Source organism: Rathayibacter sp. AY1B4 (assembly GCF_002932815.1).
In the GTDB taxonomy this organism is placed as follows: domain Bacteria; phylum Actinomycetota; class Actinomycetes; order Actinomycetales; family Microbacteriaceae; genus Rathayibacter.
Map to the genome: position 1 here is coordinate 1 of NZ_PSWN01000019.1, position 57,133 is coordinate 57,133.

Sequence of the window (57,133 nt, forward strand, 5' to 3'; positions counted from 1 at the left end):
GATCTGGAGTCCGCAGATGCGGCGGACTCCTGATCCCCCCGCTCACGGGGCAGGCGCCCGCCGCCGCCCCGAGCTGACGCGGATCTCCGCGCGACGACCCCCGGTCGAGGGACGCCTCGACCTCCGGAGCATGGGTGAAGATGGGCGGATGACATCCGCGGGGGTCGTTCCGGAGCTCAGGCTGGCCGTCGTCGACGACCAGCCCCTCTACCGGCACATGCTGTCGTCGCTGCTGCGCGCGGCGCCGGGCGTGTGGAGCGTCGTGGAGGCCGGATCCGCCACGGAGGCGCGGTCGGTGCTGCGGCCCGCGGAGCTCGACGTGGCGATCCTCGACATCGAGCTCGGCGACGGGGACGGCATCGAGCTCGGGCGCCGGCTGCGGTCCACCGCGCCCGGGCTGGGCATCGTCCTGCTCTCGGCCGTCGACGCGATGCACCGCTTCCTCCGCCTCGACCGCGCCGAGGCCCGCGGCTGGAGCTACCTCTCGAAGACCTCCTCCCTCTCCGCCCCCGCGCTGCTCGCCTCCGTCCGCGCGACGGCGGACGGCCGCACCGTGCTCGACCCGGCGCTGGTCGCCGCCCGCGCGGCCCGCCGCGACGCCCCGGTCGCCGCACTGAGCCCGCGCCAGTACGAGGTGCTCTCCGGCCTCGCATCGGGGCTGACCAACGCCGCGATCGGCGAGCGCCTCGGCATCGCGGTCCGCTCGGTCGACAACCACGTCAACGCCGTCTACGCGGCCCTCGGCGTCCGCTCGGACGGCGAGCGCAACCCGAGGGTCGACGCGACGCTCCTCTTCCTCGAGCACACCGGATGAGCGCCGGCCCGCGCGACGCGCGCGAGGACAACCGCATCGTCCTCGGAGCGATGGCCCTCCTGGGCGGCGTGCTCTCGCTGCTGGCCGCGCTCCAGGCCGTCTTCGCGCTCGGGATGCTGTCGCGGACGCTGCGGGGCGTCGATCCGGGGCCGCTGCTCGACGTGACGACGCGCGTCCTGGTCAACGTGGCGACGATCGGGCTCGCGATCGCCCTGGTCGCGGTGCTGCGTCCCGAGCGCTCGACCGGCGGCGCCCGCGTGGCCCGGACGGCGGTCATCTCCCTGGGGATGGGACTCGTCCGCTGCTGCCTCCAGGTGCTGACCGGCGTCTACCCGCTCTCGGCCCTCCCCGCTCTCGCGGTCGAGCTGGTCGTCGGATCCACGGTGATCGCGCTGATCACCGCCTACGGCTACCTGCTCGTGCGCGCGGCACGGCGCGTGCGCGAGAAGGAGCGGGAGCACGCCCGGGCCTCCGTGCAGGCGCTCGAGGCGGTGCAGGCCCTGCAGCGGGAGGAGCTGCGGGTGCGGCGCGACGTCGCGCAGAGCCTGCACGGCGGCCTCCAGAACGGACTCGTGGTGCTGACCGCCGAGCTGCACGCGGTCGCGAGGACATCCGACGAGGCGGCCTCGGAGCGGCTGCTCGCCATCGCCGCCCGGCTCGACCGGCTCCGCGAGGACGAGGTGCGCGCGGTCGGCCACGCCCTCTACCCGGTCGAGATCGACCACGGCCTGGTGCCCGCCGTCCGCGACCTCGTCGCGCGCCTCCCTCCCGAGATCGCCGTCGACCTCGACCTCGGCCGCATCCCGGCGCTCGCCGCCGAGGGTGCCGAGCCGCCGCTCGACCAGCGGATGCTCCTGGTCCGGTTCCTGGAGGAGGCGGTCACCAACGCGCTGAAGCACGGCGGCGCCTCCTCGCTGCGGGTGCGCGGCGACGAGGAGGCGGGCGTCGTGGTGCTCACCCTCGACGACGACGGCCGCGGACTCGTCGAGGGGTCGACGCGCTCGGGGCTGGCGCGGCTGGAGCGGCAGCTCGCGGTCTACGGGGGCTCGTTGGAGCTCTCGGACTCGCCCGTGCTGGCGGGGGCGCGGCTGAGGGCGCGGCTCCCGCTGTCAGGCGCGGCGCCCGGCGGGGACGGCGGCGGGGCGGAGTAGCGGGACGGGCGCTCGCGCCGTCCCTCGCGTCGAGCACCGGCGGTCCGAGGGGCGGATTCACGCCGGATGGCGAGCCGTCTCCTCGTGCCCGCCCCTCACGCCGGGTAGACCAGCAGATCCTCCGGAGCGACGGTGAAGCCTGCCTCGCGGCCGGGCGCGAGGTCGAGGCGCGCCGCGTCGGCCGCCGGGACGTCGGCGGTCAGGAGCGCGCTGCGCACCCGCACCGCGTCTCCCCGCTGCTCCACATCGGTGATCGCGGCGCGGAGGCCTCCCTCTCCGACGGAGACGGCGGAGGGGCGGACCGCGGCGAGCACCGCGGCGCCGACCGCGACCGGCTCGGCCGCGACTCCGGACAGCTCGTGCCCGTCGGCGGTGCGCAGACCCGTCGCGGTGCGGACGCCCTCGAGCAGCTCGAGCCCGGCGAGCTCGGCGGTGAATGCGGTGCGCGGGCGCGTGAGGACGCGGGCGGTCGGCCCCTCCTCGACCACCCGGCCGCCGTGCAGCACCAGAACCCGGTCGGCGAGGGTCCAGGCGTCGAGCACGTCGTGGGTGACCACGATCGCCGAGCGGTCGGCGAGCACCTCGCGGAGCATCCGGCGGAGGACCGGGGCGGTCCGGGCGTCGACCGCGGCCAGCGGCTCGTCGAGCAGCAGAAGGCGCGGGTCGGTCGCGAGGGCCCGGGCGAGGGCGACCCGCTGAGCCTGGCCGCCGGAGAGGCTCCCCGGGCGCCGGTCGGCCAGGTCGGCCACGCCCGCGGCGGCCAGCTCGCGCTCGGCCCGCTCGCGGGACCGCGCCCGTCCGGTGCCGGCGCTGCGCGGACCGAACGCCGCGTTCTCGCGCACGCTGAGGTGCGGGAACAGCAGCGGGTCCTGCGCCAGCAGGGCGACGGGGCGGCGGTGCGGAGGAGTCCACCGGCGGTCGTCGAAGAGCAGCGCGCCGCCGGCGGTCGCCCGCCCGGAGTCGGCGCGGACCAGGCCGGCGATCAGCTCGAGCACGGTCGACTTGCCCGCGCCGTTGGGCCCGAGCAGCGCGATCGTCTCGCCCTCGGCCACGTCGATCCGCACGTCGATCCCGCGAGCCGCGAGCCGCGCCTCCAGCAGCAGGCTCACCGCGGCACCCCCCGGGCGGAGCGCCCGTGCGCGAGACCGATCACGAGCACTGCGACCACCACGAGCACCAGCGCGAGGGCGACCGCCGCGTCCGGATCGCTCTCGCGCTGCAGGTAGATCTCGAGCGGGAGGGTGCGCGTCGTGCCCTCGAGGCTGCCGGCGAAGGTCAGCGTCGCTCCGAACTCGCCGAGCGCCCGCGCGAACGAGAGGATCGCGCCCGAGGCGAGGCCCGGCAGGATCAGCGGCAGCGTGATCCGCCGGAGCACCGTACCGGGGGAGGCGCCGAGCGTCGCGGCGACCGACTCGTACCGCGCGCCGGCGCTGCGCAGGGCGCCCTCGAGCGTCAGCACCAGGAACGGCAGGGCCACGAAGGTCTGCGCGATCACGACGGCGGTGGTCGAGAACGCGATGCGGACGCCGAGGGCCTCCAGTGCGCCGCCGAGCAGGCCCATCCGCCCGAAGGTGAAGAGCAGCGCCAGCCCGCCGACCACCGGCGGGAGCACCAGCGGCAGCAGCACCAGCGAGCGGAGCAGGCGCTGGCCGGGGAAGGCCGTGCGGGCGAGCACGAGGGCCATCGGGGTGCCGAGCAGCAGGCACAGCAGAGTCGCGACGGCGGAGGTGCGCAGGCTCAGCAGGAGCGCGGCGACGGAGGAGTCGGAGGTGATCAGCGGCAGGAACTGCGGCCAGTCGACGCGGGCGAGGATCGCGGCGAGCGGGAGCAGCACCAGCAGGGCGCCGAGCGCGGCGACGGCCACGACCCAGCGCGGCAGGCCGGACCCGGTGCGCATCAGCCGCGGGCGAGCGGCGTCTCGACGATGACCGTGGTCGCCTTGACCACCGCCACCGCGGGAGACCCGGGCTCGAGCCCGAGCTCGCGGACCGCTTCGCTGCTCATCAGCGAGACCACGCGGTGCGGACCGCACTGCAGCTCGACCTGCGCCATCACGGTGTCCATCACGATGCCGGTGACGATTCCGACGAAGCGGTTGCGGGCCGAGCGCGCGACCGGGGACGGATCCTCCGGCAGCACGGCGTTCGCGCGGGCGAGCCGGGCGACCTCGAGGCCGTCGACGACGCGTCTCCCGGACGCGTCCTTCGCGCTCTCGAGCGTCCCGTTCTCGATCCAGCGCCGCAGCGTGTCGTCGCTCACGCCGAGCGCGGCGGCGGCGTCCCTGATCCGTATCTGCGGCATGGAGTCGATCCTACGTCCGCGGCTGAGCCTGTGCCGTGTCCCTCTCCTCTCCACGAGGCGCCGCCGCGGTGCGCCTCCTCCGGCGCGCCGCGTACCCGCACGGCATCTCGTGGAGAGGGAGGAGAGGAACGCGGAGGAACGGGCGCTGGGGATCCCGGGCCGCGCGCGCAACCCCCTGGAGGATCGGCGGGAGCACGACGCACGCTGAAGGGACGACGACACAGGAGGCGGCATGCGCGCGATGGTCTACCGGGGCCCCTACAAGGTCCGCGTGGAGGAGAAGGACCGGCCGAGGATCGAGCACCCGAACGACGCGATCGTCCGGGTGACCATGGCGGCGATCTGCGGATCCGACCTGCACCTCTACCACGGGCTGCTCCCGGACACCCGGATCGGCCACACCTTCGGCCACGAGTTCATCGGCGTGGTCGACGAGGTCGGCTCGTCGGTGGAGAACCTCAGCGTCGGCGACACGGTGATGGTCCCCTTCACCATCTACTGCGGCTCCTGCTGGTTCTGCTCCCGCGGCCTCTACTCCAACTGCCACAACGTGAATCCGAACGCCACCGCGATCGGCGGCATCTACGGCTACTCGCACTCGGCGGGCGGCTACGACGGCGGGCAGGCGGAGTACGTGCGCGTCCCGTTCGCCGACGTGGGCCCGACGAAGATCCCCGAGTGGCTGCCGCACGAGGACGCCCTGATGCTCACCGACGCCTTCTCGACCGGCTACTTCGGCGCGCAGCTCGGCGACATCGTCGAGGGCGACACAGTCGTGGTGCTCGGAGCCGGACCGGTCGGCCTGGCCGCCGCGCGGTCCGCCTGGCTGATGGGCGCCGGCCGCGTCATCGTCGTCGACCAGATCGACTACCGCCTCGCCAAGGCCCGCGAGTTCGCCTTCGCGGAGACCATCGACTACACCGAGGAGGACGACCTCATCGTCACCCTCAAGAAGACCACCGGCGGGCTCGGCGCCGACGTCGTGATCGACGCGGTCGGCGCGGAGGCCGACGGGAACCTCCTCCAGCACGTCACCGGCGCCAAGCTCAAGCTGCAGGGCGGCTCGCCGATCGCGCTCAACTGGGCGATCGACGGCGTCCGCAAGGGCGGCACCGTCTCGGTGATGGGCGCCTACGGTCCGCTCGCGAGCGCCGTCAAGTTCGGCGACGCCGTCAACAAGGGCCTCACGCTGCGGATGAACCAGGCCCCCGTCACCCGGCAGTGGCCGCGCCTGTTCGAGCACATCCGTGCCGGGCACATCACGCCCAGCGACCTGATCACGCACCGCATCCCGCTCGAGCACATCGCCGAGGGGTACCACCTGTTCTCGTCCAAGCTCGACGGCTGCATCAAGACCGTCGTCGTCCCGTAGGAGGATCCCGTGCCGTACACCGCCGACCGCCCCGTCCGCGTGCCGACCGCCGAGGAGCTGCGTGCCCGCATCCCGGGCTGGGGCGCCGACCTCGATCCCGCCGACCGGCCCGCCTTCCCCCGCGAGCGCAGCGACCTCGTCTCGGGCGCGCACTGGGAGCGTCCGGAGAGGATGCGGACGCACGGCCGTCGCGAGAAGAGCATCGAGCACCTCGAGCTGCCCGCCGTCTTCGGCACGGCGCAGCCCCTCCACGGGGTCTCCGGCGCGATCCGCCGCTACGCCTACGACCGGTTCAGCGAGGGGCGCCACGCGCACTGGCTGCTGCTCGTGCTGGGCGACCGGGTGGAGTCGACCGGGGCGCACCTCCGCTCGCTGCTCACGACACGGCCGGACGATCCGATCACCGAGACCGGCGTGCTCGCCGAGGTGCACGCGCACCCGATCGCCTCGCGCCGCGGCCGGACCGACGTGCGCCACCAGATCCTCGACCCGCTGCTCGTCGGCGGTCCCTGGGCCCTCGCGGCCCTCGGCGCCGTGGCCGTCGCCCGCCGCCTCCTGCGCTGACGCCCGTTCCCCTCTCGCGAGAGGCCGCTCCGGTACGCCGCCGTCGGCGTGTCGCGGACCGGAGCGGCGTCTCGCGGAGGAGGACGGGGTTCAGCGGCTGCGGGGTGCGGCGCCCGCGGTCGGCGCGGTGCGGGTGTCGACGCTCGCCGTGAGTGCCGCGGAGTAGCCGGACGCCGGGCTGCCGGACATCGCCGCGAGCTGCAGGGCTCCGCCGTCGTCGCCGAAGACGGAGTCCGAGTCCAGGCCGACCCGGGCGAGGTTCGCGGCCGAGCCCGCGTACGCCTCGAGGGCGTAGACCGCGGTGCACGCCTCCTCCTGCAGGGCGACCTGCGAGGTCGCGATCGCGTTCGACGCGTCGGTGATCGAGTCCGCTCCCGGGTACACCTCGAAGTGGATGTGCGGCCAGCGGCCGGAGTAGCAGGCCGGGACGATCGAGGCGAAGGAGACGACGCCCGACGCGTCGGCGACCTGCACGCCGCGGAGGTACGTCTCGTCCTCGACGCCGCGGGAGTACATCGAGTAGTCCCCGTTCGCGTCGCAGTGCCAGACGTACACGGCGGCTCCGGCGAACGGCACGCCCCCGTTCGCCGCGTCGAGGATCGTCAGAGTGAGCGCCAGGGGGACCCCGTCGGCCGTCGCGCCGCCGCCGATGCTGGTGCGCAGGTCGCTGCGGACGATCCCGGAGCGCTCGAGGACGTCGACCCCGTTCGAGCCGTCGCCCGGGTAGGGGCCGGCCGTCTCGTCGGGGATCTCGCCGGCGACCGCGGTGCCGGTCCCGGCCGTGGCGGTCGCGGTGGGAGTCGCGGTGGCGGTCGCGGCGGCGGAGGAGGCGGATCCCGATCCTCCGGTGGCGCACGCCGCGAGCCCGAGGGTCGCCGCCCCCGCGCCGACCAGCGTCAGCACGCCGCGCCGCGAGAAGAGGGTCCCCACGTCGAACGGGAGGCCCTGGTCGACCACCTCCTCCTCGGGGCGGTCGAGGCGGCGGCCCTCGTAGGCCGGTCCGTCGGGCGTGCTGCGGGGCTCCGGGATGCGGGTCATGGTCGTGCTCCTCGTCGATCGTGGTGTCCGTCGCGAGCAACCCTGGCCGCCGGGGCTCTGCGCCTCCGATGACCGTCCTACGACCCTCCTATGACCGACCCGCTGACCGTCCTGCACCCCTCGTCCGACGCCGCGACGCTCCTCACGGCGCTCCGAACCCGGCCGCCGCGAGCACCGCGCGCCCGGCGTCGGAGGCGACGTACGCGACGAAGGCCGCCGCCGTGGCCGGGTCGCCCGCTCCGGTCAGCGCCGCGATCGGGTACGTGTTCACCGCCTCCGAGGCCTCGGCGAAGGGGATGCCGCTGACCGAGCCCGCGGCCCCGCGGACGTCGGTCGCGTAGACGAGCCCGGCGTCCGCTTCGCCCGAGGACACCTTGCCGAGCACGTCGGTGACCGACGACTCCTCGCTCACGGGGGCGATGTCGACCCCGGCGGCCTGCTCGACGGCGGCGGCCGCTGCTCCGCACGGCACCTGCGGCGCGCAGACGACGGTGGCGGTTCCGGGCCGGGCGAGGTCGGCGAGCGAGGCGACCTGCGCCGGGTTGCCGGGGGGCACGGCGATCTCGAGCGTGTTCGTGGCGATGTCGACCGGGTCCCCGTCGACGAGCCCGGCCTCGGCGACGGTGGACATCGTGCGCTCGTCGGCGGAGGCGAAGACGTCGGCCGGGGCGCCGTTGACGATCTGCGTCGCGAGGTCGGAGGAGCCGGCGAAGGAGAGCTCGACCTCGGCTCCGGGCTCGGCGGCCTCGAACCCCGTGGCGAGCTCGGTGAACGCGCCCTTCAGCGAGGCGGCGGCGAAGACCGTGAGGGAGCCGCCGACCGAGGACGTCGCGCCGTCGCTGGCCGCGTCGCCGGCGGGGGTCGACGGAGTGGAGCAGCCCGCGAGCAGGAGGAGCGCGGCAGCGGCCGGGACGAGGGGGAGCAGGCGACGATGCACGGGGACCTCCGGATCTGGAGTCCGCAGATGCGGCGGACAGCTGATCCTAGGACCTCAGGTGCGGAGGCGAGCTGGGAGGAGGGCCTCACGTGCGGCGGAGAGACGATCCGAGGATCGGACCGGCCGGGTGACGCACCTGCGCGAGGACCGACGGGCCGCGCGACGCACAGCGGCGGGCGGACCGCAGCCCTCCGGCTCCGGCCCGCCCGCCGCTCGTCGCGGCCGCCTCGACGGCGGTCCTCCGCTCAGCCCTGCGGCGGCGAGTAGAACTGGAGGTCGTTGCCCTCCGAGTCCTTGAAGGGGAGGATGCGGCCCCACTCGTGGTCGCTGATCTCGCCCTCGATCGACGCGCCCCGCGCCGTGAGGCGCTCCAGCTCGTCCTCGATCGAGCCCTCGGGCTGGAACGAGATGACCGCCCCGCCCTGCTCCGCGACCGTCGCCGACTCGCGGGCGTTCAGGCCGATCATCAGCCCGCCGGCGTCCAGCTCCGACCAGTCGTCCGAGGTGTCCTTGACCTCGAGGCCGAGCGTGTCGCGGTAGAACGCGACCGCCCGCTCCATGTCCGTGACGGGGACCCAGACCGTTGCGACTCCTGATGCCATGTCGTGCTCCTTCGCTCGATGATGCCGTTCCTCCGACGCTAGGTCGGGGACGCCCGGAGCGGGGGCCCTTGCGCCGACGCGCGGAGGCTGCTCTCGCGCGGGCGCCTCTCCGCCGAGACACCGCCCCCCGCCGGCGTCCCGGCGCGCAGCGGGACGTCTCGGCCCGGCCTCCGCGCGCGTGCGCCCCCCGCCTCAGCGCTCGGCGACGAAGCGGTGCACCACCGCGAGGTCCTCGTTGCCGAGGCCGGCGTCGACCAGGTCGCGGAACACGGTGCGGAGCGTGCCGAGCAGCGGAGCGGAGGTGCCCGTCGCCTCCGCCTCGTCGGCCGCGGCCCGCAGGTCCTTGTCCATGAAGGAGGCGACGCCGGTCGGCGTGTAGTCGCGGGCGACCAGGGCGGCGCGCTTGGTCTCGAGGACGCGGCTGCCCGCGTAGCCGCCCTCCAGCAGGGCGAGCAGCGTGTCGAGGTCGAGGCCGGAGCGCTCGGCGATGACGGCGGCCTCCGCGATCGCGGTCATGGTCGCGGCGACGACGAGCTGGTTGCAGGCCTTCGCCACCTCGCCGGCACCGAGCGGCCCGAGGCGGACGGCGGTCCCGCAGGCGGACAGCACGGGCAGCACCCGGGCGACGTCCTCCTCCGCCCCGCCGACCATGATCGAGAGGGTCCCCGCCTCGGCGCCCTCGGTGCCGCCGCTGACGGGGGCGTCGACGAGGCGGAGCCGCGGGTGGCGCCCCGCCAGCTCGCGCAGGCCGGAGGCGGACACGCTGGAGCAGACGACGAGCACGAGGTCCGACCCCGCGGCGAGCACTCCCTCTTCTCCCTCGAGCACCTCCTCGAGCTGCGGCAGGTCCGGCACCATCACGATCAGCACGTCCGAGGCGGCGGCGAGCGAGCGGGCGGAGTCGTGCCACTGCGCCTCGGGGACGGCGCGGCGGGCGCGGTCGGCGGAGCCGATGCGCGCGGTGATCCCGAGCGGGATGCCGGCGGCGACGAGGCGCCGGGCCATCGGGGCGCCCATGCTCCCGAGCCCGACGAAGCCGGTGCGCGCGGGCGGGAGGGCGGCGGTCGTGGTGTCCGGCATGCGCCCAGCATATCGAACACGGTTCACAGGAGTGAAGTAGGGTGGGCGCGGGCCGATCCGGGGGAGAGCCTCCCGCACCGTCCCGCGAAGGGACACCCGTGACCGATCGCCTCCGCGTCGTCATCGCCTCGCCGCTCAGCCCCGAGCTGATCGCCCGCGTCGTCGAGCTCGAGCCGCGCCTCGACGTCATCGCCGACCAGAGCCTCCTCCCTCCGATGCGCCACCCCGGCGACCACGGCGGAGACCCCTCCTTCCGGCGCACCCCGGAGCAGCAGCGCGCCTTCGACGAGCTGGTCGACTCCGCCGACGTGCTCTACGGCGTGCCGGACGAGACCCCCGCCGCCCTCGCGCGCACGGCGGCCGCGAATCCGCGCCTCCGCTGGGTGCAGACGATGCCCGCCGGCGGAGGCGCGCAGGTGCGGGCCGCGGGGCTCGACGACGCGCAGCTCGAGCGCATCGCGTTCTCGACCTCGGCGGGAGTCCACTCCGAGCCGCTCGCCGAGTTCGGGGTCTTCGGACTCCTGGCCGGCGCCAAGTCCCTCCCGCGCCTCCAGTCCCTCCAGCGCGAGCGCGTCTGGGGCGGCCGGTGGACGATGGGGCTGATCTCGGAGCAGACGGTCCTGATCGTGGGGCTCGGCACGATCGGGCGCGCGACGGCCCGCAAGCTCCAGCAGCTCGGCGCCCGCGTGATCGGCACGAGCCGCCACGAGACCGAGGTCGAGCACGTCGACGAGATCGTCGCCCCCGACGCGATCGCGGAGGTGGCGGGCCGGATCGACGGGGTCGTCGTCACGCTCCCCGGCACCGCCGCCACCGAGAAGCTGGTCGGCTCAGAGTTCTTCGCCGCACTGCGCCCCGGCGCCTCGTTCGTCAGCGTCGGCCGAGGGACGGTCGTCGACGAGGAGGCGCTGCTCGCCGCCCTCGACGACGGCCGCGTCGGCTTCGCCGCGCTCGACGTGGTGGCGGAGGAGCCGCTCGAGCAGAGCAGCCCGCTCTGGAGCCACCCGAGCGTCCTGATCAGCCCCCACACCGCGGCGCTGAACGTCGCGGAGGACCGCCTGATCGCCGAGCTCTTCGCGCGCAACGCCACCCGCTTCCTCGACGGGGAGCCCCTGATCAACCGAGTCGATACGGTGGAGTTCTACTGATCCCGCCCCCGGAAGAGGACGCCATGGCCCGCCCCGATGCGCCCCCGACGACGGTCGACTCCGACAGGGGCTCGGGCGCCCCGGCCGTGTCGCGCGCCATGCGGATCCTCGATCTCCTCGCCGACGCGGGCGGCCCGCGCACGCTGACGGACATCGCCCGCGAGCTCGGGATCGCCAAGTCGTCGACCTCGAACCTCTGCGCCGCGCTCGAGGAGGGCCGGCTGATCCGCCGTGTCGGCTCCGGCTTCCTCCTCGGCCGGCGCACCGTCGAGCTCGGCAGCCACTACCTCGCCGGCTTCGACCCGGTGCGCGAGTTCTACCGGCTCTGCGAGGAGTCGCCGGTGCTCTCGCGTCAGCTGGTGCAGATCGCGCTGCTCGACGGCACGCGGGTCCTCTACCTGGCGGTGCACGAGGGGCGGGAGCGGTTCGCGCTCTCCGCGAGCGTCGGCGACCGGTACCCCGCCTCCGCCACGGCCGTCGGAACGGCGCTCCTGGCCGAGCTCGACGACAGCGAGATCGCCGAGCGCTTCGCCGACGACCGCGACATCGTCGTCTTCACCGACCGGTCCACGTCCTCGACCCGCGAGCTGCTCCGCAAGGTCGCCGCCGCGCGCGTGCGCGGCTACGCGATCGACGACGGCGAGCTGCACCCCAGCGTCCTGGGCGTCGCCGTCGCGGTCCCGGCCGCCACCCGCTCCGATCTCTCGGTCGCGGTCGGCGTCTCGCTGGTCCGGCCGGTCGCCGACGATCAGGAGGAGGTCGTCGCGGCCCTCCGCGAGGCCGCCGCGGCGCTCGGCCGCCCGCCCCTCGTCGCCGGAGCACCCGCCTGACGCCCCGCCGTCCATTCTGTTGAATGCCGTTCACTGGGCTGTTACGCTCGGCCCATCCCGCCTCCGCGGGCCGGAGTGAGCGAGGCACCGTGGCGACCAGCAGAACGAGCAGCAGCACCGGCGTCGAGCCGAGGGGCGTCCGCTGATGCGCCTCGCGCGGATCCGGGCCGAGGACGGACCGGCCGTCGTCCTCCAGGTCGCGGGGGAGTGGCGCGAGATCGAGGACGCCTTCGCCGCGGAGCCGGTCGAGACGGGCCGCCGCTGGCCCGTCGAGGGCGCGCAGCTGCTGGCCCCGGTGGAGCCCCGCGTCATCCTCGGCATGGCGCACAACGGCTCCGCGGCCGACCGGCTGCTGCCGCCGCAGGCCTTCCACAAGACCGCGCACACGCTGGCCGGGCCCGGCGATCCGATCGTCCTCGACGAGGGCATCGGCCCGGTGGTCGTCGAGGGCGAGCTCGCCCTGGTCATCGGCCGCACCGCTCGGCACCTCACCGCCGAGAACGCGCTCGCGCACGTGCTCGGAGCGACGGTCGCGAACGACGTCACCGCTCCCGGGATGATCGCCGCCGACGGCCTCTTCCTCCAGGGCAAGAACGGCGACGGCTGGACGCCGCTCGGACCGTGGATCGAGACCGGAGTCGACGTCGACGCGGTCGGCATCACGGTGAGCGTCGACGGGGAGGTGCGGGCCGTCTCCTCGACCGAGCGCCTCGGCTGGCGCGCCGCCGAGATCCTGGTGCACCTCACCTCCCACCTCACTCTCCACCCGGGTGACGTCGTCCTCACCGGCTCGCCCGGCACGGCCGTCGAGGTCGGGCCCGGCCAGGAGGTCCTGATCGCCCTCGACGGGATCGGCGCGCTCGCGAGCCGCACTGTCGCGGGCCCTCCGCGCGCGGCGCCTCCGCAGCCCTGACATCCGCTCCGACCCTCTGGAGGAACCGTGCTCTTCGACCTGACCGACCGCGTGGCGCTCGTCACCGGATCCAGCCGCGGCATCGGCCGCGCCGTCGCCACCGGCCTCGCCGAGGCGGGCGCCACCGTCGTCCTGAACGGCCTCGACCCCGAGCGCCTCGAGGCCGCCCGCGCCGAGCTCGCGGAGCGGTTCCCCGGCACCGACGACCGCCCGCGGATCCACGCCCGCGCCTTCGACGTCACCGACGACGCGGCCGCCGAGGCGGGCGTCGCCTGGATCGAGGAGGCGGTGGGTCCGTTGCGCATCCTGGTCAACAACGCCGGCGTCCAGCACCGCGTGCCCCTGCTCGAGCTCGAGGTCGCCGACTGGGAGCGGGTGCTGCGCACGAACCTCACCAGCGCCTTCGTGGTCGGCCGGGCGGCGGCGAAGCGGATGATCCCGCGCGGCGCCGGGAAGATCGTCAACGTCGCCTCGGTGCAGGCCGATCTCGCGCGGCCGACGATCGCGCCCTACACCGCCTCGAAGGGCGGGATCCGCAACCTCACCCGCGCGATGACGGCGGAGTGGGCGCAGCACGGCATCCAGGTCAACGCGATCGCTCCGGGCTACATCCACACCGAGATGACGCAGGGCCTCGTCGACGACGAGGAGTTCAACGCCTGGATCCTCGGGCGCACGCCCGCCGCGCGCTGGGGCCGCGTCGAGGACCTGGTCGGCCCCGCCGTCTGGCTCGCCTCCGACGGCTCGGACTACGTCAACGGGCAGGTCGTCTTCATCGACGGCGGCATGACCGTCGTCGTCTGAGCCACCCCTCGACCCACCGAACGGAACCCGCATGACCGCGCTCGTCCCCGTCTCCACCACCCGCGTCGTCGTCCACGCCGCCGGCGACCTCCGCGTCGAGGAGGCGCCGCTCGCGCCGCGCGGCTCCGGCGAGGCCCTCGTCGCCGTCGCGTACGGCGGGATCTGCGGCTCCGATCTGCACTACTGGACGCACGGCGCCGCGGGCGAGTCGATCCTCCGCGAGCCGCTGACGCTCGGCCACGAGGTGGTCGGCACGGTCGTCGAGGCAGCGGCGGACGGCTCCGGACCCCCGGACGGCGCGGCCGTCGCCGTGCACCCCGCGACCGCGCGCGGCGAGTGGCCCGACGGGCGGCCGAACCTCGCGACCGAGGGCACCTACCTGGGCAGCGCCGCGCGGATGCCGCACACCCAGGGCGCGTTCGCCCGCCACGCGGTGCTGCCGGCGCGCATGCTCCGCGAGCTGCCCGCCGGCCTCGGGCTCCGGGAGGCGGCGCTCGCGGAGCCGGCGAGCGTCGCCTGGCACGCGGTGTCGCGCGCGGGTGAAGTGTCGGGACGGCGCGCGCTGGTGATCGGCAGCGGCCCGATCGGGGCGCTGATCGTCGCCGTGCTGAAGCGGGCGGGGGCGGCCGAGATCGTCGCCGTCGACCTGGCCGAGGAGCCCCTCGCGATCGCCCGGGCGGTCGGCGCGACCCGGACGATCCGCGCGACCGACGCCGACGCGATCGCCGAGGTCGCGGCCGACGTCGTCTTCGAGTCCTCGGGCAGCCCGCGCGGCCTCGGTTCGGCCGTCCGGGGCGCCGCCCGCGGCGGCACCGTCGTGATGGTGGGACTCCTCCCCTCGGGCGAGCAGCCGGCCCTGATCTCGCTCGCGATCACCCGGGAGCTGCGCCTGATCGGCTCCTTCCGCTTCGTCGACGAGATCGACGAGGTGCTGGCGGCGCTCGCCGACGGGAGCCTCGCGGTGGCGCCGGTGGTCACGCAGGTGCTGCCGCTGGAGCGCGCCCTCGAGGCCTTCGAGCTCGCCCGCGACGCCTCGCGCTCGAGCAAGGTGCTGCTCGACTTCACCCCGTGACGGGCGCTCGAGGCGCCTCCGGAGGGTCGGGATCGCCCGAGCGTTCGGGGTTCCCTCGGACGGCGGCGCCGCCGGAGCACTACCGTTGCACCATGGCGTCCACCGATACCCCCGATTCCGCCCCCGAAGCCGACACCGCTTCCGAGAGCGCCCCCACGCTCACCTTCTCCGACCTCGGTCTCTCCGACCCGGTCCTCAAGGCCCTCAAGGAGGTCGGCTACGAGACGCCCTCGGCCATCCAGGCCGCGACGATCCCGTCCCTCCTCTCCGGCCGCGACGTCCTCGGCGTCGCCCAGACCGGCACCGGCAAGACCGCGGCGTTCGCGCTGCCGATCCTCTCGCGCCTCGACGTCTCGCAGAAGACGCCGCAGGCCCTCGTGCTGGCCCCGACCCGCGAGCTCGCGCTGCAGGTGTGCGAGGCGTTCGAGCGCTACGCGTCCGGCCTCCGCGGCGTCCACGTCCTCCCCGTCTACGGCGGCCAGGGCTACGGCACCCAGCTCTCCGCGCTCCGCCGCGGCGTCCACGTCGTCGTCGGCACGCCCGGCCGCATCATGGACCACCTCGAGAAGGGCACCCTCGACCTCTCGCAGCTGAAGTTCCTGGTTCTCGACGAGGCCGACGAGATGCTCAAGATGGGCTTCGCGGAGGACGTCGAGACGATCCTCGCCGACACCCCCGTCGAGAAGCAGATCGCGCTGTTCTCGGCGACGATGCCCGCGCAGATCCGCCGCATCTCCGGCAAGTACCTGAAGGAGCCGGAGGAGATCACGGTCAAGAACAAGACCACGACCTCCGTCAACACCACCCAGCGCTACCTGATGGTGTCGTACCCGCAGAAGGTCGACGCGCTCACCCGCATCCTCGAGGTCGAGAACTTCGAGGGCATGATCGTGTTCGTCCGCACGAAGAGCGAGACGGAGACGCTGGCCGAGAAGCTGCGCGCCCGCGGCTACACCGCGGCGGCGATCAGCGGAGACGTGGCCCAGGCCCAGCGCGAGCGCACCGTCGAGCAGCTGAAGTCCGGCAAGCTCGACATCCTCGTCGCGACCGACGTCGCCGCCCGCGGTCTCGACGTCGAGCGCATCAGCCACGTCGTCAACTACGACATCCCGATCGACACCGAGTCGTACGTCCACCGCATCGGCCGCACCGGTCGCGCGGGGCGCAGCGGAGCGGCGATCAGCTTCGTCACGCCGCGCGAGCGCCGCCTCCTCGCCGCCATCGAGAAGGCCACCCGCCAGCCGCTGACCGAGATGCGGATGCCGAGCGTCGAGGACGTCAACGTCACCCGCCTCTCGCGCTTCGACGACGCGATCACCGCGGCGCTCGCCGACACCGAGCGCCTGCAGCGCTTCCGCGACATCATCGGCCACTACGTCGAGCACCACGACGTGGTCGAGTCGGACGTCGCCGCCGCGCTGGCCATCGTCGCGCAGGGCGAGGAGCCGCTGCTGCTCTCGCCCGACGACCCCCGCTTCGCCCGTCGCGAGCGCGAGGACCGCGACTCCCGGCCCGACCGCGGCGACCGTCCCGAGCGCGGCGACCGCTTCGACCGCGGCGGCGACCGGGGCGAGCGTCCCGAGCGCCGTCAGCGCCCGGCGAACAGCAACCTCGCCTCGTACCGGATCGAGGTCGGCCGCCGCCAGCGCGTCGAGCCCCGCCAGATCGTGGGCGCGCTCGCGAACGAGGGCGGCCTCAACCGCGGCGACTTCGGGCACATCGACATCCGCCCGGACTTCTCGATCGTGGAGCTGCCGGCCGACCTGCCCCAGGACGTGCTCGACCGCCTCGCCGACACCCGCATCAGCGGCCAGCTGATCGAGCTGAAGCCGGACCGCCGTCCGAGCCGCGCCGGCGCCGACCGCGGCGCACGCCCCAGCGGCCCGAGCCGCTCGAGCGAGCGCCCGGAGCGCAAGCCGCGCTACTGACGCCTCCCGCCCCGGCGGACGGGCCTCCACGAGATGCCACTCCGGTACAGCGACACCCGCGTGTCGCGTACCGGGCTGGCGTTTCGCATCCGTTCGGGGGCGGCCTCAGCGGCGCAGGACGCGCCGGGCCAGCACGTTGCCGAGCAGCTGCACCAGCTGCACGATCACGATGATCACGAGCACCGCGGCCCAGGTGACGACCGGCTCGAACTGCCGGTAGCCGTACTGGATCGCGAAGTTGCCGAGCCCGCCGGCGCCGATGTATCCGGCGACCGCCGACATGTCGATCACGGCGACGAACACGAACGTGTAGCCGAGGATCAGCGGACCGAGCGCCTCCGGCAGCAGCACCGTGCGGACGATCCGGAACCGGCTCGCTCCGACCGACCGCGCCGCCTCGATCACGCCGGGCTGCACGGTCAGCAGGTTCTGCTCCACGATCCGCCCGATGCCGAAGGCGGCGCCGAGCGAGAGGGTGAAGACGATGGCGTCCGTGCCGATGCCGGAGCCGACCACCAGCCGGGCCAGCGGCTGGGCCGCGGCGATGAAGATGATGAACGGGATCGGCCGGAACACGTTCACGATCACGTTGAGCAGTCCGTGGACCACCCGGTTCGCGTAGAGGGCGCCGCCGCGGGTGAGCGCGAGGCCCAGTCCGATCAGCAGTCCGCCGAGCCCGCCGAAGAGGAGGCTCAGCGCGACGATGTAGAGCGTCTCGCCGGTCGCCTGGACGAGCTTGGGCAGGAGCGGGATCAGCTCGTTCATCGGGGCACCTCCGTGAGGGCGACGCGTCCGCCGAGGCGGGCGAGGAGGGGGTCGACGACGCCGTCCGGCGCGTCGAGGGCGACCGTGAGGTGGCCGAAGGCCCGCCCGCGGACGTCGGTGATGCCGCCGTAGACGAGCTCGAGCGGCACACCGGCGGCCGCGACCTCGGCGAAGACGTCGCCCTGGGAGGCGGAGTCGTCCGAGAACGAGAGCGTGACCAGCCGGCCGCGGTGGCGCGCGCGCAGCACGGCCGCCTCCGCGGGCGAGGGCACCGAGCGGACGACCGTGGAGACGAAGCGGCGGGTGACCGGCTCGCGCGGGGCCGAGAACACGTCGAAGACGGGCCCGCGCTCCACGATGCGGCCCGACTCCATCACCGCGACCTTCGTCGCGAGCTGCTGGACCACGTCCATCTCGTGGGTGATCACGACGATGGTGACGCCCAGCTCCTCGTTGATGCGGCGGAGGAGGGCGAGCACCTCGCCGGTGGTGTCCGGGTCGAGCGCGCTGGTGGCCTCGTCGGCCAGCAGGATGCGCGGGGAGGCGGCGAGGGCGCGGGCGATGCCGACGCGCTGCTTCTGCCCGCCCGAGAGCTGCTCCGGGTGGCTGCGCGCCTTGTCGCTCAGACCGACGAAGCGGAGCATCTCGTCGACGCGGGCGCGCTGCTCCGCCCGCGGGACGCCCGCGACCTGCAGCGGGTAGGCGACGTTCTGCCCCACGGTCTTCGAGCCGAACAGGTTGAACTGCTGGAAGATCATCCCGATGCCCAGGCGCAGCCGGCGCAGCTCGCGCTCGGGCAGGCCCACGGTCTCGCGGCCGTCGATCTCGATGCTGCCGCTGGTCGCGGGCTCGAGGGCGTTGACGAGGCGCGCGAGCGTGCTCTTGCCGGCGCCGGAGTAGCCGATCACGCCGTAGACGTCGCCCGCCTCGATCTCGAGGCTCACGCCGTCGACGGCCGCGGTCGGGGCGGCGCCGCGCCCTGCGCCGGGGTACACCTTGCGCACGTCGGTCATGCGGATGAGCGGCACAGGGCGCCCTTTCTGTTGCGGGGGAGGCGCGGGACCGCGCCGGTGGGGAGCTCCGCGAGCGGAGGACCCGACCGGCGCGGTGCCGCGGGTGCCGGAGTCAGGAGGCGGCGGAGATGTCGGTCTCGGCGGACTCGAGCGAGGTCTCCAGCTCGGAGGCGGGGGTCTTCAGGAAGACCGCGGTGCCGCCGGACTGCTCCGAGACGCCGTCGAGCACGTCCTGGCTGTCCTGGTAGATCGAGACGAGCTTCGTGTAGGTCTCGTTCTCGGCGTCGTCGGCCCGGGCGGCGAAGATGTTCGTGTAGAGCAGGGAGGCGGGGTCGCTCGGGTCGTCCTGGGCGATCGCGTCCGAGGCCTTGAGGCCCGCGTTCTCGATGAAGTCGTTGTTGATGATCGCGGCGGCCACGTCCGGGAGCGACGTCGGGGTGAGGGAGGCCTCCAGCGCGGTGACCTCCACCTTCGAGGAGGACTCGACGTCGTCGACGTTCGAGAGCACTCCGCCGCCGTCCTTCAGCTCGACGAGCCCGGCCGACTGCAGCACCAGCAGCGCGCGCGCCTGATTGGTCTCGTCGTTGGGGATCGCGACGGTGGAGCCGGCGGGGATGTCCGCGACGTCGTCGTACTGCGAGGAGTAGAGGCCGAGCGGGTAGATCGCGGTCGCGCCGATCGGCACGAGGTCGGCGTCGGCCGAGGTGTTGTACTGCGCCAGGTAGGCGATGTGCTGGAACTGGTTGAGGTCGATCTCGCCCTCGGTGAGGGCGGGGTTGGGCTGGTTGTAGTCGCTGAAGTCGACGATCTCGACGTCGATCCCGGCGTCGGCGGCGGCCTTCTCGTAGGTGGCCCAGTAGGGGTCGCTCGCGCCGACCACGCCGATGCGGACGGTGTCGTCGCCGCCGCCCGCGCCGGAGCAGCCGGCGAGGAGGAGGGCGGCGGAGGCGGCGATCGCGGAGGTCGCGAGGAGTCGGGTGCGCAGGGTCATGGCTGTGGGGATCCTTCCGTGGAGAGGATCCGGGCACTCGGCGCCGACCGGGCGGTGCTGGTCACCGCCGGCGCTGCGACCGGCCTCCGGTCGCTCGGCGCCGCGACTGCGCGGATCCCGGGGATCACCTTACGAAGGCGGTCGGACCCGCGCGGAACCCGCGCGTAACACGGCGACTCGGAGGCAGAGGAGGCGCGCGCTCACCGCGGGATCGCGCTGTGACGGCTGCTCAGCGCCTGACCGCGCCGCGCCGGGCGCTCAGCTCGCGAGCGCGCCGTCCTCGCCCGCCGACGCCTCGTGCTTGGCGATCCGCTTCGCGATCGCGTCGCGCTCGGCCCGGAGCGACGCGATGGTCGGCTTGTCCAGGCGGGGGTCGGCCAGGTCGGCGAAGGGGCTCGCGGCGCCGGTGCGCGCGGACACGAGCGCTGCGTACGCCTTCGTCGCGGCGCGGAGCTCGGCTCCCGCCCGTTCGACCTTCCGCGGCTTCGACTCCTTGTCCGAGACGAGTCGGGCGTGCTTGTCGAGGGCGTCTACCAGCGCGCGATGCGCGGCGTCAATCTTCTTGCTCATAGGCGCATTATGGCGCAGGATCGGCGCACGGCGCCGAACGCGTCCCGCACCAGCCCTCCGTGCCCCTTCGCGAGAGGCCGCTCGGGTACGCGACACGCAGGGGAGGCGTACCGGAGCGGCCTCTCGCGGGGAGGGGACGGGCGGGTCAGCGGGCGACCGGCGTGGAGACGGACGACGCGCCGGCGCTGGTGGCCACCGCGTCGAGGACTCGCTGCACGTCGAGGGCGTCGGCGAAGGTGGGCGTGACCGCCGTGCCGCCGGCGATCGCCTCGACGAGGTCGACGACCTGGTGCGTGAAGAGGTGCTCGTAGCCGATGCCGTGCCCGGTCGGCCACCACGCCGCCATGTACGGGTGCGCCGGCTCGGTGACCTGGATGCGCCGGAAGCCCTGCGCCTCCTCGGGGTCGCGGGCGTCGTAGTACTCGAGCTCGTTCATCCGCTCGAAGTCGAACGCGATCGAGCCGAGCTCGCCGTTCACCTCGATCCGGTTGGCGTTGCGGCGGCCGGTCGCGACGCGGGTCGCCTCGAAGACGCCCAGGGCACCGCCCTCGAAGGAGGCGGTGAAGGCCGCGGCGTCGTCGACGGTCACCGCGCCGCGCGGGGCGTCGGCACCGGCGCGGCCGCCGAGGCCGACCTGCTCGCTGAGCACGGGGCGCTCGGTGGTGAAGGTGCGCAGCGTCGCCGAGACCGAGGTGATGCCGCGGCCGGTCAGCCACTGGGCGGTGTCGATGCTGTGCGCGCCGATGTCGCCGAGGGCGCCCGAGCCGGCGCGCTCCTTCTGCAGGCGCCAGGTCAGCGGCGCCTCGGAGTCGGACAGCCAGTCCTGCAGGTACTGGGCGCGCACGTGGCGGATGTCGCCGAGGCGGCCCTCCTCGATGAAGCGCTTCGCGAGGGCGAGGGCCGGGGTGCGACGGTAGCTGAAGCCGCACATCGCCACCTTCCCGGAGGCGGCGGCCGCGGCGACCATCCGCTCCGCCTCCTCGACGGAGTTGGCGAGTGGCTTCTCGCACAGCACGTGCTTGCCGGCCTCGAGGGCCGCGATGGCGATCTCGGCGTGGGTGTCGCCCGGGGTGCAGATGTCGACGAGGTCGATGTCGTCGCGGGCGATGACGGCCCGCCAGTCGGTGGAGGCCTCGCTCCAGCCCAGCCGCTCGGCGCGCTCCGCGGTCGAGTCGGGGTTGCTCCCCACGAGCACGGCGAGCTCGGGGCGGAGGGGGAGGGGGAAGAAGCGGGAGGCGGTGCGCCAGGCGTGCGAGTGGGTGCGGCCCATGAAGGCGGTCCCCACCATCGCGACGCGCAGGGCTCGGTCGTTCGACATCGTCGTCCTTTCGTCGGCCGTACGACCCTGCCACGGGTCGGGGCGCGGGCGCTACCGCGCTCGGCGAGGCCGCCCCCGGGGCGACGCGCCCGGGCTGCACGGACATGAGCGCGTTCATAGGGTTCGGAGAGCGCTCTATCACGGACGGAATGTCTCAAGCGCCGCCGTCAGATGTCGCGTAATCCCGCGGATCCCAGCCCTGACGCGGTAGCAGGAAGCCCTTGGCGCGACTGGGCGATCACTCGAACCGCCTTCGAATCGGTTCAGAACTTTTGCTTGACCCGCGACGTAAGTGGAAGTAGCTTCATCCGCATGGTCACCGCAGACCCCCGCAGCACTGCTGCACAGCCTCTTCCCCGCACCTCCGACGAGTCTCAGCAGCTGCTTCTGCAGATGCGCGGCATCGTGAAGGTCTTCCCCGGCGCCCGTGCTCTCGACGGCGTCGACCTCGATGTCCGACCCGGTGAGGTGCACTGCCTCCTCGGCCAGAACGGCGCCGGCAAGTCCACCCTCATCAAGACCCTCGCCGGGGCCCACCAGCCCACCGAGGGCGAGATCCTCGTCGACGGGAACGTCGTCACGATCCCGTCCCCGACGGCGGCCCTCGCCCTGGGCATCGCGACGATGTACCAGGAGCTCGACGTCGTCGACGGCCTCTCCGTCGCCGAGAACATCTTCCTCGGCCACGAGCTCTCCCGCGGCGGCTTCACCGCCCGGGCGAAGGCCACGAGGATCACCCGCGAGCTGATGGAGCGCCTCGGCCACTCCGAGATCTCGCCGAACCGCGAGGTCGGCACGCTCTCCGCCGCCGGCAAGCAGATCGTGCAGATGGCCCGCGCCCTCTCGCACGACGCGCGGGTCATCATCATGGACGAGCCCTCCGCGGTGCTCGACTCCGAGGAGGTGGAGAACCTCTTCCACGTGGTGCGCCAGCTCACCGCCTCCGGCGTCGCCATCGTCTACATCTCGCACCGCCTCGACGAGATCCGCGCCATCGGCGACCGGATCACCGTGATCAAGGACGGCGCCACCGTCGCGCAGAACCTCGCGGTCGCCGACACCCCCACCTCGAAGCTCATCACCCTGATGACCGGCCGCGCCGTCGAGTACGTCTTCCCGGACCGCCAGGAGCTCGACGTCGAGGCCGAGACGCTGCTGAAGGTCGAGAAGCTGGGCCTGCAGGGCTCCTTCTCGGACGTCTCCCTCGAGATCCGCGCCGGCGAGGTCGTCGGCCTCGCGGGGCTGGTCGGCTCCGGCCGCTCCGAGATCCTCGAGACCATCTACGGGGCGCGCCGCGCCAGCACCGGGACGGTCAGCGTGGCGGGCAAGCGCCTGCGCGCCGGCTCCGTCACCTCGGCGGTCGACGCCGGCATCGGCCTCTGCCCGGAGGAGCGCAAGAGCCAGGGCCTGCTCCTGGACGAGCCGGTCTACCGCAACATCACCCTCTCGACCTTCGACCGCTTCGCCAAGCGCGGCTTCCTCGACGAGCGCTCCGAGCGCGCGGCGGCGGCGGAGCAGGCGGTCTCCCTCGACCTGCGGCCCTCCGGGGTCGACCGCGACGCCCGCACCCTCTCCGGAGGCAACCAGCAGAAGGCGCTCCTCGCCCGCTGGCTCGTGCGCGGCTGCCGCGTCCTGCTGCTCGACGAGCCGACCCGCGGGGTCGACGTCGGCGCACGGGCCGAGATCTACACCCTGATCAGGGACCTCGCGACCAACGGCGCCGCCGTGCTCGTGGTCTCCAGCGAGATCGGCGAGGTCCTCGGACTCTCCGACCGAGTGCTCGTGATCTCCGACGGCGCCGTGGTCCACGAGGGCCCGGCCGATTCGATCGACGAGCACCGCGTGCTCGATCTCGTCATGGAAGGAAGTGCAGCGTGAGCGGACAGCTCGACACCGCGTCGCCGTCGATCGGCGGTCCGCAGGAGGACGCCGCCCGTCACGCGTCGGCCGCGACGGGAGGCTCCTCCGGGGGCGTGCCCTCGAAGGACTCCCGCTCCGGGATCGCCCGCCTCATGCAGGGCTCCCTCGGCCGCAACGTCGGGCTGCTGCTCGCGCTGGTGATCCTCTGCATCGTCGGATTCGCGACCGCGGGGGAGCGCTTCGCCAGCGTCGACAACGTGCTCACGATCCTCCGCCTCGCCGCCGTCATCGGCGTGCTGAGCATCGGCATGACGTTCGTCATCACCTCCGGCGGCATCGACCTCTCGGTCGGCTCCGTGATGGGGCTCGCGACGGTCTGGGCGAGCACGGTCTCGACCCAGTACTACGCGGCCAACACCTCCTGGCTGGTGATCGTGCTCACCGCGGTCGTCGTCGGCCTCGTCTGCGGCCTGATCAACGGCGCGCTGATCGCCTACGGCCGGGTCGTCGCGTTCATGGCCACGCTGGCGATGCTCGTCGCCGCCCGCGGCTTCGCCGAGCTGATCTCGAACCGCCAGACGCAGGTCGTCACGGTCACGCCGTTCCTCGACTTCTTCCGCGCCGACGTGCTCGGCATCCCGGTGCTCGTGCTGATCTTCGTGGTCGTCGCCGTCGCCGGCTGGATCCTGCTCAACCGCACCACCTTCGGCCGTCGCACCATCGCGGTCGGCGGCAACCCCGAGGCCGCCCGCCTCGCCGGCATCAAGGTCCGCCGCCACACCATGTACGTCTACGGCCTCGCCGGGCTCACCGCCGGCATCGCCGCCGTCATGATGCTCGCCCGCACCACCGCCGGCAGCTCGACCAACGGCCTCCTCTACGAGCTCGACGCCATCGCGGCGGTCGTCGTCGGAGGCACGCTGCTGGCCGGCGGCCGCGGCACCATCGTCGGCACCGTGTTCGGCGTCCTCATCTTCACGACCCTGACCAACGTGTTCACGCAGAACAACATGTCGACCTCGACTCAGGCCGTCGCGAAGGGCGCGATCATCGTCGCCGCCGTCCTGCTGCAGCAGCGGTTCGCCGCCCGCGGCAGGAAGTCCTGACCCCGGGGCTCCGGCCCCGCTCCTCCACACACAGCAACCCACCCGACCACTCAGGTCACCTCTCCGCAGGACACGTGTGCCCTCGGACCCCTCGGATCGATCGAAGGAGATCACTTCCATGCCCGCACGCCCCTTCACCCGCAGCCGCCTCTCCCGCACCGCCCGACTCGGCTCGGCCGGCGTCGCCTTCGGCGCCGTCGCGCTGATGCTCACCGGCTGCATCTCGAACGCCCCGGTCGAGACCGGCAACGCCGCCTCCGGCGGGACCGCCGCCGCCGTGGCCGCCTCGGACAACGACGCCTCCGGCGACAACGTCGTCATCGGCTTCACCGCTCCCGCCGCCGACCACGGCTGGATGGGCGCGGTCAGCCGCGCCGCCATCGCCGAGGCCGAGAAGTACGACGACGTGGAGCTCCGCACCGCGGAGGGCACCAACGACGTCAACCTCCAGATCAGCCAGGTCGAGACCTTCATCAACGACGGCGTCGACGCGATCGTGCTCCTGCCGATCGACGGAGCGGCGCTCACGCAGGTCGCCACCCAGGCGATGGAGGCGGGCATCACCGTCATCAACGTGGACCGCGAGTTCTCCAGCCCCTTCGCCGCCCGGTCGACCATCCTCGGCGACAACTACGGCATGGGCGTCAGCGCCGGCACCTACATCTGCGAGGAGCTCGGCGACAACCCCGACGCCGTCGTCGCCGAGATCGCCGGCATCGACTCCCTCCCGCTGACCCAGGAGCGCAGCCAGGGCTTCTCGGACGCGCTCGAGGGCTGCGGACTCGACGTGGACAACCGCGTCGCCGCCGACTTCACCGTCCAGGGCGGAGAGCAGGCCGCGGCCAACCTCCTCCAGGCCGCGCCGAAGATCGACGCCATCTGGAACCACGACGACGACCAGGGCGTCGGCGTCCTCGCGGCGATCGACACCGCCGGACGCGACGAGTTCCTCTTCGTCGGCGGCGCCGGATCGGCCAACGTGATGCGCGCGATCGAGGCCGACGACTCCGTCGTCAAGGCCACGGTCGTCTACCCCTCGACCCAGGCCGCGGACGGCATCAAGCTCGCCCGCCTCGTCGAGCAGAACAAGTCGATGGCCGACACCAGCTCGCTCGGCGTCCCGCGCCAGATCCAGCTCTTCGCGCCGGTCGTCACCAAGGACAACGTCTCCGAGTACCTGCCCTCGGCTTTCGAGTCCTGATCGGCCCCACCAGCCCGGGTCGGCGCGGGAACCATCCCGCGCCGACCCCCACCTCGGCGCCGCCCCGGGATCACTGACGACCCGCCGCGCAGCGCCACCGGCATCCGCGAGAGGAGGAGGAGTGCAAGACACCGGCCCCAGGGCCGGACAGGAGGAGACCGGATCCGCTCAGTCGTGCGGACAGCGACGGACCCGGCCTCTGCGATGAACACCTCATTGAAGGAATCACATCACGCATGAATGGTAAGCGATCCTCGAGAAGAAGCATCAGGCGTCTTCTCGCACTCGGCATCGCCGGGATGGTGACGGTCTCCGGACTCACCGCCCTCGGCCTGCCCGCCTCGGCCCACGACGGAGTGGACCACGGTTCCGAGGGCGGAGCATCCGCTCTCGACTGGAGCAACTACGAGAAGGTCCTGCTGACGAAGAACGTCGGCGAGCCCCTCGACCTGGCCGTCCTCCCGGACAAGTCGGTCCTCCACACCGCTCGGAACGGCGAGATCCGCCACACCGACCCCAAGACCGGCACCACCCGTGTCGTCAACACGATCCCCGTGTACCAGAACTCGGAGGACGGACTGCAGTCCGTCGGCATCGACCCCGACTTCGCCGAGAACAAGTGGGTCTACCTCGTCTACGCGCCCCCCGGGAACACCCCGACCGGCGCGGCTCCGAACATGCTGCCCGAGGGCGCGACCGACAGCTACTGGGACCAGTGGAAGGGCATCAACCGCCTCTCCCGGTTCAAGTGGACCGGCTCGGGCCTCGACCTCGCGAGCGAGCAGAAGATCATCGACATCGAGACCCAGCGCGGGCAGTGCTGCCACGTGGGTGCCGACTTCGACTGGGACGCCGACGGCAACCTGTACCTCTCCACCGGCGACAACACGCCGGCGAGCGCTCCGGGTGCCGCGGGCTTCGCGCCGAACAACGACGCGCCCCGCATGAACCCGGGCTTCGACTCGCGTCGCGGCGCCGGCAACACGAACGACCTCCGCGGCAAGATCCTCCGGATCACCGTGCAGGAGGACGGCTCGTACACGATCCCCGACGGCAACCTCTTCCCGGTGGGAACCGAGAAGACCCGCCCCGAGATCTTCGTGATGGGCGTCCGCAACCCGTTCAAGATCGACGTCGACGCCGAGACGAACACCCTCTCCTGGGGCGACTACGGCCCCGACGCCACGAAGGCCGCTGCGGCCGACGGCGTCCGCGGCCCGATGGGCCTCGTCGAGTGGAATGCGACCGGACTGGACGAGCCGCACAACTCCGGCTGGCCCTACGTCCACGGACCGAACGCGCCATACAACGAGTGGAACTTCGAGACGTCGACGCCCCGCGGCTTCTTCGACCCGGAGAACCTGAAGAACAACTCGCGCTGGAACACCGGCCTCGTCGACATCCCGGACGCCAAGGCGGCGACCGTCTACTACGGCGACAACCCCGGCGACCAGCCGTTCGACGAGCTCGTCAACTTCGGGACCAGCACCGGCCAGGGCCCCATGGGCGGACCGGTGTACCACTTCGACGCGGACAACACCTCGACGTCGAAGTTCCCGGAGTACTGGGACAAGAAGACCTTCTTCGGCGAGTTCTCGCAGGACTACATCGCGGCGTTCACGCTCGATGAGGACCGCGCGGTCACGCACATCGAGGACTTCCTCCCCAACGCGGCGCTCAGCCAGGCCGCGCAGCCGATCCACGACAACCCGATGGACATGGAGTTCGGCCCCGACGGGTCGATGTACGTGATCGAGTACGGCGACGGATTCTTCCGCGCCAACCCCGACGCGGGCCTGTACCGGATCGACTACGCCGAGGGCAACAAGGCGCCGCAGGCCCGCTTCACCGCGACCCCCCTGTCCGCCTCGCAGACCCCGCTCGAGGTCACGTTCGACGCCAAGGGATCGACCGACCCCGAGGGCGACGCGCTCACCTACGACTGGGACTTCGACGGCGACGGCACCTTCGACGCCACCGGAGTGACCGTCAAGAAGACCTACACCGAGCTCGGACAGTTCACGGCCCGTCTGCGCGTCACCGACGCCAAGGGCAAGTTCAGCCTGACCTCGCGGGTCATCTCGGTCGGCAACCAGGCGCCGCAGATCCAGATCCAGACGCCCGGCAACGGCTCGTTCTTCAGCTGGGGCGACGCGATCCCCTACCAGGTGACCGGCAAGGACGCTGAGGACGGCGACCAGATCGTCAGCAGCCGCGTGGGCTGGACCTACGGCCTCGGCCACGACGAGCACGCCCACCCCGAGGTCACCGGCACCGGTGCCAAGGGAGCGTTCCCGACGTCCAAGGACTCGCCCGAGCACGGCCCCGGCGCGCTGCTGTACGGCACCGTCGTCGTGACCTACACGGACGGCGGCTTCAACGGCCTGCCCCCGGCTGCGGCCGAGGCGACGCTGCGGCTGAACCCGAAGACGCAGGAGGCGGAGCACGCCGCCCGTGAGGGCGTCCTGCCCTACGCGGACACCACCGCCAGCGGCGGCAACGCCGTCAGCGGACTCGGTGCGGGATCCTTCCTGCGCTGGGACCCGGTGAACTTCGCCAACCTGACCGGCGTCGTGGTCCGCGCCACCGGTGAGGGCACCGTCGACCTCCGCTGGAACGCTGCCGACGCAGCGCCCTTCGGAACGGCGACCATCCCCGCGGGAGCCGGCTGGAAGGACGTCCTCGTCCCCTTCGGCACCAACGTCCCCCGCGGCACCGGCTCGCTCTACGTGACCTCGCCCAGCGGCCTGTCGCTCGACTCCCTCACCTTCCAGGGTGCCGGCGCCGGTGACAAGACGGCTCCGACCGTCGCGGCGACCCTCGACCCGGCAGCGCCTGCGGGCGTCGGCGGCGTCTACAACAAGCCCGTGACCCTCGGCCTCACCGCCACGGACAACGGAGCGATCTCCACCGTCCAGTACTCCGCCGACAACGGCACGACGTGGACCACGGTCCGCGCCGTCAACGGCGCGTACACGGTCCCGTTCACCACGAACGGCGCCCGGACGATCCAGTACCGCGCCACCGACACCGGCGGCAACGTCTCGGCGGTCGGCACGGTGAAGTTCACGATCGACCTGGCCGCGGCGAACGCCCCGACCGCCGCGTCGACCACCACCGTGGCGCTCTCGGCTCCCCGCGTGACCTTCGGGGCACCCGGCGAGGCGACCGTCACGGTCACCGGTCAGGGTGGGAACCCCGGCGGAGAGGTCGTCCTCTACGAGGGCGCCACCGAGCTGGGCCGCGCGACGCTGAAGGACGGCAAGGCGACCTTCGCCCTGCCGAAGACCCTCGGCGCCGGCACCCACACCCTCCGTGCGGCGTACGGCTCGGACGCCACCTTCAAGGCCTCTGAGGGCACCGCCCGCCTGATCGTCTCGAAGGCCGCCTCGGAGCTCACCGCGACCGTCTCGCCCAACCCGGTCAAGCCGGGCGCCAGCGCGCAGGTCACGGTCGACGCGAAGTCCTCGACGGGTGTCGCCGGCACCGGTCAGGTGAGCGTGATGGTGAAGAGGAACCTCTCCACCGTCGCGATGCTCACCGGGACCCTCGACGAGAACGGGCACGTCGTGGTGACGCTCCCGAAGCTCGCGGCGGGCAGCTACAAGCTGACCGTCACCCACACCGCCACGGCGGACACCAACGCCGCGTCGGCGCTGCTGAACCTCACCGTCCAGCAGTAGCCCCCGCGCAGGGGCCGGCCGGCTCGACCGGGCCGGCCGGCCCCCCACCCCCTGCACCATCTGCCATTTCGAAGGAGAAATGATGCACCACCACCACGCATCCATCACGGCCAAGCCGATGAGCCGGCGCTCGCTGATGACGGCCCTGGCCGCATCGACCGTCGCGGTCGGCGTCGGAGCGGGAGCCCTCGCGGCGCCCGCGACGGCCGCCCCCGCGCCCTCGTCCGGATCCACGCGCCTGGTCCCGATCAACCGCATCGGCATCCAGCTCTTCAGCGTCCGCGACAAGGTCTCGTCGCTCGGCTTCCGGGCCGTCTTCGAGGAGCTCGGCCGCATCGGCTACAGCGAGATCGAGTTCGCCGGGTACACCCAGGGCAACGTCGGGGCGATCACCCCGCAGCAGATCCGCCAGCTGCTCGACGACAACGGCCTCCGCGCCGTCGGCTCGCACGTCGGCACCAACCTCCTCCGCTCGGAGCTGGGCAAGCAGATCGAGATCGCGCAGATCCTCGGCACGCCGCACCTCGGCACCGGCAACGCGCCCACCAACGTCAACACCAAGGCGGGCTACCTCGCCGCGGCGGAGGAGTGGAACAAGTGGGGCCAGCAGGTCTCGGCCGCGGGCATGAAGCTCTACCAGCACAACCACGCCGGTGAGTTCGGGTTCGCCACGGACGACCCCAAGACCCGCCTGTACGACCTCTTCTACGACAACACCGACCCGCGTCACGTGTACCTCGAGATGGACGTCTACTGGGCGTACGTCGGCAAGAAGCTCTACCCGGGCTTCGAGCCGCTCGACTACATCAAGCGCAACCCGCGCCGCTACCCGATCCTGCACCTCAAGGACGGCAAGACGAACAACGCCAACACCAACGGCTACGACATCGTCGAGTTCGGCGCGGGCAACCTGCCCTACCAGGCGTTCCTCTCGGAGCTGCGCGACCGCGGCCAGCGCTTCGGCGTCTGGGAGCAGGACACCGCTCCCACGCTGGCGACGCCGCCGAGCACGGGGAACTCCCTCGAGGCCGCTTCCCGCAGCTACTCCGCGATCGCTGCGCTCCGTGGCTGAGCGCACCCCGCGCCGCGCGCGCCGCACCGACAGCACCACCACCAGCACGACGCGCACGAGCGCACCGAGGAGAACCCCCATGAAGTGGAAGACGCCCACGGCGGTCCTCGCGGCCGCCTCCCTCGCGATGGTCGCCGCACCGTCCGCCTTCGCGGCGACGACGGACTGCACCACCGAGCTCGGGAACCAGACGATCACCGGAGACCTCAACGTCGGCGCGGGCCAGACCTGCGTGCTCGGCAACGTGACCGTCACCGGCAACGTCATCGTCGGCGACGACGCCTGGCTGGACGCCACCTCGGCGACCATCGGCGGCGACGTCATCGGCACCGACGCGTACGGCATCTCGATCGACGGCACCAGCGTCGGCGGAGACGTCGTGTCGTTCTCGGACGGCAGCCGCAACGGCTTCCTCTACCTGCGCGACCTCACGGTCGGCGGCATGGTCGAGGCCGGCGGGATCGACGTCGAGTTCAGCGACCTCTCGGTCGACGGCTCGGTCAGCACCGACGCGGCGAACTACGTCGACGTCGACCGCACCAGCGTCGGCGGCGACGCCACCTTCGCCGGCAGCGACTTCGGCGTGAACGTGCAGGGCGCCATCGTCGGCGGCTCGCTCGCCGTCACCGGCTCCTCGCGCGGCGTCCTCCTGGGCGCGAACGAGGACGGCTCGGCCTCGGCCCTCGGCAACACGGTGGGCGGGAACCTCACGCTCTCGGGCAACTCCGGCAACGTCCAGCTCGCGGGCTCGACGGTCGGCGGGCGCATCGCGCTCACCGACAACGCGCCGGCGGTCAACTTCGGCGCGGGCAACACCGCCGCCGGAGTCGACGGCACCTTCACGGGAACGGCGGCGGGCGCTGCGGCGGCCGGCGACCAGGCCGTGGCCGTCATCGTCCCCGAGGCCAACAAGGGCGAGCTGACCTGGACGCTCGAGGGCACCAGCAACCTGGTGAACCTCGGCGTCGCCGAGGAGCAGGGCGACCACTTCGCCGCCTCCGGTGAGCTCGTGCCGGTCCGCGTGACCGACACCCGCCTCAACGGCCCGGCCTGGTCGGTCACCGGCCAGCTGAGCGACTTCCGCTCCGGCGAGAAGACGTTCTCGGGCAAGCACCTCGGCTGGACCCCCGAGGTCCTGGAGAACACCGGCGGTGCCGTCGCGGGCGCAGCCGTCCCCTCCGGGTTCGACTCGGGCAACGGCCTCGCCACGCCCCGCGTCCTCGGCTCCGCCGCGGCGCAGCACCCGACCGGATCCTCGGTCCTGGGCGCCGACCTCGACCTGAAGCTCCCGCTCTCGGTCGGAACCGGCACCTACACCGCGACGCTGACGCTCACCGCGCTCGGCTAGCACCGGTGGGGCGGCCTCCGGGCCGCCCCACCCTCCCCCCGTCTCCCCGCGAGACGCCACTCCGGTCCGCCCCGCTCGGCGTGCCGCGCACCGGAGCGGCGTCCCGCGGGGAGGCATCCCCCCCTTGCAACGGAAGCCTGATCGATGTCGCTCATGCCACGCACCTCCCGCACCACCGCCGCCCTGCTGCTGATGACGCTCCTCGCAGCCGGCGGCCTCTCGGCTCAGGCGGGTGCCCAGGAGGCGGACCCCGCCTCCACGCCGGTCACCTGGGGGGTGCGCCCCGCCGACACCGAGCAGGGCAGCGAGCGGCCGAACTACGCGTACGCCCTCGATCCCGGCGGACGCCTCAGCGACGCCCTGATCGTCTCCAACTACGACGACGAGGAGCAGACGTTCCGCGTCTACGGCTCCGACGGCTTCATCACCGAGGCCGGCCAGCTCGACCTGCTCCCCGCCGCGGAGCCCTCGACGCAGCTCGGCAGCTGGATCGCGTTCCCCGAGCCCGAGGTCACCGTGCCCGCCGGCGAGAGCGTGCAGGTCCCGTTCGAGGTCGTCGTCCCCGAGGACGTGACCCCGGGCGACTACGCCGCGGGCGTCGTCTCCTCGATCCTGGTGCAGGGCGAGACCGGAGTCTCGGTCGACCGGCGCCTGGGCTCGCGCATGTACCTCCGCGTCGGCGGCGAGCTCGCCCCGCGCCTGTCGATCGACGGCCTCGCCGTCTCGTACGAGGGCGGCTGGAACCCCTTCGCCCCCGGCTCCGCGACCGTCGACTACACCGTGACCAACGCGGGCAACACCCGCATCGCGCCGGGCGCCGAGATCAGCGTCGCCGGCCTCTTCGGCCTCGCGCCGGTGTCCGCGACCGACCCGGAGCCGCTGCCCGAGCTCCTCCCCGGAACCTCCGTCTCGCGCACCGTGACCGTCGCCGGAGTCTGGCCGCTCTTCGTCGCGACCGCCCGCGCCGCGCTCTCGGGCACCGTCGTCACCGCCGACCAGGCCGCACAGGCCGACTCCGCCGTCGTCGTCCCCGACGTGCCGGTCGCCACCGCCGAGACCTCGGCCGCGGCCGTGCCGTGGAGCGCCGTGCTCCTCCTCGCCCTGCTCATCGGGCTCATCGTGCTGACCGTCGTCCGCCGCCGCCGCCGGGCCGCGGGGGAGCAGGCGCGCATCGACGCCGCCGTCGCCGCCGCTCTCGGCGCCCAGCCGGAGGACGCCGACCGCGCGGAGGTCCGCTCCTGACCGGGTGCGGCCGACGCGGTCCGCGGGGGATCGCGCCGGCGCGGCCCGCCGCCTCCGGGCGCGCGGCCGCCGCTCTAGCGGACCGCCCGCCCCTCGGCGCGCAGCTGCTCGAGGAAGCCGTCCACCACGGCGGGGCTGAGCAGGTGCCCGCGCAGCATCAGCGCGGCACCGCGCACGCCCCCGCTGCCGCCCAGCTCGGCGGTCACGACGTCGAGCCGCTGCGTCGCGAGGGGGAGAGAGCGCTCGTCGATCACCGAGCGCACGGCCGTCAGGATCTCCGGGCTGGCGAGGGCGACCGCGCCGCCCAGCACGATGACGGAGGGGTTCAGCAGGCTCACGCAGGTGGCCAGCACCTCGCCGAGCTGCAGTCCCGCGATCCGCGCCGCCTCGACGGCCTCGGGATCGCGCGCCTTCAGCAGGTCGATCAGCTCGCGCACCGACTGCACGTCGCGGCCCGCCCGGGCGAGCCCGGCGGCCAGAGCGGAGCCGCCCGCGACCGCCTCGAGGTCCCCCTCCTGACCGCCCGCCGCGGCCGGGGCCGTGCGCGGCACCTGGACGTGGCCGAGATCACCCGCGGAGCCGAGGGCTCCGCGCTGGAGCAGCCCGGACGAGACGATGCCCGCGCCGATGCCGGTGCCGACCTTCACGAACATCAGGTCGAGGGCGTGCGGGAAGCGCGAGGCCCGCTCACCGAGCGCCAGCAGGTTCACGTCGTTGTCGACGAGCACCGTGGTGTCGTAGCGCCGATGCACGAAGACGGGGATGTCGAAGCCGTCCCAGCCGGGCATGATCGGCGGGCGCACCGGGCGGCCGCTCGCGTGCTCCACCGGGCCGGGCACGCCGACCCCGATGCCCGCGAGGGCGGAGCGGTCGACCCCGGCCGCGGCGAGGATCCCGTCGCAGACGTCGAGCGCGTGCCCGAGCACCGCCACGGGGCCCTGCGCGATGTCGAGCTCCTCGCGGCGCTCGGCGATGATGCGGCCGTCGAAGTCGGTCAGCGCGATGGTCGAGTGCGCCGCGCCCAGGTCGATGGCCAGGAGCGAGCGGACGGCCGGGTCGAAGACGAGGCGCGCGGACGGGCGGCCGCCGGTCGACGGAGCGCGGTCGAGGTGCGCGATCAGTCCGAGCTCGAAGAACTGCTCCAGGCGCGTCATCACCGCGGTCCGCGCGAGGCCCGTCTCCTCGACCAGCTCGGCGCGGGTGCGCGGCCGACCGTCGGCGAACAGCCTCAGCATGTCGCCGGTCGCGGTACCCGCGCGCTCGGCCACGCTCAGCTCCTTCTCTCGGCCCGGAGGACGGGTTCGGGGGACAGCACACCTGAGGAAACCAGTCGACGCACGGTCGCGCAATCTCGGCGGGCCCTGCGTGCGGGTCCTGCGCAACACGGCCGGCCGGAGGCGCGACGCGCGCCCGGCCGCGGCCCCTCCCCACTCCGATCGCCCGGGTGCGCCCCGACGATCGCCGCTCAGCCAGCCCTTCCAGACAGGAGAGAACGATGACCTCGTCCGACACCACCACCACAGGCGCCCCCCGATCGAGCGGGCGCATCGGCCTCTGGCTGATCGGGGCCCGGGGCAGCGTCGCCACCACGGCCGCCGTGGGCCTGCACGCCATCGCCGCCGGAGCCGCGCCCAGCTCGGGCTGCGCCACCGCGACCCCCGCCTTCGAGGACGTCCCGCTCGCCGGGTTCGCCGACATCGTCATCGGCGGCCACGACGTCTCGCCGACCCCGCTGCTCGAGAAGGCCACGGGCCTCGCGGCCGGCGGCATGTTCCCGACCTCGGTCGTCGCCGAGGTGGCCGACCGGATCGACGCGACCGACGCCGAGATCCGCCTCGCCCCCTCCGACGCCGCGTCGCAGCAGGAGGAGATCGACCGCCGGGCCGCCGACATCGTCGCCTTCCGCGAGCGCCACGGCCTCGCCCGGGTCGTCGTGATCGACGTCGCCTCGACCGAGGTGCTGCCGGCCGACCGTCCCGAGTTCCACGACCTCGCCGCTCTGCGCGCCGCCCTGGCGCGTCCGGGCGAGCGCCTCCTGCCGCCGAGCTCGATCGCCGCCCTCTCGGCCGTCGTCGCGGGCGCGGCCTACGCCTGCTTCACTCCCTCGACCGCGCTGGCCCTGCCGGCCCTGGAGGAGTGGGCCGCCGAGGCCGGGATCCCGATCGCCGGCCAGGACGGCAAGACGGGGGAGACCCTGCTCCGCAGCGTGCTCGCGCCGATGTTCACGGCGCGCGGGATGCGCGTGCTCTCGTGGGCGGGCGCGAACCTCCTCGGCGGCGGCGACGGGCAGACCCTCGCCGACCCGGAGGCGGTGCGCTCGAAGCTCGTCTCGAAGAACCGCGGACTCCGCAGCCTCCTCGGCGACGACGTCGTCACTCCGCTCCACATCGACAACGTCCCGGACCTCGGCGACGTCAAGACCGCCTGGGACCACGTGCACGCGGAGGGCTTCCTCGGCTCGCGGATCACGGTGCAGACGATCTGGTCGGCGTACGACTCGGCCCTCGCGGCGCCGCTGATCCTCGACCTCGCCCGCCTGCTGGCGCTCGCGGACGAGGCCGGCGTCTCGGGCCCGGTCGGCGAGCTCGGCTTCTTCTTCAAGGACCCGTGGGGCAGCGACGTGCACGGCTTCGCCGAGCAGACCGCGGAGCTGGTGGCCTGGTCCGCCCGCACCGGCGCCCTCGTCGCCGAGCGCCGCACCCCGGTGACGAGCGGGACGCGGAGCGATGGCTGAGCTGCGCGACTACCTCGAGCTCGTCCGCGCGAAGGCCGCGCTGACCGTGATCGGCGACACCGTCGCGGGCGGAGCGTGGGCGGGCCGCGGAGTGGGAGCGCGCACGGTCGCGCTCCCGCTGTCCTCCGCGCTGCTCTACTCGGCGGGCATGGCGCTCAACGACTACGCGGACGCCGAGCTCGACGCCCGGGAGCGGCCCGAGCGGCCGATCCCCTCGGGGCGCATCCGGCGCTCGGCGGCGCTGGGCACGGCGGCCGCGCTGACCGCGGCGGGGATCGCCGTGGCGGCCGTCGTGGACGGGCGGCGCTCGCTCGCGCTCTCGCTGCCGCTCGCGGCCGGGATCTGGTCGTACGACCTGCTCGCGAAGCCGACTCCGCTGGGCCCGGTCGTGATGGCGGCCTGCCGCGGTCTCGACGTGCTGCTCGGCGCGGGCGTCGACGGCGTGCGCGCGGCGGCCCCCGCCTCCGCCGCCGTGGCCGGGCACACGCTCGGCGTCACCGTGCTCTCGCGCGGCGAGGTGCACGGCACCACCCCGGTCGCGGCGGGAGCGGTCTCGGCCGGGACCGTGGCTATCGCGCTGTCCACCGCGGCCGGCGCTCTGGCCGAGCGCCGGGCCGCCCCCGCCGCGGTCGTCGCCGCGGGCCTCGGGCGCTGGCTCCTGCTCGTGCTCACCGCGCAGCTGCAGTCCGTGCGGACGCCGACGGCCGCGGCCGCGCGGACGGCCACCCGCGCGGGCATCACCGGGATGATCCCGCTGCAGGCCGCGCTCGCCGGTCTGAAGCGTCCCGAGCTGGGGGCGGCGCTGCTCGCGCTCGACGCGATCGGCTCCCTCCTGCTCCGCCGCCCGCGGACGGCGGACATCACATGAGCGCCACCGGACCCGTCCTCGGCTACGGCACCAACGGCTTCGCCGACCACACCCTCGACGATGCGCTCACGGTGATCCACGCCGCGGGGTACCGCGCCGTCGCGCTCACCCTCGGGCACCCGCACCTCGATCCCTTCGCGGCCGACTGGCGCGAGCGGACGCTGGCGCTCCGGTCGCGGCTCGACGAGCTGGGCCTGCGCGTGGTCGTCGAGACGGGCGCGCGGTACCTGCTCGACCCGTTCGCGAAGCACCGCCCCACGCTGGTCGACGAGGAGGCCGGCCCCCGCGTCCGCTTCCTCGAGCGCGCGATCGAGATCGCCGCGCTGCTGGGCGCCGACGCCGTCTCCCTCTGGTCGGGGGTCGTGCCGGCGGGCGCCGATGCGGCCGCGGCCTGGCGGCTGCTCGTCGAGCGGATGCGCGGCGTCGTCGCGACGGCCGAGCGCCACGGCGTGCGGCTGGCCGTCGAGCCCGAGCCGGGGATGCTGGTGGAGACGGTCGCCGACGCGCTGCTGCTGCGCCGCGAGCTCGGCGACCCGGAGTCGGTCGGTCTGACGGTCGACCTCGGCCACTGCGTCGTGGTGGAGCCGGACGGCGTGGTCGGAGCCCTCCGCAGCGCCAGGGACCTGCTGCTGAACGTGCAGGTCGACGACATGCTCCCGGAGCGGCACGAGCACCTCGAGCTCGGCACCGGATCGCTCGACCTCGCGGCCGCCTTCGCGACCCTCGCCGAGATCGGCTACCGCGGGATCGCCGCCGTCGAGCTGCCCCGGCACTCGCACGACGCGCCCCGCCTGGCCGTGGCGAGCCTCGCCGCGATGGAGGAGGCGCTCGGCGGCGCCTCCTCGCACGCCGAGCACCCGTGGACCGCGGCCGCCCGCGCCGCCGTCCTCGAGCGCCCGACGCGGATCGAGCGCTTCTTCCCCGCCGCGGGCCGCGAGGCCGGACGCGAGCCGCTCCGGCCCGCCGAGGACCCGCACGGCCTCGTCCACGGCACGCACGACGACGCGGCCCGCGCCGCCCTGGTGCAGGCCGCCGCGCAGGCGCTCGGCGACGACGACCTGGCCGCTCTCCTCCTCCGCCTCTACCGGGGCGGGGACGGCGCCGAGCGCCGCGGAGTGCTGGCCGGGCTGAACGCCCTCGGCGACCCGGGACCGGCGACGACCCTCGCCGGCCTCGAGCTGACCGCCGACGCCCTGCGCGCCAACGACACCCGGCTCGTCGCCGCGGCGATGGGCTCCTTCGCCCGCCGCCACCTCGACGCGCACGCCTGGCGGCACGGGGTGCTCAAGCTCGTCTTCCTCGGCGTCCCGCTCGCGGCGGTCGCCGGGCTGGAGGAGCGCAGCGACGCCGAGCTGCGCGCGATGGCCGGCCGCTTCGCCGACGAGCGCCGCGCGGCCGGGCGCCCGCTCCCGGACGATCTGGCGGTGCTCCTGCCGAGCTGACCGCCCCCGAACGCCGCCCCGACCGCGGGGCACCACCACCGATGAGAAAGGCGCGACGATGCGCATCTTCGACCCGCACATCCACATGACCTCCCGCACCACCGACGACTACCAGGCGATGTTCGACGCCGGCGTCCGCGCGGTCGTCGAACCCTCCTTCTGGCTCGGCCAGCCGCGCACGAACGTCGGCTCGTTCACGGACTACTTCGACGCCCTGATCGGCTGGGAGCGCTTCCGCGCCGCGCAGTTCGGCATCCGCCACCACTGCACCATCGGGCTCAACCCGAAGGAGGCGAACGACCCGCGCTGCCGGGCCGTCCTGCCCGAGCTCGACCGCTACCTCGCCAAGGACGGCGTCGTCGCGGTCGGCGAGACCGGCTACGACTCGCTCACCCCCGAGGAGGACCAGGTCTTCCGCCAGCAGCTCGAGCTCGCCGGCGAGCACGGCCTCCCCGCGATGGTGCACACCCCGCACCGCGACAAGGAGTCGGGCACCCGCCGCACCCTCGAGGTCGTCGCCGACTCGGGGCTCGAGCCCGGGCGGGTCCTCGTCGACCACCTCAACGAGGTCACCGTCGACGCGGTCCGCGACTCCGGCTGCTGGATGGGCTTCTCCATCTACCCCGACACGAAGATGGACGAGACCCGCCTGGTGACGCTGGTCGAGCGGATCGGGCTGGACCGCGTGCTGGTCAACTCCGCCGCCGACTGGGGCCGCTCCGACCCGCTCACGACCGCGAAGACCGGCCGCCTCCTCCTCGTCGCCGGCTTCAGCGCGGGCGACGTGGACCGGCTGCTCTGGCAGAACCCGGTCGAGTTCTACGGGCAGAGCGGACGCCTGGACCTCTCGCCCGTCGCGGGCTTCGACGTGCAGGAGTCGGCCGGCCGCACCTTCGAGGGCAACTCCGTGCTCCGGGGCGCGCCGCGCGTGGCGGAGGTCGTGTGATGCACCTCTCCTACTGCACCAACGTCCATCCCGCCGAGGACCTGGCCGGAGTCGTCCGCCAGCTCGACGTGTACGCCGGACCCGCGCGCGTGGCCGCCGGGCTCGCCCTGGTCGGAGTCGGCCTGTGGATCCCGCGCGACCTCGCGGCCCGCCTGGTCGCCAGCGCCGAGGACCGCGCCGTCCTCCGCGCGGCCCTGCAGCGCAACGGCCTCGAGGTGCGCACGCTCAACGCCTTCCCGTACGCCGCGTTCCACGCCGAGGTCGTGAAGCTCGACGTCTACCGCCCCGACTGGACCACGCCGGAGCGCCTGCAGTACACGATCGACTGCGCGCGGATCCTGGCCGACCTGCTGCCCGCCGGCGCCGACGGCAGCATCTCGACGCTGCCGCTGGGCTGGCGCGAGGGCTGGGGACGGGAGCAGGACGAGGCCGCCTGCCGGAACCTCGCCCGGCTCGTCGAGGAGCTGCGCGACCTGCGCCGCTCCACCGGCCACGCGATCCGCCTGGCGATCGAGCCCGAGCCCGGCTGCATCCTCGACACCGTGGACGACGTCGTCGACTGGCTGCACCCGCGCATCGGAGTGGTCGACCCGGCGTACGTGGGCGTGTGCCTCGACACCTGCCACCTCGCCGTCTCCTTCGCCGACCCGGTCTCGGCCGTGCGCCGCATCCGCGACGCGGGCCTGCGCGTGGTCAAGGTGCAGGCCTCGGCCGCGCTCCACCTGGAGGACCCCTCGGGCCGCGCCGCGCTCACGCCGTTCGTCGAGAAGCGCTACCTGCACCAGACCCGCGAGAACGGGATCGACGGGGTGCTCCGCGTCGACGACCTGCCTGAGGCGCTGGACACGCTCCCCGGCACCGGCCCGTGGCGCGTGCACTTCCACGTGCCGCTGCACCACCGGCCGGAGGCGCCGCTCTCGGCGACCACGGCCGTCCTGGCGGAGGCGGTCTCGGCGGTCGACGCCGCCTGGCCGTACGACGAGATCCACCTCGACGTCGAGACCTACACCTGGTCGGTGCTCGCCGACGCCCCGAGCGACCTCTCGACGGGCATCGGCGCCGAGCTCGCCTGGGCGGCCGCGCACCTGCTCACGCCCGCCTCCCGAGAGGCGCTGCTGGCGCCCCTCCTCCCGCAGGCGGCGGCGCTGTGAGGCCCGTGCTGCTGCTCGACGTGGTCGGGCTGACCTCGACGGCGCTCGCCGACATGCCCCGCCTCTCGCGGCTGGCCCGCGGGGGCGGGCGCCTGCCGCTGGACACGGTCCTGCCCGCGGTCACCTGCAGCGTGCAGTCGACCATGCTCACCGGCTCGATGCCCGCGCAGCACGGGATCGTCGGCAACGGCTGGTACTTCCGCGACCTCGGCGAGGTGCACCTGTGGCGCCAGCACAACCGCCTGGTCACGGGGGAGAAGGTCTGGGAGACCGCGCGCCGGCTGAGCGGCGAGCCGTACCGCGCGGCCAACATCGGCTGGTGGTACGCGATGGGGGCGTCGACCGACGTCACCGTCACTCCGCGCCCGATCTACCACGCCGACGGCCGCAAGTCGCCGGACGCCTACGTGCGCCCGCCGGCGCTGCACGACGAGCTGGTCTCGCGCTTCGGCGCCTTCCCGCTGTTCCAGTACTGGGGGCCGACCGCGTCGCTCCGCTCGACCCAGTGGATGGTCGACGCGACCCGGCACGTGCTGGCCGGAGACGGGTCCGGACCGCCCGAGCTGACCACGGCGTACCTGCCGCACCTCGACTACGACCTCCAGCGCTTCGGACCGGACTCGCCCGAGGCGCGCCGGGCCGCGTCGGAGCTCGACGTGGTGCTCGCTCCGCTGCTCGACGACGCGGAGGCGCTGGGCGCCTCGGTGATCGTGGTCGCCGAGTACGGGATCGCCGACGCCGACACCCCGGTCGACGTGAACCGGGCGCTCCGCCGCGAGGGCCTGCTCGAGGTCTACGTGCAGGACGGCCGCGAGCAGCTGGACCCGTGGACGTCGCGCGCGTTCGCCGTCGCCGACCACCAGGTCGCGCACGTCTACGTGCAGGACGCGGCGGACCTGCCGCGGGTGCGCTCGATCCTCGAGGGGCTCGACGGCGTCGACGAGGTGCTCGACCAGGAGGCGCAGGCCCGCTACGGCCTCGACCACGAGCGCTCGGGCGAGTTCGTCGTGGTCGCCCGGCCGGGGGCGTGGTTCACCTACTACTACTGGCTCGACGACGACCGCGCGCCCGACTTCGCCCGCGGCGTCGACATCCACCGCAAGCCCGGCTACGACCCGGCCGAGCTCTTCTTCGATCCGGCCGACCCGCTGGTGAAGGCGAAGGCGGCGGGCAACCTCGCCAAGAAGGCGCTGGGGCTGCGCTACGCGATGAACCTGGTGCCGCTGGACGCGTCGCTCGTGCGCGGCACGCACGGGAGGCTGCCGTCCTCGTCGGCCGACACCCCGCTCGTGCTGGCCTCGGACGCGGACCTGCTGCCGGCCGGAGCCGCGTCGCTCCCGGCCACCGCGGTGCGCGACCTGGTGCTCGCGGCGCACGGCCCGGCCCTCGCGAAGGAGGCGTCGGCGCTCGCGCGCTGAGGGAGGGGACGCCCGGCGGCCTGCGCTCGTGTGCGGGCTGCCGGGTGTCGGCGGATCAGCCGGGGTCGCCGCGGACCTTGCGAGCTCAGGCGAGCTCGCCGCGGGCCGCAGCGGGCTCAGGTCCTCGCCGCCGGCCCCGGGCGGCCGGGGGCTCAGCGCGGCACGAGCCCGGTGAGCCGCGCCGTCAGCCGCTCGACGGGGCCCGCACCGAGGAACCGCCACCACAGCACGGCGGCCGTGCACAGCCCGAGCACCAGGGCGAGAGCGGCGAGCGGAGTGTCGGCGGAGTAGCCGAGGCCCGCCCGCGCGAGCGCTGCGACGAGCGCCACCTGCAGCACGTAGACCGAGAGCGCGAGCGTGCCGATCGCCCGGAGCGGCACCAGCAGCCGCTGGACAGCGGGGGAGCGCGACGAGGTCAGCAGCACCACCGCGACGTAGGCCAGGAGCACGAGCCCGAGGTCGTGCAGAGTGTCCGGGAGGCTGCCGGAGGGCGACTCCACGCCGAGCAGGAGCGCGACCAGCGGCCGCACCGGGTACGCGACGACCGCGACCGCCGCGAGCATCGGCAGCAGCCGGTCGCGCTGCGCGCCGTGCCGCAGCAGCAGGGCTCCGAGGAGGAAGAAGGGGAGCAGGTTGGTCGCGCGGTAGCTCGGCCCGGTGAAGAGCCAGAGGGCGAGCGGAGAGCCGGGTGCGGCGGCGGCGACCGCGGCGTTCGCGGGCCCGGCGGCGAGCGCGAGCACAGCGGCCAGCGCGGCGATGATCCGGGAGCGGAGGAGCAGCAGCGGCGTGCCGAGCACGAGCACGACGCCGAGGTACTGCAGCACGATCGCGATCCAGCTGCCCCAGGTCTCGAGCCAGACCCCGAGTGCCACGAGCACCGCACCGCGGATCGCGTTCCGCAGCAGCACCCGCCCGGGCGAGGCACCGGGCCGCGCGAGCACCAGGGCCGCCGACATCCCCATCACCAGCGCGAACAGCGGCGACGCGAGATCGTTGACGTTCCACGCCAGGAACCCGACGACCCCCGTGCGCGCGCTCGGCACGAGCGGCATCGCGTGCGCGACGAGCATGGCAGCCACCGCCACTCCGCGCAGCACGTCGGGAGCGACCAGTCGGTCGTGCCGGAGTCGCGGAGCCGTCGCAGTCATCCCGCGAGAGTAGGCGCGCCCCCGCCGCCGCGCCCCGCGCGAGCGCACCTCGCGCCACCGGCCGTCCGCTGGGCCGTCCGCCGGGCCGTCCGCCGGGCCGTCGGCCGCGGCGCCGCCCGCTCCGCCGACGTGCGCTGCTGTCTGCTCCCCTCCGCCGGCCAGGGCCTCCGGCCGCCCGCTCCCACCCGTCGCCGACCGGCCGCGGCGCCGCCCGCTCCGCCGACGTGCGCTGCTGTCCGCTCCGCTCCGTCGGCCCGGCCTCCGGCCGCCCGCTCCGATCCGTCGCTGACGGCCCGTTCCGTCCTCCCGCACGGGCCGTTCGTGACGGATCGACGCCCGGCGCCCTCCGGCAGGCCCGCGCTCGCTCCGCATGCGGCGCCCAGTCGCGCCCGGCCCGCTCCGATCCGTCGCGGACGGCCCGTCCTGCGCTCCTCCGCAGGCCGTGAGCGACGGATCAGCGCCCGCCCGCGCCGCCGCCTCGCGCGGATCCCCGCCGCGATGCCCCATCCGTGCCCCCGGCCTGCTCCGATGCGTCACGAACGGCTCCTTCCGTCCTCCCGAAGCGACCGTTCGTGACCCTTCGACGCCCGCTCGTCCGCACGCGCGCTCGCGCCGCCGCCTCGCGCTCGGCGCCGCCGCGACGTCCCGGCCTGCTCCGATGCGTCGCGAACGGCTCCTTCCGTCCTCCCGAAGCGACCGTTCGTGACCCTTCGACGCCCGCTCGTCCGCACGCGCGCCCGCGCCGCCGCCTCGCGCGGATCCCCGCCGCGATGCCCCGGCCTCGCCCCGGCCTGCTCCGATGCGTCACGAACGGCTCCTTCCGTCCTCCCGAAGCGGCCGTTCGTGACCCCTCGACGCCCGCTCGTCCGCACGCGCGCCCGCGCCGCCTCGCGCTCGGCGCCGCCGCGACGTCCCGGGCTCGCCTCGGCCTGCTCCGATGCGTCACGAGCGGTCCCTTCCTCCCTCCCGAAGCGACCGTTCGTGACCCCTCGGCGCCCGCCCGCCCGCGGGCGGCCTGCACTCGGCCCGCACCGAGCACGACCGGGCATGCTGGACGGATGACCGACGCCGCCCCGTCCCCCGACCGCCCGCGCCGCGCCCGCAGCCAGCACGTGCTCACCGTGCTGCGGACCGAGCGCCTCACCGGCCACCTGGTCCGCGTGCACCTCGGCGGCGACGGGCTCGACGCGTTCCTCGCCGAGTCCGACCCCGAGCGCCTCGCCGCGACCGACCGCTACGTGAAGCTCCTGCTCCCGCCGCGCGGCTCCGACCTCCAGCCGCCCTTCGACCTCGACGCGCTCCGGGCGAGCGTCGCCCCCGAGCAGCTGCCCGTGCGCCGCACCTACACCGTCCGCTCGGTCGACCTCGAGCGGCGCTCGATCGCCGTCGACTTCGTCGTGCACGGCGACGAAGGGGTGGCGGGACCGTGGGCGCTCGCCGCGGCTCCCGGCGACCGGATCGCGCTCTCCGCGCCCGGCGGCGCCTGGTCGCCGAGCGCCGACCCCGAGGCCGTGCACCTGCTGCTCGGCGACGACTCCGCTCTGCCGGCGATCGCCTCGGCCCTCGAGGGGATGCCCGCGCACGCGCGCGGCCTGGTCCTGATCGAGGTCGACTCGGCCGCCGACGAGCTCGATCTTCCCGCTCCCGCCGGAGTGGAGGTGCGCTGGCTGCACCGCGGCGGTCTCGAGGCCGGCCGGGCGCTGGTCGCGGCCGTCCGGGCCGAGCCGAGGCCCGAGGGCGTGCTCGAGGTCTTCGCGCACGGCGAGCGCACCGCGATGAAGCAGCTGCGCGCCCTCCTGCAGGACGAGTGGGGCGTGGAGCGCCGGGCGCTCTCGCTCTCGGCCTACTGGGCTCTCGGCCGCGCCGAGGACCGCTTCCAGGCCGAGAAGCGCGAGCCGGTCGGCGCGATCTTCGCCGACTGACGCGGGAGCGCACTCCGTTCACACACCTCCGGGAAGGGACCAGCCTCGGACCCACCTCTACTCCGGTCCCCACGACCGGACCGTCCGATGGCGGTCCGGCCCTGCGCCGCGCGGTGCTCGCCTCCTGGACCGCGATCCCCGAGCGCATCCTGCCGAGCTCCGAGCTCGGGCAGTCGGCGACGCAGTGGTGTGCGACGAACCTGCAGAGCCCCAACGGCGAGGCCGGGCCGGCGGAGGTCTCGCACCTCGACGCGCGCGGCGACGCCGCCTCGATGATCTACCGCTTCGACGACTCCCTCTACTACTGCCTCAGCGCCGGGAACGGCGCGGGGATGTGGGAGATGGCGGACGCCGCACCGGCCGGCCCCCTCGCCGCGGACGCCGTCCAGCTCAGCTCGGCCGGAACCTTCGGAGAGGGGGACGCCGCTCTGATCTACGCGGTCGGCTTCGCGGGCGCGGACGTGGAATCGGTGGTGCTGAACGAGGCCGGCGTCGAGCCGGTCGTCGCGACCCTCGAGGGCGGCTCCTGGACCGCCTGGTGGCCCTCGTCCGACGGTCTCGCCGCCGGGCCCGCCGGCACGGTCACGATCACCACCCGGGACGGCTCGAGCCGCGAGGTTTCCGTCGACTCCCTCTACCGCCCGTGAGCGGGCCGCGGCACTCCCGTTCGGACGGGCCGGAGCAGGAGGGGACGGGTGCGCGCGTCCTGTCCACGCGCTTCACCGACGTCCACTACCTCGACGAGGGACCGGAGGACGGCACTCCGCTCGTGCTCGTGCACGGCTTCCCCGACGTCCCCGCCACCTGGGACGGCGTCCTGGAGCTGCTTCCCCCCGGGCTCCGGGTGGTGCGCCCCTTCCTGCGCGGGGTCGGGCGGACCCGTGTCGTCGACCCCGGGGCGCGGTCCGGGCAGGTGGCCGCGCTGGCCACCGACCTGCTCGATCTCCTCGAGGCGCTCGACCTCGGGCCTGTCGTGCTCGTCGGCCACGACTGGGGAGCGCGGACCGCTCACGCCGTCGCGGCGCTCGTGCCCGAGCGGGTCGGCGCACTGGTCACCCTCGCCACCGCGTACGGACCGTCGAGCGAGCTGAGCGGCGGCGAGGTCCTCGACGACGCCGCCGCGGCCTGGTATCGCTACTGGCTCTGCACGGCCGCGGGAGCGGAGGCGTTCCGGGGCGACCCGGCGCAGCTCGTCCCCTGGGCCTGGCGGGAGTGGTCGCCTCCGGGCTCCCTCCCGCCGGAGGCCCTGGAGGAGGTCCTCGCGGCGACGGCGACCAGCGGCTTCGCCGACACGGTCGTCGACTACTACCGGCACGGCGCCGGGGAGGCGCCCGGCCGGGCCGTGTACCGCGCCGCGCAGGAGGCCCTCGACGCCTGGCCGCGCATCGACGCGCCGACGACATTCCTCCTCGGGACGGCCGACGGCTGCGAGACGCCCGCCCTCGCACGGGCGAACGGCCGGTACTTCTCCGCAGGCCGGGAGCTGATCGAGCTCGACGGCGTCGGCCACTTCGTGCAGCGCGAGGCCCCCGGGGCGGTCGCGGCCGCGATCCTCCGGCACCTCCGACCGCTCGTCCCCTCACCCGCACCTCCCGGGACGCGCTAGAGCGTCTCCGGCCGCGGACGGTCCGTGCCCACCCCGCGGACGCTCCTGCTGGAGGCCGCGAGGAGCGAGGCGACGAGGACGACCGCGGCGCAGCCGAGCAGGGTGCGGTCGAGCCCGACGAGGTCGGCGAGCGGGCCCACGAGCGCCTCCCCGAGCGGCACGGCGAGGAAGGAGCCGACCATGTCGTAGGAGTAGACCCGGGCGAGCGCCTCGCGGGGGACATGGGTCTGCAGCGACTGGTCCCAGGCGATGGCGAAGATCTCGAGCGCGACTCCGCCGAGGGCGAAGGCGAGGAGGAGGGCGGGGAGCGCCGGGACGGCTCCGAGGGCGGCGACCGGGACGGCCGTCACCGCCATGAGGGCGACGCCCGCCCCCAGCGCCCGGCGGGGCCGCCAGCGCAGCGCGATCACGGCCCCGATCACCAGGCCGACGGTCTGCGCGGCGATCACGAGTCCCCATGCCGCTCGGCCGAAGGACCGGTCGGCGACGACCGGGCCGAGGACCGTGGTCGCGCCGACGAACGCGGCGTTGACGGCGGTGAACTGCGCCACGACGATCCACACCCAGCGCCGGCTCGTGAACTCCCGCCACCCCTCGCGGAGGTCGGCGAGGGCGGAGGCGCCCGGGCCCGAGCGGACCGTCCGCGGCAGCCGCACACGGGAGTAGAGGACCGCGGCCAGGGCGAAGCCCGCGGCGTCGACCGCCAGCCCCCACCCGGGACCCACCAGTGCGACGAGCGCGGCCCCGCCCGAGGCGCCGACGATGCTCCCGGCGTTCAGGCCCAGGCGGAGCAGGGCGTTGGCTGGGCGGAGCTCGCCGACCGGCACCGTCTCGGGGACGAGGGCGGCCGCGGCGGGCAGGCTCATCGCCGCGACGGCGCCGTTGAGCACGCTGAGCACGACCAGGGCCGCGACGGTCGCCGTCCCCGTGATCACCGTCACGGCGACCGCGGCCTGAGTGGCTGCTGCCGCGAGCGAGGTGCCGACGAGGATCACGGAGCGGGGGAGCCGGTCGGCGAGGACGCCGCCGAGCAGCAGGACGGCGACGTTGGCGAGGGAGCGCGCGGCGACGACGAGTCCGAGGTCCGTCGGCGAGCCCGTCAGGTCCAGCACGGCGAAGGCCAGGGCGATCGGAGCGACGGCGTTGCCGAGGACGCCGGTCGTGCGGGCGGCGAGGAGCCAGCGGAAGGGGCCGTGCGCAAGAGGACCGTGCGCCAGCGGCCCGCGCCCGTCGCGGGTCACGGCCGGCGGAGCGGGAACATCGCGGTCGTCATCGACACCGGCGCGGTACCGGGCGTCCTCGGCGGCCGGGCCGCCGCGTGCAGCAGGGCGGACGCCTCCCCGACGTGCCGCACCACCCGCCGCCAGACCTCGGGGTCGACCCAGAGCTCCGCGTCCGTCGAGAGCTGAGGACCGTCCGCCCGGCTCGACGAGCGCCGCCGGAGCTCCTCGATCAGGGCCTCGAGGTGCAGGTCCCGCTCCTCCTCCGGCCCGGCGTCCACTGACGCGGTCACGTCGAAGGGCCTTCCGGAGGCCTCGTGCCGGTACCGCTTCGCCTCGCCGCCCCGCAGGCGCACGGTCTCGACGACGGCCACGAGCCCGGCGCGCTCCAGCACGCGGAAGTGGTAGCTCGCCGTCGCCTGCGACAGCTGCAGCTCGCGGGCGGCCTCCGCGGCGCTCATCGCCGCTCCCGTCACCAGGGACAGCAGGCGGAGGCGGATCGGATGCGCGGTGGCGCGCAGCTCGTCGAGAGAGGACATGCGGCCATGGTGACCGGCGGCTCCCGCACCGTCAAACAGGGCTTTGGGGGTGGGGCGGCGCTCGCCGGGCCGCTCTCGCGAGCGATCCGGAGGCTCCACCGGCGCTTCCGGGCTGCTCGCTCACCCCGGCGATCCGGGATCGGGGCCCGGAGTCGTCCTCCGGGCCCCGTCGCTCAGACCTGGGCGGTGCCGCTGTCCTCGACCGGCCCGGACGCGTCCGACTCCTCGGTGATCTCGGTGTCGGTCTCGTCGGCGCGGTCGCGGAGCGCGTCGGCCATCGCGCCGGCGCCCTCGGCTCCGTGGTCGTGCTCGACCTGGTCGATCAGGCCGCCGAGCTTCTCGTCGTTGCTGGCGTCCTCGGCTCCGTCCATCACGGGGCTGTTCTGCTCGTTGTCGCTCATGGCGCTCCTCCTGGGTCGACCGGCCTCTGCGCCGGTGGTCCGACGCTACGCGCGCGGCCCGTGCGGTGCAGGTGATCGACGGGAATCGGCCAGTCCGGTATCGAGCGCTCGATGGGCGTTCCCGGTCATCCCCGAGTCGAGCGGATATCGCTTTCCACCCTCCGGAGAAGTGAGCGGATATCGCCTGTCGAATGAGCCCCTATCGCTTTCCGGCGAGGTGAACAGTTCTCTCAGAGAAGTGCCCCTCGGAGACCCTCCCTGCTATGATCGGGCGACTTCTGCACCAGGGACCGGGGGGTCGTTCTCGGCGGACGATCGATCATCCACACGCCTGTTATCTCGATCATCACCAGTGAAGGCGCGTATGGCTTCGTATCTCTTCGTCTGCTCCGGCGGCGGGCATCTCAAGGAGATGTTCGCCCTCTCGGGGCTCCTCGGAGTCGACCCGGAGGAGCAGCACTGGGCGACCGTCGACAGCGCCCTCAGCCGCACCCTCCTCGCCGACCGGCGCGTGACCCACCTCGCCGATCCGCCGCCCCGCGCCGTGGTGCCGGTGCTCCGCAACGCGATGATCGGCCGCTCCCTGCTGGCCCGCGGGTCCTTCGACGCCGTCTTCAGCACCGGCGCCAGCCCCGCCCTCTCCTTCCTGCCGCTCGCGGCCTCGCGCGGCATCCCCGCGCACTACATCGAGAGCGCCGCCCGCGTGCTCGGCCCGTCGATGACCGGTCGGATCCTCGCCCGGGTCCCCGCCGTCTCGACCTACACCCAGTACCGCTCCTGGGCCGACGACCGCTGGAGCTTCGGCGGCTCGATCTTCGACACCTACCGCGTCGAGGACGTCGTCCCGCAGCCGATCCGCCGCGCCGTGGTCTCGGTCGGCACGCAGGACGGCTACCCCTTCCCCCGCTTCTTCGCCGCGCTCGCGCCGCTGCTCGAGGGCGTGGAGGTGCTCTGGCAGACCGGAGCGAACGACGTCTCCGGGCTCGGGATCGACGGCCGCCACTCCGTGCCGCACGACGAGCTCAACGCCGCGATGAAGGCGGCCGACGTCGTCATCGCGCACGGGGGAGTGGGCACCGCGCTCAGCGCCATCGAGCAGGGCCGGGTGCCGATCCTGGTCCCGCGCCGCGCCTCGTTCGGCGAGCACGTCGACGACCACCAGGTGCAGATCGCCACGCGCCTGGCCGACTCCGGCCTCGCGGTCACCGTCGACATCGAGGGCCTCTCCCGCGAGACGCTCGAACTCGCCGCGGCGAGGCGGGTCGTCTCCGCCGATTCCGCCGTGCCCTTCGTGGTGCACGAGACGGCCGAGAAGTCCTCGGGCCTCTCCCGCCGACTCTTCCCCTCCTCCCGCTGATCCCCGCCCGAGCGACCAGACGTGATGAGAACGACATCCACGCGTCATCCGCGGCCCGTACACTCTCGAATGGGTTGGGGGGCCGGACGTCACTTCATGTGCGTCGAATTCGGAATGGTCGGCCGACTCGACACTGATGGCGAAAGCTCCGAAGGATTCTCGATATGACTGACACCCCGCGCGGCCTCTCGCGCCGCCTCCTGCTCGCCGCCTCCGCTGTCGGAGCCGCCGCGACCGCCTCCGCTCTCGTAGCGACCCCGGCGCTCGCCGCGCCGAACTACAGCGTGATCCCGAAGCTCCCGGGCGAGGTCTCGCGCCTCGACACCGCGATCTCGAGGAACGGAAGGAAGCCGTACGAGATCATCGACGTCAAGATCGGCAACGACTCCACCCGTCTCTTCGTCCCGCACTCGGCGAAGCCGAATTCAGGCTCCTCGGTGCCGGTCGCCTGGTTCTACCACGCCAGCGGCAGCAGCTACAAAGCCCTCGACAACGCGTACAGCTACTCGGCGGATCCGCTCGTCGACCTGGGCTTCGTCAGCATCAGCCCCGACTTCGGCGGCCCGAGCAACTACACCAACCCCACCGCGCTCGCCGTGCAGACGGCGGCCACGGCCTGGGTGCAGAGCCTCTGGAACGTCCGCGCGAGCTTCCTCCGTTCGAACTCCGGCGGCGGAGCGATGATGTGCTGGGCCTACGCGAAGAAGATGGTGCCGAACATCTACGGGGCGTACCACGCCAGCAGCGTCTTCGACGTCGAGGACCTCGCGGCGCGCGACGACACCCAGCCGAACCGCGTCCTCGCGGTGTACGGCGGAGACCGGGCGCTGATGCGCGCGACCAACCCCGCCCGGCTGCCGCAGGACGCGTGGAAGGGCATCCGCCTGCGCGTCAGCGCCGGCACGGCCGACCAGCTCGCTCCCGCCGAGCTCCACGGCGGACGTCTCCGCCGCCTGGCGCTGCCCGTCGCCAAGGAGGCGACGATCGCGTACCACAGCAGCGACGGCTACCAGGGCGGCCACATCGTCCCGACCACCACCAACAAGGACTCGGTCGAGACCTTCCGCCGCTGGCTCCAGGAGGGCCCCGCCTGATCCGCGGCAGGACCGACGCGACCCCTCCTCCCCGGGGGTCGGCGCCAGGGTCGAGCAGTGGAGGAGGAGGGCACGGCATCGCAGGCGTCCCAGCCGCCGAGAGGCGGCTCGCGAGGGCATCGCGATCCTCATCGAGGCCGACGGGACCACTCCCGTGAGCGCCGCACCGCCCGCCCCCTCCTCCACCACTCCGCTCCGACGCCAGAAGGACTCCCTGACGTGATCGACATCCTCCCGCGACGACTCCTCGTCGGCGCGCTCTTCTCGGTCGCCCTGGTGATCGTCCTCGGGATGGGGTACATCTTCTCGACCCGGGAGCCGGCCACCGGCCTCCTGGTGATCGCCGCCGGAGTCGGCGGCATCGTCGGCGCCTACGTTCTGCTGCGGGTCCCCGCGCACTGGCTGCCGGCGATGGCGCTCGCGTTCTTCGCGCTCGTCCCGACGCCGCTCACCCCCTCGACCCTGACATTCCGCATGACGCTCTGGGCGGTCATCCTCGTGATCTGGGCGATCCGGCGCGGGCTCGCTCCCGAGCTGTGGCGCGCCCCCGTCAAGGCGTGGACCCGCGAGCTCGTGCTCTCCCCGTGGCGGGCCGTGGTGATCCTCGCGTTCATCGCCCTCATGCTCTGGTCGGCCGTGGCGACGGTGCGCGGCTCCTTCGCGAGCGAGGGCGTCTCGTGGCTGTTCAGCTTCGCGATCTGCGTGGGCGTGCCGATGCTCGTCTTCGACGCCCAGCGCGAGGCCGTGCTGCTGCGCAAGACGTGGGTGATCCTCTCCGGGCTGCTCGCCCTCTACGCCGCCCTCGAGCTGGTCGCGCAGAGCTCCCCGATCCTCGGTGCCGTCTACGGCGCCCTCGGCTACGAGCAGGACCAGCACTGGTCGCTCTACCGCGCCGAGATCACCTTCGGACACCCGCTGCTCGCCGGCACCTTCCTCACCGTGGGCGCCGGGCTCGCCTTCGGCTCCTGGCTCCAGGGCTCCCGCAAGTCGGACCTGCTGCTGGGCATCCTGGCCTCGGGCGGTGTCGTCGCGACCGTCTCGCGCGGACCGATGGCGGCCATCGCCGTCGCGGTCGTCGTCGCGCTCGTCGCCGTCGGCTTCCTCAACCCGGACCGCTCGCTGCTCCGGCCCGGCTCGATCCTGATCGCCGGCCTCATCGCGGGCGTCGGAGTCCTGAACTTCGAGCCCGTCACCGCCCGCAACAACAACCTCGACGCCTCCATCTCGGCCGGCGCCCGCGACCTCGCGGTGACCGTGTCGCTGAAGGCGGCCGAGCTCACGCACTGGCTCGGCTCCGGAGCGGCGACGTCCGGCATCAGCGGCAGGCGGTTCTCGGACGTGGTCATCGAGAACTCGTTCCTGCAGCTGCTGATCAGCGTCGGCATCCCCGGCCTGCTGTTCTTCGTGATCATGGTGGCCGCGATGTTCGGCGCCACGCTCAGCCGTCGCGACGTCGGCCCCGCGGCCGGCCTGCTCGGCTTCATGGTCTGCCTCGCCGGCTACAACGCCATCGACGCGGTCCGCCCCAGCCACCTGCTCCTGGGCTTCCTCGTCATCATCTGCCTGAACCCGGTGCACGTCCCCGACTTCTCGAAGGGCATCCGGATGCGCCAGCCTCTCGGGGCGCGGATCTTCGACGCGCCGATGGCCGTCGGGATGCGGGGCGACCGGTGAGCCGCCGCTCCCGCAGGAACGACTCGTCGCCGGCCGCGCTCGTCGTCCAGCAGTCGCTCGCGCCGCCGGACTCGACCACGCAGTACGTCGACTCGATCGTCGACGGCCTCGCGCCCGGCGTCGAGCTGCTGTTCTTCTCCTGGCGCAGCGCCCTGCTCGCCGACTACGACGTGCTGCACGTGCACTGGCCCGAGCTGATGATCCGCGGCCGCAGCCCGCTGCACCGCTTCCTGCGCCGCCGCGCCCTCGACGTGCTGCTGGTGCGCCTCGCACTCCAGCGCATCCCGCTCGTGCGCACGGTGCACAACCTGCACCCGCACGAGCTCGGTCCCGCCGCCGAGCGCCGCTCGCTGGCCCGGATCGACCGCGCGACCGACCTGTTCGTCCGCCTGAACCCCACGACCGTCACTCCCGGCCGGGCGCCCGCCGTCACCGTGCTGCACGGCCACTACCGCGACCAGTTCGCCCAGCACCCGCTGCCCGAGCGCGAGCACGGCCGCGTCCTCTACTTCGGCATCATCCGCCCGTACAAGGGCGTCGTCGAGCTGATGGACGTGTTCCGCGGCGTGGAGGACGACTCCCTCTCCCTGCACGTGGTCGGCAGCCCCAGCACGGGCCAGCGCGAGCTGGTCGAGGAGCGGGCCGCCCGCGACTCCCGGGTGCGCACCACGCTCCGCCGGGTCGACGACGCCGAGATGGTCGACGAGATCGGCCGGGCCGAGCTGATCGTCCTGCCCTACCGCGAGATGCACAACTCCGGCTCGATCCTGGTCGCCCTCTCGCTCGGCCGGCCGATCCTGGTGCCGCGCACGCCCACCAACACGGCCCTGGCCGAGGAGGTCGGCAGCGACTGGGTGATCGAGTACGACGGCGATCTCACGCCCGAGCTGATCACCTCCGCCCTCGAGCGCACGCGCACCCGTCCGCCGGAGGGGCTCCCCGCCCTCTCCGGGCGCGACTGGGACGTGCTCGGACTCCAGCTCAAGAAGGCCTACGAGGGCGCGATCGCCACCAAGAAGGGCTCGACCCGATGACCGGGACCACGCAGAAGCCGTCCCCGAGCCTCGGCCGCTCGGCGAGCCGCGGCGCCGCCGTCACCATCGGTGGGCAGGCGATCCGCATCGCCGTCCAGCTGGGCAGCATCGTCGTCCTCGCGCGCCTGCTCGCGCCGGCCGACTACGGCCTGCTCGCGATGGTCACGGCGATCATCGGCATCGGCGAGATCTTCCGCGACTTCGGCCTCTCCTCCGCCGCCATCCAGGCGAAGGAGATCACACCGGGCCAGAAGAGCAACCTGTTCTGGATGAACGCGGGCATCGGCCTCACCCTCACCCTGCTGGTCATCGCGGCCTCGTGGCCGATCGCCGCCCTCTACGGCGACGACCGGCTCCAGCTGCTGACCGTCGTGCTCTCCTCGACGTTCCTCCTCAACGGGATCTCGACGCAGTTCCGCGCCGACCTCGCCCGGCACCTCCGCTTCGTGAAGCTCACCCTGGTCGACATCGTCGGCCAGGTGCTGGGCCTCGTGGTCGGCGTGCTGATGGCGCTCGGCGGCGCCGGCTACTGGGCGCTGGCCGCGAGCCAGGTCGTGCAGCCGCTCATCGGCGTGCTGATGCTGGTCTTCATCACGGGCTGGCGTCCCGGCCGCTACCGCCGCGGCGAGGCGATGGGCCACTTCCTCCGCTACGGAGGCGGGGTCTTCGCCACCCAGGCGCTGACCTACGCGAGCAAGAACGTCGACTCCGTCATCATCGGCGCGCGCTTCGGCCCGGTCGACCTGGGCCTCTACAACCGCGCGTTCCAGCTGATGATGCTGCCGCTGCAGCAGCTCAACGCCCCGGCGCAGCGCGTCGCCCTGCCCGTGCTCTCCAAGCTGCAGGACGAGCGCGAGCGGTTCCGCACGTTCATCCTCTTCGGCCAGTCGGCGATGCTGACGGTGATGGGCCTCGTGCTCGCCGTCCTCGGCTCCCAGTCCGACTCGGTCATCCGGATCCTGCTGGGGGAGCGCTGGCTCGCCTCGGTCCCGATCTTCCAGATCCTGCTCGTGGCCGGGTTCTTCCAGGCCACCGCGTACTGCTCCTGGTGGGTGTTCCTCTCCAAGGGCCTCGTGCGCCAGAGCGTCTGGTACAGCCTGGCGACCCGCCCGCTGATGGTCGTCCTGATCCTGCTCGGCTCCAACTGGGGAGTGACGGGCGTCGCGGTCGCGTACGCCGGCTCGCTCGCCCTCACCTGGCCGATCGCGCTGATCTGGATCGGCCGCACCTCCGACGCCCCCGCCCGCGAGATGTTCACCAACGGCCTCCGCAGCGGCATCGCGTTCGGCTCGATCACGGTCGGCTCCTACTTCTCCACCGTCTGGATCGCCGCCGACCAGCCCGTCCTCCGCCTCCTCGTGGGCGGTGCCGCCGTCCTGGTCGGGGTCGGGCTCTGGATGCTGATCCTCCCCGCGTTCCGCCGCCAGATCCTCGGCCTCGCCGACCTGCGCCGCCACTTCCGCCGCAGCCGCCCGGCCGCCGCTCCCGCCCCGGCCACGGTCGACGCCACCAGCCCCACCGGTGACAGCGCGCTGGTCGACGGAGCCGTCACGGCCGGCACCCCCGACTCCGAGCGGCCTCCCGCCGCCGTTCCCCCCACCGAAAGAGATCGATGAAACTCAAGCTCGGCGTCGTCAAGTCCTGGAAGAAGGACTTCGTCACGACGACCCGCCTGCCCGCCCGCCGCGACGCGGCGGTGCTCCGCGCCGCCCTCGCGGACCTCCGACCCGAGCCCGAGTCGCACCTCGTGATCGCCGCTCCCGGCAGCGGCAACATCGGCGACCAGGCGATGCTGGAGGCGTTCCTCGAGAACACCACCGGTCCTGTCGTGGTCGTCCAGCGCTACGCCGGCGACGTCGTGATCCCCGAGGAGCAGGCCGACCGGGTCGAGGTCGTCGAGCTCCCGCACCTGGTCTACGGAGTGGGCGACGCGCACGCCGCCGACCTCCGCGCCTACGCCGCGCTGATCCGCCGCGCCCGCTCGGTCTCGGTCGTCGGCGCCGACATGATGGACGGCAAGTACAGCCTCCGCGGCTCGGTCCGCCGCTCCCTGCTCGCGCAGGCGGCCGCCGAGGCAGGGGTGCCCACGCGCATCCTCGGCTTCTCCTGGAACGCGGCGGCCCGCCTCGCCGCCCGCCGCTCCCTGATCGCCGCCTCCCGCGCCGGCGTCGTCCCGATGCTCCGCGATCCGCTCTCGGCGGAGCGCGCCCGGAGCATCGGCGTGCAGCGCGTCGAGGAGGTCACGGACATCGTCTTCTCGGCGCGCACCCGCGACCGCAGCTTCCGCGAGGGGCTGGGACTGCCCGAGGGCGTCCCCTTCGCGCTCGTGAACGCGAGCGCCCTCGTCGCCGGCATGGTCGACCAGGTGCCGGAGTACGAGCGCATCGTCGACCGCCTCCGCGCCGCCGGCGTGCACGTCGTGCTCCTCCCGCACGTCTCCCGCCCCATCGGCGACGACAAGGTGGCCGTCCGCGCGGTCGCCGAGCGCGTGGGATCCGAGGGCGTCACCGTCGTCGACCGCGTGCTCATGCCCGCCGAGATCCGCGGCCTCGCCGAGGACGCCCTGCTGACCGTCACCGGCCGCATGCACCTCGCGATCATGTCGCTCTCGCTCGGCGTCCCCGCGATCACCCTCGCCACCCAGGGCAAGGTCGAAGGCATCATGCGCCTCATCGGCCTGCCGCAGCTGTGCGTCGAGCCGGTCCCCGGCTTCGCCGACCGCGTCCTCCCGGTGATCGACCGCATCCTCGCCGAGCCGGGCGATGGCGGCGTGCGCGCCACCATCGACGCGGCCATGCCCGAGGTGCGCCGCCTCTCGGCGCTCAACACCCGCGGCCTCGGCGCGGAGGTCGTGCGATGAGCGCGGCGCAGGAGAAGGGATCGCGCATGCGGATCATGTTCGTCGTCACGTCGCTGCACGGCGGCGGGGCCGAGTTCGTCGCCCGCACCTGGATGGGCTGGCTCCTCGAGCAGGGCCACCACGTCGACGTGGTCACCACCTCGGTGAAGGGCACCGACGAGTACCTCCCCGAGGGCGCGGTGCTGCACCGCATCGGCGAGGGCAAGGGCCACGTCGGCAAGGCGCGGATGCTCAAGGAGCTGTTCCGCCGCCGCACCCCCGACGTCGCGGTCGCCCTGCAGGGCTACCCGAACATCGTGCTCCTGGCGTCGGCCGAGATGACCGCGAATGCGGACCGCCCGAAGACCATCGTGAGCGAGCGCAACCTCGTCTCGCTCGGCATCCCGGGCTTCTCGAGGACGCAGAAGGTGCAGCTCGGGCTCGCCAAGACGCTCTACCGCCGCGCCGACCACGTCATCGCGATCTCGCACCCCGTCGCGGGCGAGCTCGTCGCCGGCTTCGGCGTCTCGGGCGAGCGCTGCACCGTCGTGCCGAACCCGGCGACCGCCAAGGTCGACCGCTCCCGCCAGGTCTCGCGCACCCCCGGCACTGCGGCGGGCCTGCAGATCGTGCTGCCCTGCCGCCTCGTCGTCCAGAAGCGCCCCGAGCTCGCGATCCTCGCGGCCGAGGAGCTGGAGCGCCGCGGCATCCCCGCGAAGGTCGTCTCCTTCGGCGGCGGCCCGCTGCTCGGCAGCATGAAGGCGGAGGCTACCGCGCGCGGCGTGGACTTCCAGGACATGGGCTGGGTCGAGGACTGGTTCCACCACTTCGACGAGAACGCCGTCGTGCTGCTCCCGTCGCTGCGCGAGGGCTTCGGCAACGTGCTGGTCGAGGCGGCCGCCGCCGGCGTCCCCTCGGTCGCCGTGTCCGGGGCGCTCGGAGTCGCGGACGCGATCGTCCCCGGCCTGACCGGCGAGCTCGCCCTCACCCCCTCCGCCTCCGACCTCGCCGACGCGC

50 protein-coding genes (1 of these 50 cut by a window edge) are annotated in these 57,133 nt (G+C 73.7%); 33 read left to right on the top strand and 17 right to left on the bottom strand.

Annotation, left to right across the window (positions count from 1 at the left end):
* Positions 1-148 precede the first annotated feature (148 nt).
* The gene (locus tag C5D66_RS12410; protein ID WP_104255848.1) at positions 149-814 is read left to right on the top strand and encodes a response regulator transcription factor; all 666 of its coding nucleotides are present in this window, start codon (positions 149-151) and stop codon (positions 812-814) included.
* Positions 811-1,965 (top strand): sensor histidine kinase, encoded by a 1,155-nt coding sequence (locus C5D66_RS12415; protein ID WP_104255849.1) that lies wholly within the window; start codon positions 811-813, stop codon positions 1,963-1,965. The genes C5D66_RS12410 and C5D66_RS12415 overlap by 4 nt, the downstream gene beginning before the upstream one ends.
* Positions 1,966-2,060: 95 nt before the next feature.
* On the opposite strand, the gene C5D66_RS12420 is transcribed toward C5D66_RS12415, so the two are convergent.
* The 3 genes from C5D66_RS12420 to C5D66_RS12430 are packed head-to-tail and all read right to left on the bottom strand — an operon-like array spanning position 2,061 to position 4,266.
* Positions 2,061-3,074 (bottom strand): sulfate/molybdate ABC transporter ATP-binding protein, encoded by a 1,014-nt coding sequence (locus C5D66_RS12420; RefSeq protein ID WP_104255850.1) that lies wholly within the window; start codon positions 3,072-3,074, stop codon positions 2,061-2,063.
* Positions 3,071-3,862, bottom strand: a complete 792-nt coding sequence (locus tag C5D66_RS12425) for an ABC transporter permease (RefSeq protein ID WP_104222446.1) — start codon at positions 3,860-3,862, stop codon at positions 3,071-3,073. The genes C5D66_RS12420 and C5D66_RS12425 overlap by 4 nt, the downstream gene beginning before the upstream one ends.
* Positions 3,862-4,266: a molybdopterin-binding protein gene (locus C5D66_RS12430; RefSeq protein WP_104222447.1), complete on the bottom strand. Its 405-nt coding sequence runs from the start codon at positions 4,264-4,266 to the stop codon at positions 3,862-3,864. The genes C5D66_RS12425 and C5D66_RS12430 overlap by 1 nt, the downstream gene beginning before the upstream one ends.
* Before the next feature lie 232 nt (positions 4,267-4,498).
* Between C5D66_RS12430 and C5D66_RS12435 the strand changes: the two genes are divergently transcribed.
* Together C5D66_RS12435 and C5D66_RS12440 are read left to right on the top strand one after the other, a co-directional pair.
* The gene (locus tag C5D66_RS12435; RefSeq protein WP_104247669.1) at positions 4,499-5,638 is read left to right on the top strand and encodes a zinc-dependent alcohol dehydrogenase; all 1,140 of its coding nucleotides are present in this window, start codon (positions 4,499-4,501) and stop codon (positions 5,636-5,638) included.
* A 9-nt stretch (positions 5,639-5,647) separates the two neighbouring features.
* Positions 5,648-6,202, top strand: coding sequence for a hypothetical protein (locus C5D66_RS12440; protein WP_104255851.1), 555 nt, complete (start codon positions 5,648-5,650; stop codon positions 6,200-6,202).
* Between the two features lie 90 nt (positions 6,203-6,292).
* On the opposite strand, the gene C5D66_RS12445 is transcribed toward C5D66_RS12440, so the two are convergent.
* The 4 genes from C5D66_RS12445 to C5D66_RS12460 form a co-directional block, all read right to left on the bottom strand.
* On the bottom strand, positions 6,293-7,240 hold the full coding sequence (locus tag C5D66_RS12445; protein WP_104255852.1) for an intradiol ring-cleavage dioxygenase: 948 nt from the start codon (positions 7,238-7,240) through the stop codon (positions 6,293-6,295).
* A gap of 142 nt (positions 7,241-7,382) precedes the next feature.
* Positions 7,383-8,177, bottom strand: a complete 795-nt coding sequence (modA, locus tag C5D66_RS12450; RefSeq protein ID WP_219814218.1) for a molybdate ABC transporter substrate-binding protein — start codon at positions 8,175-8,177, stop codon at positions 7,383-7,385.
* A 245-nt stretch (positions 8,178-8,422) separates the two neighbouring features.
* Positions 8,423-8,779 carry a VOC family protein gene (locus tag C5D66_RS12455; protein ID WP_104233520.1) on the bottom strand — a complete coding sequence of 119 codons (357 nt, stop codon included), beginning with the start codon at positions 8,777-8,779 and terminating at the stop codon, positions 8,423-8,425.
* A gap of 192 nt (positions 8,780-8,971) precedes the next feature.
* Entirely contained in the window at positions 8,972-9,859 is an 888-nt protein-coding gene (locus C5D66_RS12460; RefSeq protein WP_104255854.1) for an NAD(P)-dependent oxidoreductase, read from the bottom strand.
* 98 nt (positions 9,860-9,957) lie between these two features.
* Here C5D66_RS12460 and C5D66_RS12465 point away from each other — a divergent pair, with 98 nt between their 5' ends.
* From C5D66_RS12465 to C5D66_RS12490, 6 genes are all read left to right on the top strand, one after another.
* Positions 9,958-11,007: a D-2-hydroxyacid dehydrogenase gene (locus C5D66_RS12465; protein ID WP_258061261.1), complete on the top strand. Its 1,050-nt coding sequence runs from the start codon at positions 9,958-9,960 to the stop codon at positions 11,005-11,007.
* Between the two features lie 23 nt (positions 11,008-11,030).
* Positions 11,031-11,837, top strand: a complete 807-nt coding sequence (locus tag C5D66_RS12470; protein ID WP_104237937.1) for an IclR family transcriptional regulator — start codon at positions 11,031-11,033, stop codon at positions 11,835-11,837.
* Between the two features lie 145 nt (positions 11,838-11,982).
* Positions 11,983-12,750, top strand: a complete 768-nt coding sequence (locus C5D66_RS12475; protein WP_104255856.1) for a fumarylacetoacetate hydrolase family protein — start codon at positions 11,983-11,985, stop codon at positions 12,748-12,750.
* A 27-nt stretch (positions 12,751-12,777) separates the two neighbouring features.
* The gene (locus C5D66_RS12480) at positions 12,778-13,554 is read left to right on the top strand and encodes an SDR family oxidoreductase (RefSeq protein ID WP_104255857.1); all 777 of its coding nucleotides are present in this window, start codon (positions 12,778-12,780) and stop codon (positions 13,552-13,554) included.
* A gap of 31 nt (positions 13,555-13,585) precedes the next feature.
* Positions 13,586-14,626, top strand: coding sequence for an L-idonate 5-dehydrogenase (locus tag C5D66_RS12485; RefSeq protein ID WP_104255858.1), 1,041 nt, complete (start codon positions 13,586-13,588; stop codon positions 14,624-14,626).
* A gap of 92 nt (positions 14,627-14,718) precedes the next feature.
* A complete protein-coding gene (locus C5D66_RS12490; protein WP_104237941.1) occupies positions 14,719-16,554 on the top strand; it encodes a DEAD/DEAH box helicase in 1,836 nt (611 codons plus the stop codon).
* Between the two features lie 105 nt (positions 16,555-16,659).
* Here C5D66_RS12490 and C5D66_RS12495 read toward each other — a convergent pair whose 3' ends face one another.
* The 5 genes from C5D66_RS12495 to C5D66_RS12515 all read right to left on the bottom strand — a co-directional run bounded on the left by C5D66_RS12495 (position 16,660) and on the right by C5D66_RS12515 (position 21,211).
* On the bottom strand, positions 16,660-17,319 hold the full coding sequence (locus C5D66_RS12495; protein WP_104233527.1) for a methionine ABC transporter permease: 660 nt from the start codon (positions 17,317-17,319) through the stop codon (positions 16,660-16,662).
* Positions 17,316-18,332 (bottom strand): methionine ABC transporter ATP-binding protein, encoded by a 1,017-nt coding sequence (locus C5D66_RS12500; RefSeq protein ID WP_104292642.1) that lies wholly within the window; start codon positions 18,330-18,332, stop codon positions 17,316-17,318. Before C5D66_RS12500 ends, C5D66_RS12495 begins: the two co-directional genes overlap by 4 nt.
* A 112-nt stretch (positions 18,333-18,444) precedes the next feature.
* On the bottom strand, positions 18,445-19,323 hold the full coding sequence (locus C5D66_RS12505; RefSeq protein ID WP_104237943.1) for a MetQ/NlpA family ABC transporter substrate-binding protein: 879 nt from the start codon (positions 19,321-19,323) through the stop codon (positions 18,445-18,447).
* A gap of 258 nt (positions 19,324-19,581) precedes the next feature.
* Positions 19,582-19,893, bottom strand: coding sequence for a hypothetical protein (locus tag C5D66_RS12510; protein ID WP_104233529.1), 312 nt, complete (start codon positions 19,891-19,893; stop codon positions 19,582-19,584).
* Between the two features lie 145 nt (positions 19,894-20,038).
* The gene (locus tag C5D66_RS12515; RefSeq protein WP_104226598.1) at positions 20,039-21,211 is read right to left on the bottom strand and encodes a Gfo/Idh/MocA family protein; all 1,173 of its coding nucleotides are present in this window, start codon (positions 21,209-21,211) and stop codon (positions 20,039-20,041) included.
* Positions 21,212-21,604: 393 nt separating this feature from the next.
* Between C5D66_RS12515 and C5D66_RS12520 the strand changes: the two genes are divergently transcribed.
* The 7 genes from C5D66_RS12520 (at position 21,605) to C5D66_RS12550 (ending at position 32,723) form a co-directional block, all read left to right on the top strand.
* Positions 21,605-23,089, top strand: a complete 1,485-nt coding sequence (locus tag C5D66_RS12520; RefSeq protein ID WP_208543410.1) for a sugar ABC transporter ATP-binding protein — start codon at positions 21,605-21,607, stop codon at positions 23,087-23,089.
* A 134-nt stretch (positions 23,090-23,223) separates the two neighbouring features.
* Positions 23,224-24,177 carry an ABC transporter permease gene (locus C5D66_RS12525; RefSeq protein WP_068256795.1) on the top strand — a complete coding sequence of 318 codons (954 nt, stop codon included), beginning with the start codon at positions 23,224-23,226 and terminating at the stop codon, positions 24,175-24,177.
* Positions 24,178-24,295: 118 nt separating this feature from the next.
* Entirely contained in the window at positions 24,296-25,378 is a 1,083-nt protein-coding gene (locus tag C5D66_RS12530) for a substrate-binding domain-containing protein (protein ID WP_104222461.1), read from the top strand.
* Between the two features lie 236 nt (positions 25,379-25,614).
* The gene (locus tag C5D66_RS12535; RefSeq protein ID WP_146084335.1) at positions 25,615-29,061 is read left to right on the top strand and encodes a PQQ-dependent sugar dehydrogenase; all 3,447 of its coding nucleotides are present in this window, start codon (positions 25,615-25,617) and stop codon (positions 29,059-29,061) included.
* A gap of 82 nt (positions 29,062-29,143) precedes the next feature.
* Positions 29,144-30,133: a sugar phosphate isomerase/epimerase gene (locus C5D66_RS12540; RefSeq protein ID WP_219813837.1), complete on the top strand. Its 990-nt coding sequence runs from the start codon at positions 29,144-29,146 to the stop codon at positions 30,131-30,133.
* 79 nt (positions 30,134-30,212) lie between these two features.
* Complete coding sequence (locus tag C5D66_RS12545; protein ID WP_104255859.1) at positions 30,213-31,481, top strand: hypothetical protein; 1,269 nt, start codon at positions 30,213-30,215, stop codon at positions 31,479-31,481.
* Between the two features lie 153 nt (positions 31,482-31,634).
* Positions 31,635-32,723 (top strand): hypothetical protein, encoded by a 1,089-nt coding sequence (locus C5D66_RS12550; protein ID WP_146079258.1) that lies wholly within the window; start codon positions 31,635-31,637, stop codon positions 32,721-32,723.
* Between the two features lie 74 nt (positions 32,724-32,797).
* On the opposite strand, the gene C5D66_RS12555 is transcribed toward C5D66_RS12550, so the two are convergent.
* Positions 32,798-33,991 (bottom strand): ROK family protein, encoded by a 1,194-nt coding sequence (locus C5D66_RS12555; RefSeq protein ID WP_258061262.1) that lies wholly within the window; start codon positions 33,989-33,991, stop codon positions 32,798-32,800.
* A 227-nt stretch (positions 33,992-34,218) separates the two neighbouring features.
* Here C5D66_RS12555 and C5D66_RS12560 point away from each other — a divergent pair, with 227 nt between their 5' ends.
* Genes C5D66_RS12560 through C5D66_RS12585 form a run of 6 tightly spaced genes read left to right on the top strand, consistent with a single transcriptional unit; the run spans position 34,219 to position 41,282 of the window.
* Complete coding sequence (locus C5D66_RS12560; RefSeq protein WP_104226602.1) at positions 34,219-35,457, top strand: inositol-3-phosphate synthase; 1,239 nt, start codon at positions 34,219-34,221, stop codon at positions 35,455-35,457.
* Positions 35,450-36,325, top strand: a complete 876-nt coding sequence (locus C5D66_RS12565; protein WP_219814217.1) for an SCO3242 family prenyltransferase — start codon at positions 35,450-35,452, stop codon at positions 36,323-36,325. Before C5D66_RS12560 ends, C5D66_RS12565 begins: the two co-directional genes overlap by 8 nt.
* The gene (locus tag C5D66_RS17510; RefSeq protein ID WP_104255861.1) at positions 36,322-37,767 is read left to right on the top strand and encodes an EboA domain-containing protein; all 1,446 of its coding nucleotides are present in this window, start codon (positions 36,322-36,324) and stop codon (positions 37,765-37,767) included. The genes C5D66_RS12565 and C5D66_RS17510 overlap by 4 nt, the downstream gene beginning before the upstream one ends.
* A 58-nt stretch (positions 37,768-37,825) precedes the next feature.
* On the top strand, positions 37,826-38,713 hold the full coding sequence (locus C5D66_RS12575) for a TatD family hydrolase (protein WP_104222466.1): 888 nt from the start codon (positions 37,826-37,828) through the stop codon (positions 38,711-38,713).
* Positions 38,713-39,864, top strand: a complete 1,152-nt coding sequence (gene eboE / locus C5D66_RS12580) for a metabolite traffic protein EboE (protein ID WP_104222467.1) — start codon at positions 38,713-38,715, stop codon at positions 39,862-39,864. Before C5D66_RS12575 ends, eboE begins: the two co-directional genes overlap by 1 nt.
* Positions 39,861-41,282 carry an alkaline phosphatase family protein gene (locus tag C5D66_RS12585; RefSeq protein WP_104255862.1) on the top strand — a complete coding sequence of 474 codons (1,422 nt, stop codon included), beginning with the start codon at positions 39,861-39,863 and terminating at the stop codon, positions 41,280-41,282. Before eboE ends, C5D66_RS12585 begins: the two co-directional genes overlap by 4 nt.
* A gap of 152 nt (positions 41,283-41,434) precedes the next feature.
* On the opposite strand, the gene C5D66_RS17210 is transcribed toward C5D66_RS12585, so the two are convergent.
* Positions 41,435-42,430 (bottom strand): DUF418 domain-containing protein, encoded by a 996-nt coding sequence (locus C5D66_RS17210; protein WP_104255863.1) that lies wholly within the window; start codon positions 42,428-42,430, stop codon positions 41,435-41,437.
* 1,058 nt (positions 42,431-43,488) lie between these two features.
* Between C5D66_RS17210 and C5D66_RS12595 the strand changes: the two genes are divergently transcribed.
* From C5D66_RS12595 to C5D66_RS12600, 3 genes are all read left to right on the top strand, one after another.
* Positions 43,489-44,352 (top strand): siderophore-interacting protein, encoded by an 864-nt coding sequence (locus C5D66_RS12595; protein WP_104255864.1) that lies wholly within the window; start codon positions 43,489-43,491, stop codon positions 44,350-44,352.
* A gap of 113 nt (positions 44,353-44,465) precedes the next feature.
* Complete coding sequence (locus C5D66_RS17215) at positions 44,466-44,999, top strand: hypothetical protein (RefSeq protein WP_181028738.1); 534 nt, start codon at positions 44,466-44,468, stop codon at positions 44,997-44,999.
* Positions 44,996-45,958: an alpha/beta fold hydrolase gene (locus C5D66_RS12600; RefSeq protein ID WP_181028739.1), complete on the top strand. Its 963-nt coding sequence runs from the start codon at positions 44,996-44,998 to the stop codon at positions 45,956-45,958. Before C5D66_RS17215 ends, C5D66_RS12600 begins: the two co-directional genes overlap by 4 nt.
* Here the strand turns inward: C5D66_RS12600 and C5D66_RS12605 are convergent.
* From C5D66_RS12605 to C5D66_RS12615, 3 genes are all read right to left on the bottom strand, one after another.
* Positions 45,955-47,199 carry an MFS transporter gene (locus C5D66_RS12605; RefSeq protein ID WP_258061263.1) on the bottom strand — a complete coding sequence of 415 codons (1,245 nt, stop codon included), beginning with the start codon at positions 47,197-47,199 and terminating at the stop codon, positions 45,955-45,957. The two genes, C5D66_RS12600 and C5D66_RS12605, sit on opposite strands and share 4 nt — an antisense overlap.
* Positions 47,196-47,717 (bottom strand): helix-turn-helix domain-containing protein, encoded by a 522-nt coding sequence (locus C5D66_RS12610; RefSeq protein WP_104222473.1) that lies wholly within the window; start codon positions 47,715-47,717, stop codon positions 47,196-47,198. Before C5D66_RS12610 ends, C5D66_RS12605 begins: the two co-directional genes overlap by 4 nt.
* A gap of 173 nt (positions 47,718-47,890) precedes the next feature.
* Positions 47,891-48,118: a hypothetical protein gene (locus C5D66_RS12615; RefSeq protein WP_104222474.1), complete on the bottom strand. Its 228-nt coding sequence runs from the start codon at positions 48,116-48,118 to the stop codon at positions 47,891-47,893.
* A 364-nt stretch (positions 48,119-48,482) separates the two neighbouring features.
* Here C5D66_RS12615 and C5D66_RS12620 point away from each other — a divergent pair, with 364 nt between their 5' ends.
* The 7 genes from C5D66_RS12620 to C5D66_RS12650 form a co-directional block, all read left to right on the top strand.
* Positions 48,483-49,475: a glycosyltransferase gene (locus C5D66_RS12620; protein ID WP_104260670.1), complete on the top strand. Its 993-nt coding sequence runs from the start codon at positions 48,483-48,485 to the stop codon at positions 49,473-49,475.
* Positions 49,476-49,639: 164 nt separating this feature from the next.
* A complete protein-coding gene (locus C5D66_RS12625; protein ID WP_104237956.1) occupies positions 49,640-50,569 on the top strand; it encodes a S9 family peptidase in 930 nt (309 codons plus the stop codon).
* A gap of 219 nt (positions 50,570-50,788) precedes the next feature.
* Positions 50,789-52,243, top strand: coding sequence for an O-antigen ligase (locus C5D66_RS12630; protein ID WP_104249974.1), 1,455 nt, complete (start codon positions 50,789-50,791; stop codon positions 52,241-52,243).
* Positions 52,240-53,277 carry a glycosyltransferase gene (locus tag C5D66_RS12635; protein WP_104255866.1) on the top strand — a complete coding sequence of 346 codons (1,038 nt, stop codon included), beginning with the start codon at positions 52,240-52,242 and terminating at the stop codon, positions 53,275-53,277. Before C5D66_RS12630 ends, C5D66_RS12635 begins: the two co-directional genes overlap by 4 nt.
* Entirely contained in the window at positions 53,274-54,893 is a 1,620-nt protein-coding gene (locus C5D66_RS12640) for a lipopolysaccharide biosynthesis protein (RefSeq protein ID WP_104255867.1), read from the top strand. Before C5D66_RS12635 ends, C5D66_RS12640 begins: the two co-directional genes overlap by 4 nt.
* Positions 54,890-56,137, top strand: coding sequence for a polysaccharide pyruvyl transferase family protein (locus tag C5D66_RS12645; protein ID WP_104233543.1), 1,248 nt, complete (start codon positions 54,890-54,892; stop codon positions 56,135-56,137). Before C5D66_RS12640 ends, C5D66_RS12645 begins: the two co-directional genes overlap by 4 nt.
* A protein-coding gene (locus C5D66_RS12650; protein WP_104255868.1) for a glycosyltransferase crosses the window boundary here: on the top strand, positions 56,134-57,133 show its 5' portion. 119 nt of this gene lie beyond the right edge of the window; the window shows 1,000 of its 1,119 coding nt (coding positions 1-1,000); it begins with the start codon at positions 56,134-56,136; its stop codon lies beyond the right edge, outside the window. Before C5D66_RS12645 ends, C5D66_RS12650 begins: the two co-directional genes overlap by 4 nt.

Coding starts and splice junctions, on each gene's coding strand:
- C5D66_RS12410 (WP_104255848.1), top strand. CDS start 149: ATGACATCCGCGGGGGTCGTTCCGGAGCTCAGGCTGGCCGTCGTCGAC.
- C5D66_RS12415 (WP_104255849.1), top strand. CDS start 811: ATGAGCGCCGGCCCGCGCGACGCGCGCGAGGACAACCGCATCGTCCTC.
- C5D66_RS12425 (WP_104222446.1), bottom strand. CDS start 3,862: ATGCGCACCGGGTCCGGCCTGCCGCGCTGGGTCGTGGCCGTCGCCGCG.
- C5D66_RS12430 (WP_104222447.1), bottom strand. CDS start 4,266: ATGCCGCAGATACGGATCAGGGACGCCGCCGCCGCGCTCGGCGTGAGC.
- C5D66_RS12435 (WP_104247669.1), top strand. CDS start 4,499: ATGCGCGCGATGGTCTACCGGGGCCCCTACAAGGTCCGCGTGGAGGAG.
- C5D66_RS12445 (WP_104255852.1), bottom strand. CDS start 7,240: ATGACCCGCATCCCGGAGCCCCGCAGCACGCCCGACGGACCGGCCTAC.
- C5D66_RS12455 (WP_104233520.1), bottom strand. CDS start 8,779: ATGGCATCAGGAGTCGCAACGGTCTGGGTCCCCGTCACGGACATGGAG.
- C5D66_RS12460 (WP_104255854.1), bottom strand. CDS start 9,859: ATGCCGGACACCACGACCGCCGCCCTCCCGCCCGCGCGCACCGGCTTC.
- C5D66_RS12470 (WP_104237937.1), top strand. CDS start 11,031: ATGGCCCGCCCCGATGCGCCCCCGACGACGGTCGACTCCGACAGGGGC.
- C5D66_RS12475 (WP_104255856.1), top strand. CDS start 11,983: ATGCGCCTCGCGCGGATCCGGGCCGAGGACGGACCGGCCGTCGTCCTC.
- C5D66_RS12485 (WP_104255858.1), top strand. CDS start 13,586: ATGACCGCGCTCGTCCCCGTCTCCACCACCCGCGTCGTCGTCCACGCC.
- C5D66_RS12490 (WP_104237941.1), top strand. CDS start 14,719: ATGGCGTCCACCGATACCCCCGATTCCGCCCCCGAAGCCGACACCGCT.
- C5D66_RS12495 (WP_104233527.1), bottom strand. CDS start 17,319: ATGAACGAGCTGATCCCGCTCCTGCCCAAGCTCGTCCAGGCGACCGGC.
- C5D66_RS12500 (WP_104292642.1), bottom strand. CDS start 18,332: ATGACCGACGTGCGCAAGGTGTACCCCGGCGCAGGGCGCGGCGCCGCC.
- C5D66_RS12505 (WP_104237943.1), bottom strand. CDS start 19,323: ATGACCCTGCGCACCCGACTCCTCGCGACCTCCGCGATCGCCGCCTCC.
- C5D66_RS12510 (WP_104233529.1), bottom strand. CDS start 19,893: ATGAGCAAGAAGATTGACGCCGCGCATCGCGCGCTGGTAGACGCCCTC.
- C5D66_RS12515 (WP_104226598.1), bottom strand. CDS start 21,211: ATGTCGAACGACCGAGCCCTGCGCGTCGCGATGGTGGGGACCGCCTTC.
- C5D66_RS12520 (WP_208543410.1), top strand. CDS start 21,605: ATGCGCGGCATCGTGAAGGTCTTCCCCGGCGCCCGTGCTCTCGACGGC.
- C5D66_RS12525 (WP_068256795.1), top strand. CDS start 23,224: ATGCAGGGCTCCCTCGGCCGCAACGTCGGGCTGCTGCTCGCGCTGGTG.
- C5D66_RS12530 (WP_104222461.1), top strand. CDS start 24,296: ATGCCCGCACGCCCCTTCACCCGCAGCCGCCTCTCCCGCACCGCCCGA.
- C5D66_RS12535 (WP_146084335.1), top strand. CDS start 25,615: ATGAATGGTAAGCGATCCTCGAGAAGAAGCATCAGGCGTCTTCTCGCA.
- C5D66_RS12540 (WP_219813837.1), top strand. CDS start 29,144: ATGCACCACCACCACGCATCCATCACGGCCAAGCCGATGAGCCGGCGC.
- C5D66_RS12545 (WP_104255859.1), top strand. CDS start 30,213: ATGAAGTGGAAGACGCCCACGGCGGTCCTCGCGGCCGCCTCCCTCGCG.
- C5D66_RS12550 (WP_146079258.1), top strand. CDS start 31,635: ATGCCACGCACCTCCCGCACCACCGCCGCCCTGCTGCTGATGACGCTC.
- C5D66_RS12560 (WP_104226602.1), top strand. CDS start 34,219: ATGACCTCGTCCGACACCACCACCACAGGCGCCCCCCGATCGAGCGGG.
- C5D66_RS12565 (WP_219814217.1), top strand. CDS start 35,450: ATGGCTGAGCTGCGCGACTACCTCGAGCTCGTCCGCGCGAAGGCCGCG.
- C5D66_RS17510 (WP_104255861.1), top strand. CDS start 36,322: ATGAGCGCCACCGGACCCGTCCTCGGCTACGGCACCAACGGCTTCGCC.
- C5D66_RS12575 (WP_104222466.1), top strand. CDS start 37,826: ATGCGCATCTTCGACCCGCACATCCACATGACCTCCCGCACCACCGAC.
- eboE (WP_104222467.1), top strand. CDS start 38,713: ATGCACCTCTCCTACTGCACCAACGTCCATCCCGCCGAGGACCTGGCC.
- C5D66_RS17210 (WP_104255863.1), bottom strand. CDS start 42,430: ATGACTGCGACGGCTCCGCGACTCCGGCACGACCGACTGGTCGCTCCC.
- C5D66_RS12595 (WP_104255864.1), top strand. CDS start 43,489: ATGACCGACGCCGCCCCGTCCCCCGACCGCCCGCGCCGCGCCCGCAGC.
- C5D66_RS12610 (WP_104222473.1), bottom strand. CDS start 47,717: ATGTCCTCTCTCGACGAGCTGCGCGCCACCGCGCATCCGATCCGCCTC.
- C5D66_RS12615 (WP_104222474.1), bottom strand. CDS start 48,118: ATGAGCGACAACGAGCAGAACAGCCCCGTGATGGACGGAGCCGAGGAC.
- C5D66_RS12620 (WP_104260670.1), top strand. CDS start 48,483: ATGGCTTCGTATCTCTTCGTCTGCTCCGGCGGCGGGCATCTCAAGGAG.
- C5D66_RS12625 (WP_104237956.1), top strand. CDS start 49,640: ATGACTGACACCCCGCGCGGCCTCTCGCGCCGCCTCCTGCTCGCCGCC.
- C5D66_RS12640 (WP_104255867.1), top strand. CDS start 53,274: ATGACCGGGACCACGCAGAAGCCGTCCCCGAGCCTCGGCCGCTCGGCG.
- C5D66_RS12645 (WP_104233543.1), top strand. CDS start 54,890: ATGAAACTCAAGCTCGGCGTCGTCAAGTCCTGGAAGAAGGACTTCGTC.